56 protein-coding genes and 2 pseudogenes (2 of these 58 cut by a window edge) are annotated in these 57671 nt (G+C 44.7%); 51 read left to right on the forward strand and 7 right to left on the reverse strand.

Translation table 11 applies throughout. The features are described 5' to 3' along the window. Positions 1-246 carry the 5' portion of a YbaK/EbsC family protein gene (locus LPKJCM_RS04600; RefSeq protein WP_057962483.1) on the reverse strand. Its footprint begins 240 nt before the window's first position, so 246 of the gene's 486 nt are visible here — the first part of the coding sequence; its start codon is at positions 244-246; the stop codon falls past the left edge of the window. Positions 247-466: 220 nt separating this feature from the next. On the opposite strand from LPKJCM_RS04600, the gene LPKJCM_RS04605 reads away from it, so the two are divergent. The 5 genes from LPKJCM_RS04605 to LPKJCM_RS04625 all read left to right on the forward strand — a co-directional run bounded on the left by LPKJCM_RS04605 (position 467) and on the right by LPKJCM_RS04625 (position 3276). Further along, positions 467-1006, forward strand: a complete 540-nt coding sequence (locus LPKJCM_RS04605; protein ID WP_057962482.1) for an RNA polymerase sigma factor — start codon at positions 467-469, stop codon at positions 1004-1006. Positions 1007-1103: 97 nt separating this feature from the next. After that, positions 1104-1343: a DUF1659 domain-containing protein gene (locus LPKJCM_RS04610; protein WP_057962481.1), complete on the forward strand. Its 240-nt coding sequence runs from the start codon at positions 1104-1106 to the stop codon at positions 1341-1343. 26 nt (positions 1344-1369) lie between these two features. Continuing rightward, positions 1370-1597, forward strand: coding sequence for a DUF2922 domain-containing protein (locus tag LPKJCM_RS04615; protein WP_057962480.1), 228 nt, complete (start codon positions 1370-1372; stop codon positions 1595-1597). A gap of 382 nt (positions 1598-1979) precedes the next feature. Beyond that, on the forward strand, positions 1980-2195 hold the full coding sequence (locus tag LPKJCM_RS04620) for a hypothetical protein (RefSeq protein ID WP_057962479.1): 216 nt from the start codon (positions 1980-1982) through the stop codon (positions 2193-2195). Between the two features lie 4 nt (positions 2196-2199). Continuing rightward, positions 2200-3276 (forward strand): CAP domain-containing protein, encoded by a 1077-nt coding sequence (locus LPKJCM_RS04625; protein WP_057962478.1) that lies wholly within the window; start codon positions 2200-2202, stop codon positions 3274-3276. A gap of 97 nt (positions 3277-3373) precedes the next feature. Here LPKJCM_RS04625 and LPKJCM_RS04630 read toward each other — a convergent pair whose 3' ends face one another. After that, positions 3374-3673: a type II toxin-antitoxin system RelE/ParE family toxin gene (locus tag LPKJCM_RS04630; protein ID WP_087069555.1), complete on the reverse strand. Its 300-nt coding sequence runs from the start codon at positions 3671-3673 to the stop codon at positions 3374-3376. Further along, positions 3654-3941 carry a plasmid mobilization protein gene (locus LPKJCM_RS04635; RefSeq protein WP_057962477.1) on the reverse strand — a complete coding sequence of 96 codons (288 nt, stop codon included), beginning with the start codon at positions 3939-3941 and terminating at the stop codon, positions 3654-3656. The genes LPKJCM_RS04630 and LPKJCM_RS04635 overlap by 20 nt, the downstream gene beginning before the upstream one ends. A 306-nt stretch (positions 3942-4247) precedes the next feature. Between LPKJCM_RS04635 and LPKJCM_RS04640 the strand changes: the two genes are divergently transcribed. Beyond that, on the forward strand, positions 4248-4640 hold the full coding sequence (locus LPKJCM_RS04640; RefSeq protein WP_057962476.1) for a thioredoxin domain-containing protein: 393 nt from the start codon (positions 4248-4250) through the stop codon (positions 4638-4640). Between the two features lie 94 nt (positions 4641-4734). Here LPKJCM_RS04640 and LPKJCM_RS04645 read toward each other — a convergent pair whose 3' ends face one another. Then, positions 4735-5475, reverse strand: coding sequence for a competence protein ComK (locus LPKJCM_RS04645; RefSeq protein ID WP_057962475.1), 741 nt, complete (start codon positions 5473-5475; stop codon positions 4735-4737). A 700-nt stretch (positions 5476-6175) separates the two neighbouring features. On the opposite strand from LPKJCM_RS04645, the gene LPKJCM_RS04650 reads away from it, so the two are divergent. The 14 genes and pseudogenes from LPKJCM_RS04650 (at position 6176) to LPKJCM_RS04700 (ending at position 18794) form a co-directional block, all read left to right on the forward strand. After that, positions 6176-7771 carry a peptide ABC transporter substrate-binding protein gene (locus tag LPKJCM_RS04650; RefSeq protein WP_057962474.1) on the forward strand — a complete coding sequence of 532 codons (1596 nt, stop codon included), beginning with the start codon at positions 6176-6178 and terminating at the stop codon, positions 7769-7771. Between the two features lie 15 nt (positions 7772-7786). Further along, a pseudogene (locus LPKJCM_RS04655) lies at positions 7787-8810 on the forward strand (metal-dependent hydrolase family protein). Positions 8811-9409: 599 nt separating this feature from the next. Then, entirely contained in the window at positions 9410-11158 is a 1749-nt protein-coding gene (locus LPKJCM_RS13475; RefSeq protein WP_225364119.1) for an S-layer protein, read from the forward strand. A gap of 248 nt (positions 11159-11406) precedes the next feature. After that, positions 11407-11715 carry a hypothetical protein gene (locus LPKJCM_RS04665; RefSeq protein WP_057962473.1) on the forward strand — a complete coding sequence of 103 codons (309 nt, stop codon included), beginning with the start codon at positions 11407-11409 and terminating at the stop codon, positions 11713-11715. A 229-nt stretch (positions 11716-11944) separates the two neighbouring features. Next, positions 11945-12673, forward strand: coding sequence for a hypothetical protein (locus tag LPKJCM_RS04670; RefSeq protein WP_057962472.1), 729 nt, complete (start codon positions 11945-11947; stop codon positions 12671-12673). A 190-nt stretch (positions 12674-12863) separates the two neighbouring features. Then, complete coding sequence (locus tag LPKJCM_RS13480) at positions 12864-13091, forward strand: hypothetical protein (protein WP_225364120.1); 228 nt, start codon at positions 12864-12866, stop codon at positions 13089-13091. Then, positions 13078-14451 carry a surface layer protein SlpB gene (locus LPKJCM_RS04675; RefSeq protein ID WP_225364121.1) on the forward strand — a complete coding sequence of 458 codons (1374 nt, stop codon included), beginning with the start codon at positions 13078-13080 and terminating at the stop codon, positions 14449-14451. Before LPKJCM_RS13480 ends, LPKJCM_RS04675 begins: the two co-directional genes overlap by 14 nt. A 140-nt stretch (positions 14452-14591) precedes the next feature. Next, positions 14592-15224, forward strand: coding sequence for a carbonic anhydrase family protein (locus tag LPKJCM_RS04680; RefSeq protein WP_057962471.1), 633 nt, complete (start codon positions 14592-14594; stop codon positions 15222-15224). A 129-nt stretch (positions 15225-15353) separates the two neighbouring features. Beyond that, complete coding sequence (locus tag LPKJCM_RS04685; protein WP_057962470.1) at positions 15354-17183, forward strand: hypothetical protein; 1830 nt, start codon at positions 15354-15356, stop codon at positions 17181-17183. A 109-nt stretch (positions 17184-17292) separates the two neighbouring features. Beyond that, a complete protein-coding gene (locus tag LPKJCM_RS13735; protein WP_263851679.1) occupies positions 17293-17424 on the forward strand; it encodes a hypothetical protein in 132 nt (43 codons plus the stop codon). A 30-nt stretch (positions 17425-17454) separates the two neighbouring features. Continuing rightward, complete coding sequence (locus LPKJCM_RS13160) at positions 17455-17604, forward strand: hypothetical protein (RefSeq protein ID WP_165758567.1); 150 nt, start codon at positions 17455-17457, stop codon at positions 17602-17604. Positions 17605-17812: 208 nt separating this feature from the next. Further along, positions 17813-18397 (forward strand): hypothetical protein, encoded by a 585-nt coding sequence (locus tag LPKJCM_RS04690; protein ID WP_057962469.1) that lies wholly within the window; start codon positions 17813-17815, stop codon positions 18395-18397. Further along, the gene (locus LPKJCM_RS04695) at positions 18390-18572 is read left to right on the forward strand and encodes a hypothetical protein (RefSeq protein ID WP_057962468.1); all 183 of its coding nucleotides are present in this window, start codon (positions 18390-18392) and stop codon (positions 18570-18572) included. Before LPKJCM_RS04690 ends, LPKJCM_RS04695 begins: the two co-directional genes overlap by 8 nt. A 36-nt stretch (positions 18573-18608) precedes the next feature. Next, a complete protein-coding gene (locus LPKJCM_RS04700; protein WP_057962467.1) occupies positions 18609-18794 on the forward strand; it encodes a hypothetical protein in 186 nt (61 codons plus the stop codon). Between the two features lie 60 nt (positions 18795-18854). Here LPKJCM_RS04700 and LPKJCM_RS04705 read toward each other — a convergent pair whose 3' ends face one another. Beyond that, the gene (locus tag LPKJCM_RS04705) at positions 18855-19727 is read right to left on the reverse strand and encodes a DNA/RNA non-specific endonuclease (protein WP_057962466.1); all 873 of its coding nucleotides are present in this window, start codon (positions 19725-19727) and stop codon (positions 18855-18857) included. Positions 19728-19947: 220 nt separating this feature from the next. Here LPKJCM_RS04705 and LPKJCM_RS04710 point away from each other — a divergent pair, with 220 nt between their 5' ends. The 4 genes from LPKJCM_RS04710 (at position 19948) to LPKJCM_RS04725 (ending at position 27728) form a co-directional block, all read left to right on the forward strand. Then, positions 19948-21513, forward strand: a complete 1566-nt coding sequence (locus LPKJCM_RS04710) for a GW dipeptide domain-containing protein (protein WP_087069556.1) — start codon at positions 19948-19950, stop codon at positions 21511-21513. A gap of 375 nt (positions 21514-21888) precedes the next feature. Continuing rightward, on the forward strand, positions 21889-23469 hold the full coding sequence (locus tag LPKJCM_RS04715) for a hypothetical protein (RefSeq protein WP_057962465.1): 1581 nt from the start codon (positions 21889-21891) through the stop codon (positions 23467-23469). A gap of 517 nt (positions 23470-23986) precedes the next feature. Further along, positions 23987-25606, forward strand: coding sequence for a hypothetical protein (locus tag LPKJCM_RS04720; protein WP_057962464.1), 1620 nt, complete (start codon positions 23987-23989; stop codon positions 25604-25606). A 490-nt stretch (positions 25607-26096) separates the two neighbouring features. Then, positions 26097-27728, forward strand: coding sequence for a hypothetical protein (locus LPKJCM_RS04725; RefSeq protein WP_057962463.1), 1632 nt, complete (start codon positions 26097-26099; stop codon positions 27726-27728). A gap of 272 nt (positions 27729-28000) precedes the next feature. On the opposite strand, the gene LPKJCM_RS04730 is transcribed toward LPKJCM_RS04725, so the two are convergent. After that, complete coding sequence (locus LPKJCM_RS04730) at positions 28001-29188, reverse strand: SGNH/GDSL hydrolase family protein (protein ID WP_057962462.1); 1188 nt, start codon at positions 29186-29188, stop codon at positions 28001-28003. A 192-nt stretch (positions 29189-29380) separates the two neighbouring features. Here LPKJCM_RS04730 and LPKJCM_RS04735 point away from each other — a divergent pair, with 192 nt between their 5' ends. From LPKJCM_RS04735 to LPKJCM_RS04855, 27 genes and pseudogenes are all read left to right on the forward strand, one after another. After that, entirely contained in the window at positions 29381-30421 is a 1041-nt protein-coding gene (locus LPKJCM_RS04735) for a hypothetical protein (RefSeq protein WP_057962461.1), read from the forward strand. 1276 nt (positions 30422-31697) lie between these two features. Continuing rightward, positions 31698-32528: an alkaline phosphatase family protein gene (locus LPKJCM_RS04740; protein WP_057962460.1), complete on the forward strand. Its 831-nt coding sequence runs from the start codon at positions 31698-31700 to the stop codon at positions 32526-32528. A 125-nt stretch (positions 32529-32653) separates the two neighbouring features. After that, positions 32654-33931, forward strand: coding sequence for a NupC/NupG family nucleoside CNT transporter (locus LPKJCM_RS04745; protein ID WP_057962459.1), 1278 nt, complete (start codon positions 32654-32656; stop codon positions 33929-33931). Between the two features lie 38 nt (positions 33932-33969). Next, entirely contained in the window at positions 33970-35274 is a 1305-nt protein-coding gene (locus LPKJCM_RS04750; RefSeq protein ID WP_420844022.1) for an NCS2 family permease, read from the forward strand. A 94-nt stretch (positions 35275-35368) separates the two neighbouring features. Further along, a complete protein-coding gene (rihC, locus tag LPKJCM_RS04755; protein ID WP_057962457.1) occupies positions 35369-36283 on the forward strand; it encodes a ribonucleoside hydrolase RihC in 915 nt (304 codons plus the stop codon). A 244-nt stretch (positions 36284-36527) separates the two neighbouring features. Further along, a complete protein-coding gene (locus LPKJCM_RS04760) occupies positions 36528-37298 on the forward strand; it encodes a type II toxin-antitoxin system death-on-curing family toxin (protein ID WP_057962456.1) in 771 nt (256 codons plus the stop codon). 6 nt (positions 37299-37304) lie between these two features. Then, complete coding sequence (locus LPKJCM_RS13165) at positions 37305-37463, forward strand: hypothetical protein (protein ID WP_165758568.1); 159 nt, start codon at positions 37305-37307, stop codon at positions 37461-37463. An 837-nt stretch (positions 37464-38300) separates the two neighbouring features. Next, entirely contained in the window at positions 38301-39950 is a 1650-nt protein-coding gene (locus LPKJCM_RS04765; RefSeq protein ID WP_057962455.1) for a peptide ABC transporter substrate-binding protein, read from the forward strand. A gap of 14 nt (positions 39951-39964) precedes the next feature. Further along, entirely contained in the window at positions 39965-41251 is a 1287-nt protein-coding gene (gene pepT, locus LPKJCM_RS04770) for a peptidase T (protein WP_057962454.1), read from the forward strand. A 167-nt stretch (positions 41252-41418) separates the two neighbouring features. After that, positions 41419-41550 (forward strand): hypothetical protein, encoded by a 132-nt coding sequence (locus LPKJCM_RS13740; RefSeq protein ID WP_263851656.1) that lies wholly within the window; start codon positions 41419-41421, stop codon positions 41548-41550. Between the two features lie 308 nt (positions 41551-41858). After that, on the forward strand, positions 41859-42596 hold the full coding sequence (rsmG, locus tag LPKJCM_RS04775; protein ID WP_057962453.1) for a 16S rRNA (guanine(527)-N(7))-methyltransferase RsmG: 738 nt from the start codon (positions 41859-41861) through the stop codon (positions 42594-42596). Positions 42597-42609: 13 nt separating this feature from the next. Beyond that, positions 42610-43374, forward strand: a complete 765-nt coding sequence (locus LPKJCM_RS04780) for a ParA family protein (RefSeq protein WP_057962452.1) — start codon at positions 42610-42612, stop codon at positions 43372-43374. After that, positions 43367-44251, forward strand: coding sequence for a ParB/RepB/Spo0J family partition protein (locus LPKJCM_RS04785; RefSeq protein ID WP_057962451.1), 885 nt, complete (start codon positions 43367-43369; stop codon positions 44249-44251). Before LPKJCM_RS04780 ends, LPKJCM_RS04785 begins: the two co-directional genes overlap by 8 nt. Before the next feature lie 27 nt (positions 44252-44278). After that, positions 44279-44464 (forward strand): DUF951 domain-containing protein, encoded by a 186-nt coding sequence (locus LPKJCM_RS04790; RefSeq protein WP_013727415.1) that lies wholly within the window; start codon positions 44279-44281, stop codon positions 44462-44464. A 22-nt stretch (positions 44465-44486) separates the two neighbouring features. Further along, complete coding sequence (ychF, locus tag LPKJCM_RS04795; protein ID WP_057962450.1) at positions 44487-45587, forward strand: redox-regulated ATPase YchF; 1101 nt, start codon at positions 44487-44489, stop codon at positions 45585-45587. A gap of 33 nt (positions 45588-45620) precedes the next feature. Then, complete coding sequence (locus LPKJCM_RS04800; RefSeq protein WP_057962449.1) at positions 45621-46364, forward strand: DUF1129 family protein; 744 nt, start codon at positions 45621-45623, stop codon at positions 46362-46364. A gap of 319 nt (positions 46365-46683) precedes the next feature. Next, positions 46684-47835, forward strand: a complete 1152-nt coding sequence (gene guaB, locus LPKJCM_RS04805; RefSeq protein WP_057962448.1) for an IMP dehydrogenase — start codon at positions 46684-46686, stop codon at positions 47833-47835. A gap of 181 nt (positions 47836-48016) precedes the next feature. Continuing rightward, a complete protein-coding gene (locus LPKJCM_RS04810) occupies positions 48017-48757 on the forward strand; it encodes a matrixin family metalloprotease (RefSeq protein ID WP_057962447.1) in 741 nt (246 codons plus the stop codon). Between the two features lie 95 nt (positions 48758-48852). After that, the gene (locus LPKJCM_RS04815; RefSeq protein ID WP_087069559.1) at positions 48853-49626 is read left to right on the forward strand and encodes an NUDIX domain-containing protein; all 774 of its coding nucleotides are present in this window, start codon (positions 48853-48855) and stop codon (positions 49624-49626) included. Positions 49627-49735: 109 nt separating this feature from the next. Then, complete coding sequence (locus LPKJCM_RS04820; protein WP_174659007.1) at positions 49736-51178, forward strand: nicotinate phosphoribosyltransferase; 1443 nt, start codon at positions 49736-49738, stop codon at positions 51176-51178. Positions 51179-51421: 243 nt separating this feature from the next. Beyond that, positions 51422-52604, forward strand: a pseudogene (locus LPKJCM_RS04825) (oleate hydratase). 13 nt (positions 52605-52617) lie between these two features. Next, a complete protein-coding gene (locus tag LPKJCM_RS04830) occupies positions 52618-52842 on the forward strand; it encodes a hypothetical protein (protein ID WP_057962445.1) in 225 nt (74 codons plus the stop codon). A gap of 300 nt (positions 52843-53142) precedes the next feature. Then, positions 53143-53832, forward strand: coding sequence for a response regulator transcription factor CroR (croR, locus tag LPKJCM_RS04835; RefSeq protein ID WP_013727423.1), 690 nt, complete (start codon positions 53143-53145; stop codon positions 53830-53832). Positions 53833-53863: 31 nt separating this feature from the next. Then, on the forward strand, positions 53864-55030 hold the full coding sequence (locus LPKJCM_RS04840; RefSeq protein ID WP_057962444.1) for a sensor histidine kinase: 1167 nt from the start codon (positions 53864-53866) through the stop codon (positions 55028-55030). A gap of 12 nt (positions 55031-55042) precedes the next feature. Beyond that, a complete protein-coding gene (locus tag LPKJCM_RS04845) occupies positions 55043-56308 on the forward strand; it encodes a D-alanyl-D-alanine carboxypeptidase family protein (protein WP_057962443.1) in 1266 nt (421 codons plus the stop codon). 117 nt (positions 56309-56425) lie between these two features. Next, entirely contained in the window at positions 56426-57217 is a 792-nt protein-coding gene (locus LPKJCM_RS04850; protein WP_057962442.1) for an AzlC family ABC transporter permease, read from the forward strand. Between the two features lie 11 nt (positions 57218-57228). After that, positions 57229-57561: an AzlD domain-containing protein gene (locus tag LPKJCM_RS04855; protein WP_013727427.1), complete on the forward strand. Its 333-nt coding sequence runs from the start codon at positions 57229-57231 to the stop codon at positions 57559-57561. Positions 57562-57660: 99 nt separating this feature from the next. On the opposite strand, the gene LPKJCM_RS04860 is transcribed toward LPKJCM_RS04855, so the two are convergent. Then, positions 57661-57671, reverse strand: the 3' end of a protein-coding gene (locus LPKJCM_RS04860; RefSeq protein ID WP_057962441.1) for a YueI family protein. 370 nt of this gene lie beyond the right edge of the window; 11 of the gene's 381 nt are visible here — the last part of the coding sequence; its start codon lies off the right edge, out of view; the stop codon is at positions 57661-57663.

Raw genomic sequence — 57671 nt, forward strand, 5'->3', positions numbered from 1 at the left:
CAGTCGGCTGTGACCCAAGCCCAGCTGATCAGTTAATGATTTAAAGTCGACCCGGTGATCGCCGACCAAATACAAGTAGAACTGATCGGACTTCTTGTCTTTCAATAACAGGTTCTTCACCTCAGGCAGGCCCTTGGGTGTGTTGGGATCATTCATTGTCCAAATTGCCGGATGGTCAACCCGCCGATAATTCACACCCACTCGGGCCAGCAAGTCCAATGCTTCTTGTTCTGTCGCCATTTTCATCAAATCACCTCGTTGAATACATATTATACGCAAAGTTCGCCGAAAGTTTCCATTTTAGCGAAAAGTCGTCTGGGTTAAACTTACTCAAAATCGTCAATATCAGGCCTGACAAGCGATTAGCAGCCCAAATCTCCCGTGTTGTTTGGCCATTAACTTCTATATATACTCGTTTCTTGTGACATTGGCCAATGGATCAATTCAAATACAGGATGGATTCGGAATGAACGATCAACAACGAGAACAATATCAAGAAGCCTATAGATTTCTAATGGATGGTGACCATGAGCTAGTGGTCTTTGGGGTACTAAAGAAAATCCACGTCCGCCAAAATCACCAGTATTACGATGATTTGGTTCAAGAAGGCAAAATGTGCTTTGCTGAGAAGTATATTCAACTGATCAATCAGGACAAACAGCCAGAGTCAGGCCTGGTCTTTATTTACCAAGGCGTATACTGGCATCTGCTTGATTGGCTGCGGAAAGAAACCCGGCAAAGTACCGGAATTGAATATTCTACTGACGAGCAAAATGACCCACTGGAAGACCTAATGGACGATGGGCATGCCGTGGGATTCTGTGAGACCCATATCTTGTCACATGAATTGATGGCAATGCTTAACGAGAGGGAGGCCAATTATTTGCGGCTGGCGTATGAGCAAGGACTGAATATGACAGAGATTGCCAAGGCATGTGGGGTTTCCAGAAAGACCGTCCACGGCTGGCGGAATCGTGTGATTGAGAAGCTGAAAAACGAATTTTGATTTTGGGGTAACACTTTGCCACCCTCATTTCGTTACTAATAGATGTAAGGGTTGGCGCCACCGACTTACAAAATAAGCAGAATAGAGGAGAAGAACAATGCAAAAAGATTGGATGAAATCAAGTGTTGCCTATACGTTGGTTAATGAGGATCACAAGAAAGGTGTTAAGCATTCTTTTTCATACGTTGCGCAAAATGTAACCCCTGAAAAGGTGGCCGCTTTCGGTAAGATCCTGGAAAGCCTGGTTGACGGCAACATCACTGACGCAGCCGTCTCTTCAGTCGACCACGTTGAATTAAGCGACGCATCAAAAGTACCAGCCGCACCAAAAGCGTAATCACTAACTAATAGGAGGAATCATCAATGCGAAAATTAGAACTGGTATTCAAAACCTCAGACGAGAATTTAAAGACCTTGTCAATCAACTATGCCAATGGGGACTTGACCGCAGACACGGTTACCAAAGCAATGGCAGACATTGCCAAGTTGAAGATGTTTGATCGGGACGGGATTGACCCATACGCCACCCCAATTGCCGCTCAGTATCGTAAGACTGAGATCGACAAGTTGTTCGACACTCGAGGAGAATAAGCATAGTAGGTAATTAGCTACGGTTACCTGGCCGGCAGCGGGACAATTCCCGTTGCCGGCTTTTTTGGTTTTGTTATAGTGCAACGGCACACAAAGGTCAGATCTGGTATGTAATCTATTACCTTTAGAGACTAATAAGATGGCAATTCGGTAAATTTATTACAGGATTGTTGTAACTATTTCAATTAAAAGTTTTCAGCGCAATAATGTTGCGATATTAGTTATAAGAAGCTATCATTAGTGTTATTGAGAGTTTAGGTCAGCTCTGCTTGAAGAGGCCGAGCGGTAACGCGAAGAATTCCATTCCAAACCAACTTTTAGCAATCCCATCAGATTATTTATTGTATAATAAGCATACGATTAATTCTTTGGAGGGGTCTTCATGAAAGTTGGTAAGATCATTATTTTAGGTGCGCTGGGATTAGTTATTGGTATCGGGGGTAATCAGCCTGCTCGGATAGGTGCTGCTCGCAGACCGTCAATTTTACGGGTCGTGTCGGAACGAGCCACTGTGAGTCAATACAAGCTAACTGGCGGAACTATTTACAAGGATGACAGTTTAACGAAGGTTAAGGGGGAAAGCCAGTCAATATTCTGATAATGTGTTTTACTCGAACGAAACCATTACCGTAAAGCGGCCCAATGGTAAGCGGGCCATTTACCGGACCTTAGCCAACCGTTACGGCAAGGATTTTGGCTATATTTGGCATGGTTACGCCACTAAGATTAGGGACTTAAGCTGGAACTTTGGCGATTTTGATGCCCCGACTAAGGACTCCGACAATGAAAGTAAGTATTTCAATGCCAGCGAACTGGAGAAAATCAACCAGATTAGAACGGCTGCTGGCAACATCAACAATGACACCAAGAATATCTATGCGGTAAAGCCGGCTTTGTCTGGACAATTCAATCCTGGTAAGTTGAATGATACATATATCAATGGCACGGTTGACTGGATCAACCTGTATCGCAGTCTGTATGGTTTGAGCTCAGTGGTTGCCAATCCTGACTGGAATGTGGAAGCTCAGTATGGGGCGGCAACTTTAGCGGCTGCGGATGAAGGCTTGTCTCATGGACTCGTCGGCATTAGCAAACCCGGCAATATTTCTGAAGATGATTGGGATAGGGGTGCGACGGCAACCAACTCTAGTAATCTTGCGGTCGGATTGGTGTCGCCGGAAGGAAATGTGACCGAATACCTCAACGATGAGGATAATGATGTTCCGGGTCACCGGGACTGGCTGTTAGGTGGGATCACCCAAGTCGGGGTTGGCCAAGCTGCCAACTATAATGATCTGAAGGTATTTGATCGGGAGAACTACCAGGAGAATACACCGGCGGCTGCAATTGAATTTCCTAATAGTGGTGTCTTCCCATATGAAGCGGTCTCGGAGACTCGGTGGTCACTTTCAATTCCTCAAAAAATCGACGGTGATAGCGTGCCATCAATTACGGTATACGATAATACGGCTAACAAGGCGGTTTCTGTAAGTGATATCAGTGTTGATAACGAAAGTTACGGCTACTTTGGCACCACTGTCAGCTATGACCCTGATGAGAACCAGGTTAAATTAAATCATTCATACACGATTTCAATTAGTGGCCTACCTGGTCAGCCTGATACTTCCTATACGACCAAGTTGTTCAGTATTGATAGGGATTCGGCAGCTAATCATTAGTGATAGACAAAATGGCTTTATTCCAGTGTTTTGGAATAAAGCCACTTTTGTTATCTAATTTGTTTCTCTAATTGATAAAACGACAGAAATTTGCGAATTATCTTAAAATATCATGGGATCCAGTTGTAACCAACGTTAATACAATGTGGTCAGAGTCAATCAGGTAAACGACAATCCATTGGTCCAGAACAGAAGAATTGGTTGACAACCGTCCAGGGTGGAACTCACGATAACCTTGCCAGTTACCTGTCAGAGGGTGATCCTTAATCCTTCTTAGGGTTATTTCATCTTTTTCTTCAATTGCCGTAACATAATCAACGATTAAGTTAACCGGATAATGTTGCTTGCTTAATCTCTTAAGCTCACGTATAAATCGCCTACTTCTTAGTATTTCCATCGATTCGATTTACCCATGCTTTCAGAACATCAAGATCGCCGATTCTCTCAACTTGTCCGTTTTCAACTTCCTTTTTGGCAGCTAAGGCTTCTGGCGTATCTAGAAAGTTGACCAGCTCAACCTCATTATTAGCGGCCTTAATTAGAGCGAGGCGGACGTATTCTGATACAGTCAATCCTTCTTTTGCTAAGTTGGCTTTGGCGCGGTCACTGACTTCTTCTGTAACCCGTGTCGAAATTGTCTTGTTTCTTAAAACTGAGTTTGTCATATGATCCCCCCTGTTTACGGATGTACTACATTTGTATGATATCATGGATGCGAATCGCCGGTAACAAATAGGCTTGATCCCTACCTCAAGCGAAGTGATAAATGATGATGTACTTAATAAGGCAGATCCAATAAAACGGTATTCGTATTTTAATTAATGTATAATCATAGATACATACATGGAGGAACAAAAAATGACAGAATTTAATTTCAATTATGCAGACAATCTCACCTTGAACTTTGGGCAAACCAACGCGGCCAACACACTGACCATCGTGTTGAACCTCGGCTGCCCTGATAGCCGCAAGTGGGTATTGGCCAACCGCAACCAGCTGGACGAAGCAGTGACGTCTGGCAATTACAGGTTCACCTTAAGTTTTGGCAGAAGCCCAAAGATGATCTTAAAAACGGCAACGTTGCCCAAAGGTTTATCGATTATGCCAACCCAGAGGCAGCGTTGGCCTTCATTAATCAAATCTACGATCATCAAGATGAGTTAAACGAACAGCCAGTTGCCGATGTTGCGGACTATCTAACAACCAAGTATGGGGTTCATGAAAGTAAGACGGCTGAGGTTGCAGCTCAAGATACTGCTAAAGAAGCGCAGGACAATGGCTTGGTGAGCGTCCCTTCCGTTGTTTTGGGGGATACCGCTTATGCCGATGACACTTTAAAGAATGTTGATGAATTGATTTCTTAGTAATTAGACAGATCGTTGAAAAAATGGCTTTATTCCTGCATTTTGGAATGGCCATTTTTGTGGAGCAAATTATTCTGCTTCTGCTGATTCAGCACTATTCCATCTGTTTCTTCGCCATTTCAACCAGCATCTTATCCGTATATTCATATTCCAACATCTCTAATGTTCTACGGATCGTTTCTTTAAGCACGAAAAACTCAAAGTGCATTGGATCCTCTGGAAAGGTTCCATACTTGAATTGCGAATAAGTGTTTTGGAATTGGTCGGTGCTCGCAACTTCATATTGAGCGTGGAATGCATCATGGAATCGTTGGACTTGGGAAACTTCTCGCTTTCGTTCCTTTAAGAAGTAATCTGATACCTGAACTTGAATCGGGTGGCTGCACTGCTCAAATGTAATTTCCATGGTATTTGGCTGATTCATTTCAGCGACACTTTCAATATTGGTTGTACATATCCAAGATTTATTGCGCTTCTTGCTTGCTTTCAATGGCGCAAATCCCATTCCGCCGTAGACAAATGGCCGGTATTCGAAGATCTTCAGGTAACTATTGACGAGCTTGAGCTGCCTGTAAGATAGGACGGGGTAATTGCACAAACTCTTTTTCAATAGGTGAAGCGGTGTCTGTGGGACACCGATAATTCCCAACTTACAGTCCAGGACAGCAGTTTTTATCTTAGTTCCATTAATGGCAATTAAGCCATCGACATTTTTCCAGTGAATATCTAATGACTTAGACGTCTTTTGAATATGTGACTCGATCAGGTTATTTAATTGAAGGTATTCCCCGTGCACACGTTTACCTACCGGTGTTAAATAATCGACATAATTCATGTAATTCAATTCTCCTTAGATAGATTTTGTTTGCTATCGATGAACAACTGTTCGCACAAATAACAACAAGACCGCATTTTACAGGATCCTTGATACAACGGCAACCTTAAAAGCTGAAATTTCCATTACTTTTTCACGAGATAATTCATGCCATATTGTTTATCAAGACAGAACAGCTCACGGTTGGGGGGACAGGCTCGTTTGATGACCTTATCTATTAAGAGGACGTTTAACGGTGAGTGCATTAAAAAGTCTACGCCCAATGTACGCTTATCTTTTTCTAAAGGATTCATCACCCAGACGAAAAAGGACCCCAGCAAAATTTGCCGAGGTCCTTCATTAGGAAAGTTATCTGATTAGTCTAGTTATGCAGGAAAGCCTAGAAGTGTGATTAACGAATGATCTTAATAATACCAGGATTGGTGGTAATGTATCCGCCGGCAACCCGATACCGCAGTTAAAGATGCGGCAAATCGCAACATGACGCGTGTTATACTCAGATCCTAGCTGGGTGGTGGACCGCGTCTAGGACATGTTGCCGTTTGTGTGAGGCTTATTTAAGCAAACAAATGTGGTACCGCGCAAGAGCGCCCTTTCGGAGAATTATTCTCCGGAGGGGCGCTCTTTTTCGTCCATCAGCTCGGTTCCTAGTTAACTAAGCTTCTCATCGATTCCTAATTAAATCTAGGAGGCTTCTAATATGAAACATAAAACTTTAGCATTATCAATGACATTATTAATGGGTCTGACCCTTTCTGCCTGTGGGACAGCCGCTGCTCACCACAAATCCTTGAACGTGACGCTCCCCGATGAACCGGCCACCGTAGATCCCAACACGGCTTACGATACCAATAGTGCCAGTCTGATCAGTCAGACGATGGAAGGCCTCTATAAGTATAATGGCAAGAACCAATTAGTAGCGGGTGTCGCCACCAAGGTCGTCAAACCCACCAACGGCGGGAAAACTTACACCTTCACTTTAAGAAAAGACGCCGAGTGGAGCAACGGCAAACCCGTAACCGCCAATGATTTTGTGACTTCCTTCAGACGAACCGTTGACCCTAAGACCAAAGCCCAATTTGCCAGTGTCTATGACAGTTTTAAGAACTTTGCGGCGGTTCAAGCTGGCAAACTGTCTCCCAATAAGCTTGGAGTAAAGGCACTAAACACCCATAAGCTACAAATTCAGTTAAGCCGCCCAGTCCCGTATTTCAACGGTCTGGTTGCGACTAAATACTTACCGATCAATACGGCCGCTGTGAAGAAGTACGGCAAGAAGTTCGGCACCAACGCCGAGTCTTCGGTTTACAATGGCCCCTATAAATTGGTGGGCTGGACCGGCAGCAACTCCGCCTGGCACTACGTCAAGAATCCTTACTATTACAACGCCAAGAACGTGAAGATTGCCAAGGTCAACGTCAGCGTTGCCAAGGATCAAAACACGGCGGTTAACCTATTCAAAGGCGGTAAGGTTGATGTCACGACGGTTACCGGCCAATATGTCCGCCAGAACAAAAACGATGATGAAATGCACACCCATTTGACTGGGCGGGTGAACTACCTGTACTTCAATAACAAACGCAAAAAGACCAACTCAGAGAATTTGAGAAAAGCAATGTCGATGGTTATCAACCGGAAGACGTTGACCGACAGTGTGCTTCAAGACGGCTCCAAGCCAATGCTGAGCGCCGTGCGGCTGAATGATCAAAAAGATCCGGCAAATGGTAAAGATATGGCTCAACAGGTTGGCAACTTACTACCATATAATGTCGATCAGGCTAAAAAGTACTGGCAGGCTTATCTGAAAGAAACCGGGCAAAAGAACGTGACCCTGAATCTGTTGACCGATGATACCGATCAAGATAAGCACACTGGTGAATATTTGCAGTCAGCGGCTCAAAAGGCCTTTAAGGGCTTGGAGGTCACTGTGACGTCGATCCCGCACGCCCAACACGTTGCCCGAGACTTTGCCGGCACCTTTGACATGAACCTGACCGGCTGGAGCACTAACTGGCTGGACTCGTCGGACTTTCTCGGCCTGGCAGCCTCAAGTAACCAGGTTAACTTTACTCATTTGAAAGATGCCAAATTGGATAGTCTGTTGAATGAGTCGAACAGCTTGACGGGTCAAGCTCGCTACGACAAGTTGGTCGCTGCCGACAAACAATTGGTGAACAACATGGACTACGTGCCGCTGTATCAGCCGGCTACCGCAAATTTGATCAACAAGAAGCTTAGCGGCCTGAAGTTCTCACTGATCCAAGACGCGCAATATCAGTATGCATACTGGAAATAATTGGAGGAATTGACGATGACAAAAACACTTTTTCATAACTTTTCATTATTTGACGGCAAGAACACTGAAAACGAGGCGAATGCCTGGTTTGTGGTTGAGGATGGCAAATTAGTTGACCGGGGAACCGGCAACACACCTAATGCGGACGAGACTGTTAATTTGGATGGCCGCTTCGTGATGCCAGGGCTGTTCAACGTTCATTCCCATTTAACTTCGCACCCGGATAAGTTCGACGGCGGCTTTGATACTTCTGAAGCCGAGTCGGCATACTACGCGCTTCATCATCTAAGACAGTTATTGAAGTCGGGCGTGACCTACGTGCGTGAGTGCGGGGATGCTTACGATACGGACATCAAATTAAAACGGCTTCAGGCAGCCGGTGTTTTGAAGCACGTTCCTGAACTTCAGCCGTCTGGCAAAGCAATGTCGATGACTGGCGGCCACGGGGATGGGCCACACATGGCATATTTGACTGATTCGCCAGATGAGATGAGAAAGGCTGTCCGGACCGCGCTGAAGAATGGCGCCAGAGTGATCAAGATGATGGGGTTGATCCCCGGAACACGGATTCTACATCAATGAAGCCGAGTGTCGTCAGGCGTTGAAACAGGAGACGGTGATCACACCGACTCTGATTGCCGAAATGAATATTCCTAAGTATGGTAAGGGGGTGTTGCCGGAATGGGAAATTAAGAAAGCGGAGGATGCCTTGGACGATACATACGCTAACTTTAAGCGGGCTCATGAGATGGGGGTTCCGTTTACGTTGGGCACCGATGCCGGCACGCCGTTTAACGGGTTTGATCAAACGCCGGTTGAGTTTGAGTATCTCAAGAGGGTGGGGATGACGCCGGCCGAAGCCTTTCAGTGTTCAACGTTGAATTCACCTAAGCTTTGTGATGTTGCTGATGATAACGGGACTTTAGAGGTTGGAAAATACGCGGACTTCCTAGTTTTGGACAATGATCCGTTGCAAGACGTCCGAGCGGTTCAGCAGGTGGATAAGGAAGTGTACCTTCGCGGAAATCGTGAATTTTAGGCTTTCGGTGATAAAATTTGCCGTTGTCGTTATGAACTGTTAAAATGAATGATGATTAAATGTTGAACAAGTTATCAATCAGTTAGACCGATTGTTATTTATTATAGAAGCATTTAATCGAAAGTCGGACATCTAAATGGGTGGTAAATGGTGTCCGGCAAAGCTTCCGAGCTTTTTTTATCACCGCTGTTGTTGGAAATTCTGGATCCAAAGATGTTTCATCGCGTGGTTTTGTAATATATTCCGGAATCGGCATGTACGTGAGCACAAAATTATGTATAGTTTGACATTGAATCTTTGACGGTTTGATGATGAGAAATGGTCTTGCAGCAAACCATTTTGGCTTGCAACAGAGGGTATCTCAATAAGTTATGCTGGTTGAGTAATCATTGTTACAGCAGTGTTTCAGATATAACAAATCAACAAAATGAAGCTTTTGTCTTGCAAGGGAACACTTTCGGCGATAGAATGTAAATGTAGAGTTGATTGGGTAGAAAAATTCGCCGTTGTTATTTTGCCTCATTTGGGGTAAGATGATAACTGCAGTTTACATATACCTAGTGAACTACAAATCATATTATATTGGAGGAGACAAGATAATGAAATCAAGCTTGAAGAAATCATTATTTGTAGGCTTAGCTGCTTTAGGCTTCGTCGCAGTTGCTGGTTCTGCTAACGCAAACTCAGCTTCAGCAAAGAGCTATGCTAAGGTTACATCAAACAAGGCCTTAACTTCTGACGCTACTACTCGTAACGTTAACGTTAATGGTACTAATGCACTTTATACTAAGGCTGGTACCTTGAAGGGTGCCAAGACTGTTGCTACTAAGAGCACTTTAGCTAACTTAAAGGACTCAAAGCAAGGTCAAAAGAACTGGCGTGTATACCGTGTTGCTACTACTAACCGTGGATCAGTTTACTACAAGATCGTATCATTCGATAAGACCTACCGTGGCTGGATCTATGGTGGTAAGAGCACTGCTTCATTCGACGGCGGTGTTGCTCAATACAACACGACTACTGCACCTGCAGCAGCTGCAAACACCAGCTCATCAGCATCTTCAGCATCAATTAACACTCAACGCCAAACTACTGCTTTGACTGATGCTCAAAAGAATGCTACCTACAAGATCACCAAGGCCGGGACTGCAAATGATGGCACTGCCACCACTTACACTTACCCAGCTTGGACTGAGTATCGTAAGGGCCGTACCGTTACTGATGCTACCCCTTATGCTAACGACACTTTCAAAGTCGTTGACGCTACTACTCGTACTCGTGAAGGCGACCTTTGGGTTAAAATTCAAGACACGAATGCTACCAATGGTCAAAAGATCAATGGCTGGATCCTTTACAGTGCCTTAACTGCTCAACCTACTAAACCTACTACACCAACAGTAACTGATAATGTTCCGCAAAGTGATCAAGTTGGTATTAAGATTGTTGACTTAAACGGCAAACAGTTAGGCAAGACTTATCTTGTGACTAAGAATACCACTGAAACTACTGGTTATCAGACAATTGTGGCTAACTTCCCTAATTTAGATTTAACTGACCATCAGACTGCTAACGGCGGTGCAGACGTTGCATATGCTGCATTCTTAAGCGCTGCTGGTGTCACTGGTTATGGTTCTGCACCATTGACCAACTCTCAGTTAACTGCTAATTCATCGGCTATCAAGGCAGCTTCATATGGGAAAACTATTACCATCACTGTAGCACCTGTTAATGCCGTTGCATTTGCAAGTTCTATTAAGTTGAATGCTGATCGCCGTGGCGCCGGTGATGGTACTTTTGTCGGCGACTCGGAGCCTGACGCAACTGCAGCAGTTCAATTAAGTAATAAGACCTATACTTCATTGAGCACGCTGGAGAACTCAATCGTGAATGATGCTAAGCTACAAGGCGCAAATGGATCCACATTAAGCACCCAACAATTCCAGGATGCATTGACCGCTGAGCATGCTGATACTATTTACTTCACTTGGGACATTACTGCAGGTAGATGGTTGACTCAATCAGATTTGAAGACAGATGGTTCAATTAAGGATGACGTTATTAACCACAATCATCAATTCACTGTTATCAAGAGTTCAATGAGCAAAGATTTTCTTGATGGTGGTAAAACTAATGGTCGGGATGCAGGATTATTCCTCAACGGTACGACTGCCATTACTGGTGTCCCGGTATTCTTTGACAATAATTCGAACGTATTCACAGCTGCACCAAAATCATTGGTACTTGATTACAGTGTCGTAAAATCCGCACCAATTTCATTGACTCAAACCAACCCATCAGCATCTAAAGATTTCGCAGGATTAGCACATCTAAAGATTGCGCAGGATTAGCAAACGATAAAATTCACTAATTTAAAAGTCTATCAAAGATAACTTTTCCACTGAAAAGATCTTCTTTCTCACAAAGAAGGTCTTTTTTGGGGTCTATGATATTTAGTGTTGATGGATTTTATCTATCAACACTAAATATCATAGACCCGCAAAAATTTGAGTATTTGCATAGCGCACATTCATTGGCACCACAGACCAAGCATACTTAAGAATGATCAAATGCTAATGACCCAACATCAAATGGCCGTTTGGACATCAAGAACACTAACGGTGTTGGTAACACTGCTGGTGGTATCTTGAACGGCAGCATGCTCGGTCAAAAGGTTACTGTTTACAAGATGGACATCAAGGCTGATAACTTCAACCCAGATGCACAAAAGACTGCTGGTCTTGTTCCTATCTTCCCACTTGGAAAGACTCCAATTGTTCCACTTGCATGGGATGGATTTCTTGAAGGTTCTTCTGGTAGTGCCCACAAGACATTCACCATTACCCAAGGCTCAGCTGCATACGCTGCTAAGACTTTGAAGGCAATGTACAATGGTACTCAAGACTAATTTAATTATTTCTCTTTGAGTCATCGTTATACGAAAAAAGTCAGACATTATGTCTGGCTTTTTTTGCTATACATGAGAAATGTGTTGTTGGTACGCAACTTGCTTATACTTACTTAACCAAAGCATGTTACAAGATCTTAATATACACTTTCAGACTTATCCTCAAAGAACCGCCTGTTATGCGGTATAATATAACTGTACTAAATATGAATGTGGAGGGGTATTGTATATGAAATCGACTTTTAAGAAATCATTATTTGTTTCAATGGCAGCACTTGGTTTGTTTGCTGCAGCAGGGGCTACTACAGCTAATGCTAAGAAGAAATCATATCCGACAACTCGGGTTAACCGCGTGCTCAAGACTAACCCATATGATCGAAACGTTGTCTTCACCGGTTCTAATGCAATGTATAACAAGATGGGGACTTTGAAAGGTGCTCGGGTGGTTGCCACTAAGTCAACCATCAAAGACCTGATTAACGCTCGTCAATCTAAGAATAATCTTCGTGCTTATCGCTACGGGGTTACCAGCAAAGGGTCTGTTTATTACAAAGTTGTTTCCTTTGATGGCCAATACCGTGGCTGGGTTTATGGTGGTAAGAGTACCAGCAACTTTGCTGGCGGCATCAAGCCAACCACAACCTTTACTGAAGGCAGTTTGAGTCAAGATCAAAAGGACACTGTTTATCGTCTGACCACGCCGGGAATTGCCAACGACGGCAAGAGTGCAACTTACATGGATCCAATGTACACGCAATACAAATTAAACCATGACGATCGTCAAGTTGATAACACATCCAACTACGGCATGGCAAGATTCCGTCTTGATCGAATCGGTACCCGAACTCAAGAGGGTGACACCTGGGTATACATCGTTGCAACCGACCCTGCTTACACAGTTGTGAACGGCTGGATTAAGCTGGACGGTTTAACTGCAACTGGTACAATTGCCAATTAATCAAATCAAATAATCTCGCATCATTGATCCCCGTTCTGGCTTTGGCTGGGGCGGGGATTGGGTGTATACGGAATACCTTAAAATGTACCACTAAAAAACAGCTAATCTATGAGCTCAATTCTACGCGTTATCAATTTCCCAGCGTTAGAATATAGGTGTACGAAATATCGATTTAGGAGGGGATCACATCATGAACTTGAATTTAAAAAAATCATTATTTGTTTCCTTAGCAGCTTTAGGGCTGGTGTCTGCAGCTGGTGTCGCAACCGGCCAGACCGCCAGTGCCAAGACTTATGCCAAAGTGACCATGAATTCTGTATTGAACTCTGATCCAACTACTCGAAACGTCACCATGACCGGCACCAATGCTTTGTACAATAAAGGGTACTTTACGGGGTGCACGGGTGGTTGCTTCTAAGTCGACGGTTTCTAATTTGGCCAACGCCAACGTTTCAACCGCCAACTTCCGGGTTTATCGGGTTGCTACGACTAACCGGGGATCGGTCTATTATAAGGTCGTTTCATTTGACCAGAATTTCCGTGGCTGGATTTATGGCGGTAAGAGCACCGGCAGTTTTGCCGGTGGCATTGCCCCATACACCACGTTTACCTCAACACTTCTGGGCGTTAATCCACAAGTAACGACTTATAAGATTACCACGCCCGGGACCGGTGATGATTCGGTTACCTGGGATTCACCACAGTATACCCAGTACAAAGTCGGCAAGACGATTACCGATTCGACGCCTTACGCCAACGCAACCTTTAAAGTCGACCAAAGCGGTTATCGAACTCGTGAAGGCAGTAATGACGTTTGGGTTCACATCGTTTCCAACCAGCCGGCTAATACGGTTGCCAATGGTTGGATTAAGCTGAGCTCGCTGACGCCGGTTCAGACTCAACAGGCGGATAACGCCATTTGGATTAACTTGAATGACCCAAGCGGCAAGACCGTTAAGACTGTGGATTATCCTGTTCAAAATGCCACCAAGGGAACCAAACTTGGCAGCTATTCACAAACTTCTGGCCTTTGGACACTGTCCGACCAGACGGCTACTGACATTGTCAACCAAATCAATAGCAATCTGACCAACAGCGGTTACAAACTAGAATCAACGACTTTGACCACGGTTGAGCGGGCTGCTTTGGCGGCTGCCCAATTTGGCACCGGCTCGGTTAACATTCCAGTTGTCAGCACCACTACGAATAGTGCCTACAGCACCATTACGCCATACGCAACCAATTCCAATAATAACGGCGCTGGTGCCCACGCATTAGCTGCCGTTAATAATGGTGTGGTGAACGCCGGCAGTAACTTTGTCGACACCAATCCAAACGCCGACGGCAACCAGACGGGTTACCTGTCTGCCAGTGATTTCAATAACTTCAGTCAAGCTCAGCAGCAGACCATTTTGACTGCAATGACTAAGGCTTATACCGGCGATCCAGATCACTATGGTGCTTCTTACCTTAATGGTTTAAACGCTGCCTTTAAGACCGCCGCAGAAGGCCAATACGTTGCGCCATCCGGCCTTAACTTCAGCAATAGCGGCGCCGCCAATGGCTCGACCTTTACCAGTGATCAGTTGATGAGCTATGTTCGAAGCAACCCAAGCCTATTGACCTTGCAGTCGCCGAAATACCCTGAGTTCATATTGCCGGCATCGTCAGGAACCGGCGTCACGGTTGTCTGGAACACGATCAATTACACGGCTAGCTCAGGATCGAACGGCACGATTGGGCAACCAGTTAACGTGTTCTATAACTTTTACGACTAAAATAAGTGAGCTCCGAAGCCTGGTTTATCTTGGCAAGTAGCTTCACTTTGACTAAAAGTCATCTTCCCCGTAGAAGGTGGCTTTTTTTCTGCCCCATGTAGCGTAAAATGGGTAATGAACTTAAATGAGGGGGAATTTTGATGCTTAACTATGATAAACAAGCTGATTGGTCAAACGGCTTCGGGGAGCACCAGTCGCCAATCTCGATTAGGACAGATTCAGTGAAGTGTTTGAAGGCGCCACTGGACTACCATGTTCTCAACGACTATCGGCTTCACCAAGAAATTGATGATGGGACGACCGTCCGCTTGACCGGAGAGGGGACGGCCGATATTTTCGGCCGCCAATTTAACTTTGTCCAGGTTCATTTTCATGCGCCGTCAGAGCACGTGATTAACGGCAAGCATTCTCCGCTGGAAATTCATTTGGTGCACCAAAATGCGATTGGCCAGCTAGTGGTCGTTGCGCTGTTAGTTTCGCTGGGAGAAAAGCAAAACCCTCAGCTACAGCAGATAATCGATCATTTTAACCAAGCTAAGACAACCACGATTGATTTGAATATTCGCGACTGGGCGCCGTGGTATCCGGTGGGTGCCCACTATCTCGGATCGTTGACTACACCGCCATTAACCGAAGGTGTCGAGTGGCTGGTGATTAGCAATCCTGAATTTACCGTGACGAAAGCGCAAGTCGACTGGTTCCAAACCCACTTTGGTGAGGACAATCGGGCAACCCAACCGGTGAATGGTCGGACCGTCGAACTATACAAGTAGGGTTACTGGCGACTTAACGAAAACGTTATCAATCTTTAAAAACGTTTTCTTGAACCCCCTATATTACTCCTATATGATAGGGGTGTTGATGAAAAAAGATATTATTGGGTTTTCAAGGAGGGGTTCAACATGAGATTTGATCTTAAGAGGTCCTTATTCTTATCATTGGCTGCATTAGGCTTCATCGCAGCCGCAGGGACTGTTAATGCGCAAAATGCGAGTGCCAAGACGTATGCTCGGGTGACATCAAATCAGCGTTTGGCAATGGCACCAACAGCTCGAAACGTTAATTTTACAGGAACCAGCGCCTTGTATACCAAGGCTGGTACATTGAGGGGAGCCAGAGTGGTTGCTTCAAAGGCTAAGTTGATGAGCTTGGCAAATTCTGGTGTGTCGACAAATAATGTTCGTGCATACCAGGTTGCCACAACCAATCGTGGATCGGTTTACTACAAAGTTGTCACCTATGACGGCGCCTATCGTGGTTGGATATATGGTGGTAAGGTTCAGTCGTCATTTGCCGGTGGGGTAACTTCGTTTAATACCTTTAAGAACGAAAACTTATCGACTTTGACTGATGCTCAGCAAAAAGCCACTTACAAGATTGCTAATCCAGGAACTGCCAACGACGGCAAGACGGTGACTTACAAACAGCCGGCTTGGACGCAATACAAAGTGGGGCGGGCGATTACTGATTCCACTTCATACGCCAACAACACGTTCAAGGTTGACAAGGTCGGGACCAGAACCCGGGAAGGCGACCAGTGGGTTCACATTACTGATACCGCTAATGCCAATTCACCGGCAAACGGCTGGATTTTATACAGCGGCTTGAAGCAGACTGAAGCACCGGTTGCTGACAACGCCATCCAAATTAATTTGGTCGATCCTGCCGACAATTCCAAAGTGATTAAATCAATCACGGTGACGAGAGATGGCGGTAAGAAGGGCGCCAACTTCGGCTACAACGACAACGGTAACTGGACGATCAGCATGTCTGACCGTACCAGTATCACCAACCAGATTAAAGATGCCTTGAAGGGCACAAACTACACGCTGGACACTTTGACGACCGGCCAAATGTCACAGATTGCCCAGACTAAATTGGGCGATTCCGTTAACATTTCGGTGAATGCGGCCACTAACATTGCCGACAATGCGTTACGGATTAATTTCCGCAAACCTGACGGAACGTCACTGAAGACCATTGATTTTGTTAAAGGTGGCGCAAACAAAGGCAGTTACGTTGGTTCAGCAGTGAGTGGCAGTGCCAACTGGACGGTAAGCGATGCTGACAAGCAGACCATTCAGGGTCAAGTCAACACGGCGCTTGCCAACTCAGGCTACCAGCTGCCGGGTGGCAATACCTTGAGTGACAGTCAGATTGATGCGATTGCCCGCGGACAGTATGGTAGTCAAGTTTCGCTGAATGTTGTGCCGGTGTCGGCTAACTATAGTACGATTACGCCTTATGGTTACGCAGAAGGTGACACATCTACTAAGAAGGCTTTGACCGGGATTAGCGGGGATACTTTAACTGCGCCGGTGACGGTTAAGGATTCAACTGGCAAAGTACTGATTAATAATGTTAATGCAAATGACATTACCGCAGATGTGGTGAAGGCGGCTATTAAGGAGTCCACAGATGATGATGCAACAGTGACAAAAGCAGTTAATGAAGCAATAATTGAGGTTGCTGCAACTCAGTATCAGTTGGGTGATAAAGACTTTAACAGTTTCAAGGGAACTGCAGGAGCGTCATTTACTGAAAAGCAGGCATTTGATTATGTTGATGGAGACAAGGACCTGCAAACACTACTTTCACCGAAGTTTAGTATGTTCCAGGAAAATGGTGATCTTGTCCCGATGCCTGCCACAATTCAGTTTACCGTTAAATCTGCAGATTCAGGACATTTTGGAACGCCAGTGAACGTTTATTACAGTTACAACGTATCGTAATTTAATATGAGTAATGATAAGGCATCCTTTCTGAGGGTGTCTTATTTACTTGGAATTAGAAAAAATTGGTGGTTTATTCGGAGAATATTAAAACAAATCGGACACCCAATTGAAGGGATGCCCGATTGTTGAGGCGGTTAATCAAGTAATGTTTGACGCTGCTGCAACCCAGTATCAGCTGGCTGACAAAGACTTCAATAGTTTCAAGGGAACAGCTGGACTTTCGTTCTCTGATCAGTAGGCGTTTGACCATGTCAATGGAGATGCCCAGTTGAAAACCTTAACGTCACCGAAGTTCAAGACGTTTAATGATGATGGCAGCGAGAAGGTTGCAGGTAATACATTTAACTATACCGTGAAGTCAGCGGATTCTGGACATTTCGGCACACCAGTTAATGTTTACTATACGTACCCAACCTAAGCTCAGTTAAATATGAAAAATTTGTAAGATAACAGGAATGAGGTATCCGAATGGATATCTCATTTTTACTTTGTTCTTAGTTAAATATTTTTACTATAATCTAAATTGTATCTCAATTTTAATCTATTTTATTGATTTTTAAGTCGAAACATATGTTCCCTTCTGGTATGATTATTATCACTGATAGAATTGATTTGGGGGTGCCAACATGGCTAAGGCAACACTTTACCATGCGACATCGCATGCGAATGCGGGGAAGATTTTACGAGAGGGCTTCAGGATACCTCAGGTTTCCTGGGGTGAAATTGTTACACATCATACTACTAAAAGTCCAGGCAGCTTAGGATACGGGATTTATGGTTTTTTAAATGACTCACAACTTGCTGAGGAGTTTTGGTCCTCTGCTACCAGTTTTTCACAAAAACATGATACTATTGAGATACAAATTAAGTATGATGATGAGAACTGCTTAAACTTTGTTGACAATATTAAAGATATGATTTTCTTTCGAGAGTTTTTAAGAAATTCTCATACACAGGCCCAACTTCGAAATCTCCATCGCATGTTTTACAATAGCTTCAAGCAATACGCATTTGATGGGGCAATTTTAGAATATTATATTAGCTATTTACGGCATACAAAAGATTTTGAAACAGTTGATGTTGTTTGTTGTGCGACAGCTACTGATGTGTATCATAATTTTAAGATCTTTATTCCCAACGGAATTGAATACAATTTACGAAATCAATCAGTAATTGAAGCTTTCAACATTAAGGAGAATATAAATGGTTAAATATCTGAAAAGTGATGAAGAAGTATTGAAGGACATTGCTCAAGCAGCCAAGGATCTTAGAGTTGAAGATCTAATCCCATATTTAAAAGCTGCAGAGGATTGGGATAAAAATAACCGGGATGAATTCGATGACGTCCATCCTGCTGAGCAACGGCAAAAAACGAGCTTTAATTAACGACAGATTCACAGTGGCCCTTTTAGGAGTGATACAATGGCTGAGTATTTAAAGAGTCAGGAAGAAATTCGAAAAGTCATTCATCAAGCCACAGAAGACTTAAGACCCGAAGATTTAATCCCATACCTGGAAGCAGCAGAGGATTGGGAAAAGAACCACCGCGATGAATTTGATTTTGTTCAAAACATCGATAAACCAAAAGAAACCAAGTTGACAAAATAATTTGCTAAAGCAAATAGGGCACCCCACAATGGGATGCCCTATTTTGATACATAAGCTATGTTAGCCAACGCGACTCGTGCCTGTTTTGTAATTGATTTTGACGCCGGCTTGGATATTTTTGATATAAATATTGAAATGAACTTTGTTGCTGCCAACTGATTTGCCTTGCATTTGAACACCACGGGCTAACAGGTCATGACCTTTGAAGACCGGTCTGACCTGGTAACGAATATAGTGTTTGTAGCTGCCACGAAGATAGTAGGCAACTTGGTTCTCATACTTCAGCATGCCCGGTGTATTCAATGACCTGGTGCCAGTAATCAAATTCTTGAGATTGTTGTTTTGACCGGTCAGTTGATAGCCGATTAGGTGGCAGCGGTTATACAACCAGCCACCCTTAATTCGCTTATTGTGCCAGCCGGTAGGGTCAACGTACAGTGGCTCCCGCTTAGCAGTTGGCATTAAGCGCTTGTTCAGGAGTGCGTTAGCTGTGGTTGCCCGATTCAAGAAATCCAGGTTGCCGTAACGTTGCCAAGCACCATGGCTGCGAGATAACGTACTCTTGGAGAATTTCGGCCGATTGTGATTAATGATCACAATTTGTTTGCCACTGACTCGAATCGGCTTGTTACTGGTTCGGGCAGCCTTCTTTCTGGCTTTGTTGGCCTTCTTTCTAGTTGTCTTTCTCGTGTGGGGATTAAAGTCGGTCTTCGCCAAGGTTAAGCCCCGCTTTTTTGCAGTTGAGAGCTTAACCTTATAGACTTTCTTCGCCCGGTTTAATCCTCGGTTGTGGCGATGGTAAAAGTAATGTTTCCCAGTACGGGTGACGTAGACGTAGGTTGTTGCAGCCGTGGGGGTCGTTTCTGGCTGCGAATAGCTGACTCCGCCGACCATTATGACCGTCAGTAAGAAACAGTAGATGATTTTCTTCATAATTTCACTCCTCGGGATGGTTGCTGTGATTTAATGAACATAATTTATTCTAACATTAATTTTTTGAAGAAAATAATCTCAAGTTTCGTACGACCAATCATTGCCGATTGTCAAGCAAAATACTTTCCGGAATGATAATAAATGCCTAGAACCATCAATGGGGTGGTATTAAAATATAGATAAGATTAAATAACATATTAATATTATTGAGGTGGAATAGATGAACAAATTAAGAATCAAGCAAGCCCTATTGGGATCCGCAGCCCTTTTGGGAATGACTGTTGCATTTGGCGTGCTTAACGGCCAAAACGCTGCCGCCGCGAAGCTGACTGCCAACCGGCCATTAGCCACACCGGCCAACCAACGCAATGTCACATTTACCGGCACGCATGCACTTTATACCAAAGTGGGAACGCTCAAGGGGGCTAAAGTGGTGGCAACCCGCAGTGCGCTTGCCGCTTTGAGTCAGTCACCGGTTTCAAGCGATAATGTCCGTGCTTACCGATTGGCGACGACCAGCACCGGTGCGGTTTACTTTAAGGTAGTGACGTTTAATCACAAGTATCGCGGCTGGATATATGGCGGCCGGCAGTCCGGCTCCTTTAACGGCGGTCTGAAGCCATACAGCACCTTCACTTCGCAGGGACTATCCGCCTTAACCGCTGCTCAACAGTCCGCGACCTACAAGATTGCGGCGACTGGAACGGGGCAAGACGGCGTTACTTATAAACAGCCGGCCTGGACGGACTATGGGGTCGGCAAAGCAATCACCGACTCGACACCGTATGCCAACACAACCTTTAAGATTGACCAAGTCGGCAAACGGACCCGTGAGCAGGATCAGTGGGTGCACATTGTCGATTCCAGCAATGCCAATTCGCCGGCAAACGGCTGGATTTTACTTAGCAACCTGAAGCAGCGCGCTCAAACCAATCCAACTACCAGCGCTGATGCCACCGTCTTGAAGATTAACTTGGCAAAGCCGGATGGGACGTTTATCAAGACGATTAGCTGGACGAAGGCAACGGCAGTAACTGGAAAAACTGTTGGCCAGGCAGTTGCCCCACAAAGCAGCCAATGGCTCTTGAACCCAGCAGATCAAACAGCTCTTCAGGATCAGATCAATGCTCAGTTATCAGGAACTGGCTATCAGCTGAACGGCGGCCAACTATCCGCCACCCAAATAGATCAGCTCGCCAGGGGGACTTTTGGTAGTCAAATTAATCTCCAGGTAGCGGCAGTTCCAGCGAAGGTCGCCAGCACGATTGCACCGTCCACCTTTATTAACAATAATCTCACTGATGTCGGTGATTTGACGGGCACCACCAGCGAGTATGGGACGAATCCGGCATCCTTTAAGATTGGGGATGACGAGAAAAAAACTGATCTAACTGCTACTGAAATTTCCCAGCAGGATCCAACCAAACCAGAAAGTTTAGCTTACCGGATTAAGCACTTAACAGGAACTGCCCAGTCAGATGCCTTAGTTGCGGTCAACGGTGCCTTTTACAACGCGGCGACTCAACAGTTTGCGTCCAACGGCGTCAACTTAGATGGGTTTGCGGGCGTCAAGGGGGCCGATTTCAGTGGATCGGATCTCCAGCAGTATCTGAAGTCAAACTTAAACACTTTGACCTCACCGAAGTACCCCGTCTTTTCAGCCGATGGCAGCGTGACTTACAAGACAATTACTTTTAAGCTGGCGCTCGGTAACATTCTTGGCGGCACGTTCGGCAACCCCGTGATTGCTTTTTACACCTATGATGTTTACCATCCTCAGGCCTAGGTTGCCCCTATAAGCCGGTAAGCATGTTTAATAAGTAATCAAGTCGTTCTAAATGATTTACTAAAAAGGTATCTTCACAAAAAAGTCACACTTTATTCATTGGATATTCACAATTTGTCCGATGAACATCTACTAATAAATCCTTATAGCAATTGCTATACCAGCCACTATAAGGATTTATTTTATACTAAAAAGTATGACCTTTCTGTGAACATTTCCTAATTTTATACATTTTCCTTCACATTTGTGATAATCTTTTAGAAGTGAAATATTACTGCCAATAAAAAGTTTGGCTACTTTTAGTAATATGATTTTCACTTCTCGTTTAGCGCGCTTAACTAGATGACTATTGTTACACAATTGGAGGAATAGAATTTGAAGAACAATTTGAAAAAATCACTTTTTGTGGGGATTGCTGCTTTAGGCTTCGTTGCTGTTGCCGGTACCGCTAATGCTACCCAGGCAAGTGCAAAGACCTACGCCAAGGCAACCTCTAACAAGGCTTTATCAGGTGATGCAACCACTCGCAACGTCAACTTTACCGGTAACGCCGCTTTATACACTAAAGCCGGCACCCTCAAAGGCGCAAAAGTTGTTGCAGGTAAGACGACATTGGGAACTTTTGCTGACAGCCAGAGCTCAAAACATAACGTTCGTGCCTACCGGGTTGCAACCACTAACCGCGGTTCAGTTTACTACAAGGTCGTTTCATTTGACGGCCAATACCGTGGCTGGATTTACGGCGGCAAGTCAGCAACTGCCTTTGGCGGCGGTGTTGAATCATACAGCACCACGACTGCCCCTGCAGCAACCACTGACACAACGTCTTCAGCTTCATCCGCATCATCCGCAACTTCAACCAGCACAAATGGCCAAACAAGTGGCTTAACTGCTGATCAGAAGGCTGCGACTTACAAGATTGCCACCGTTGGGACTTCAAACGATGGCACTCAAGTCACTTACACATTCCCTGCATGGACTCAGTACAGAAAGGGCCGTGTCATCACCGACTCAACCCCATACAAGGACGCTACTTTCAAGGTAACTGATCAAACAACCCGTACTCGCGAAGGCGACTTATGGGTTAAGATCGAAGCTACCGACTCAAAGAACAGCAAAGCGAACGGTTGGATCAAATACAGTGGTTTGACTAAGACCACTGATACGCCTTCAACTGACTTTGATGCCAACAAGAGTGTTAAGATTAGCTTCCGTGATACCACAACTGGTAAAACCTTAGATAAATCTGCTACTTGGACCACTGCTTCAAGCAACACGAAGCAGGGTGATTCAGTTGCCAGCCTGGTTAACAATGGCGGCTATAATTTAGCTGATTACATCAAGACCCAAATATCAGCCCCAACAGGTTACACTTTAAACAGCCGTACCACCACTCCTGATGTTACTACTGCTAAGTTTGGCGATACTTTAACTATTGACGTTACCCCAGCTGCTAAAGCTGCTGCCAAAGTATCATTTTATTACCAAGAAGGCGACAAGGGCGCAATTCACCAAATGAGTGAAAGTGACTTTGCATTTGGTTACCCGGCATTAACTGCCGACAACCAAACTAAAGCGCTGCCTAAGACCACACCTGATGGGTCATTTAAGGTTTCTGATTACTTCGGTAGTGATAAAGACAAGAATGCTTTTGTTACTCAACTTGATGCATCAAAGACCGCAACCAAAGATGTTAAGAATTTGGTAGACCCATCAACCAAAGGGACTGCATTCTTTGCAAAAACTGGTTTTTATGGCCAGAACGTTGATGGCAGTAACGGTGCGCAACGCTACTTCTATGTTTACCAACCAGACTGGACTAAGGCCAACAATTCTGACAATCAATCAGATGGCTCAACAGTTAAGGTCGTTCTTCAACGCTTCACTACGACGAATCAACTGCCTGCTACACCAGATAAAGATTCAAACGCAAACACTGATTATATTGCAAAATAATCATTAACAGACAATACTTTCCAGAAACACATCCATTTCAATTTTCATCACACAGCACAACTCTACAAGTAAATAGGGGGGATTGGGCAAGGGATTGTCCAACCTCCTTTACTTTTCAAAGTTTCATCCAATATGATAAAAACATAATTTGTAGTCGCATATTCAATCAAGCGGTTTATGCGAGTGGCTGAAGGACTTCAAGCATCTTTCAGCTAAAAAAGAGACAATGAAGGGCCGAAGACAAACGGAAATTGTCTTCGGCCCTTTGTGTCCCCGGATACATCCGGCTTTTCTGCCCAATCTTTTCGACCCACGACCGACCGCGCCCTGATTACAATGACAAACTTAAATAAACCTTAAAAAATGAATAATTTAATAATATCTATGCACTTTTGTTGCATTGTTTTATTCACGTCACATTCATGAAACAACTTAAGAAATTTGTCCAAACACTGTAATATCACTGACCTCATAACAAGCTATACTAGATGTATTCTTTGTTAAGGAGGAATGGAAATTGAATAAAAATCTAAAAAGATCAATTTATGCAGGAATTGCGGCTTTAAGTTTTGTCGCAATTGCTGGGACCGCTAACGCAACTAACGCCAGCGCCAAGTCATATGCTAAGGTGACATCGAACAAAGCCTTAACGACTGACGCCACAAGTCGAAACGTTAATGTTAACGGCACGAATGCATTATATACCAAAGCTGGAACTTTGAAGGGTGCGAAGACAGTTGCCACCAAAGCAACCTTGAGCAACCTTTCTACTTCGAAGAGTAGTGAAAAGAACTGGCGCGCCTATCGAGTAGCCACTACTAATCGTGGATCAGTCTACTATAAGATTGTTTCGTACGATGGCAGTTATCGCGGCTGGATTTACGGTGGTAAGTCAACGACAGCATTTGCCGGTGGGGTAAAATCATACAACACAACGACTGACCCAACTGCTTCGACTGACTCAAGCTCATCAGCATCTTCATACTCAACAACCTCTTCGCAAGCTAGTCAGACAACTGCTTTGACCACTGCGCAAAAAGCTGCAACGTATAAGATTGCCACCCCAGGTACCGCGAATGATGGCACAGAAGTAACCTATACTTATCCCGCATGGACGCAATACAAGAAGGGCCGGGTAATCACCGACTCAACCCCATACAAGGATGCCACTTTCAAGGTTACTGACGAAACTACCCGTACCCGTGAAGGCGACTTGTGGGTTAAGATTGAAGCAACTGATTCCGCCAACAGCAAGGCTAACGGCTGGATTAAGTACAGCGGCTTAACCACTGCGTCAACGACACCTACTTCAACATTTGACGCTGACACGAGTGTTAAGATTGCTTACCGTGATACTTCAACTGGTAAGACGATCAGCAAGACCAACACTTGGACGACTGCATCAACTGGTACTAAGGAAGGCGACAGTGCCGTCAACTACACCGATTCAAATGGCCGAACCATTGGCAAGTTTATTTACGCTGAAGGCGCACCTTCTGGCTATAAGATCAACACTTCCGACAGCAAAGATCTTGCGACTGACGGTAGTAACGCAACCGTTGCCCCAGCGCTTTCAAGTGCCAAGTTCGGCTCAACTTTGACTGTTGATGTGACGCCAGTTGCCTCACAGACCAAAGTTAAGTTTGACGTTGCCGGCACCACAGGAACAGCCAACTCATCATTATCATCGAATGATTTTCTTTACGGTTTCCCAGCTTTAACGGCTTCAGCTCAGACTGACGCATTACCAGCTGGTGGTGCGACCGATGGCACCTTCACCGTATCTGACTACTTCGGTGCCAATGGTAAGTTCACCAAGGTATTGAACAGTGCAAGTTCATCAAACAGTGTTCAAACAATTTATCGAAACAGTGATATCTGGGATATTAATGGTAATGAAGTATCAACGACCGGCTTAACTGGTTTCTTTGGTCAAAAAGATGCAACCAAGTCAACCAGTTCAGCTCCAGCTTATTACTTCTACGTTTATAACCCAACTAAGACCCTTGCTGCCAACGCTTCAACACTGGCTAACGGCTCAAGTGTCAACCTGGTGTTCGATCGATACACGACCAACACAACACCTAATAAGGTTAACTCTGATTTGAATGCCAACACAGATTACATTTCAAAATAATCTGAAGGGATGTTCCAGGTTCCAATATGATCAGCAGCATACGCCAACATCGTATGTGCATTAAAATTGTATTCTTCAAACTAGGTCAAGAGGGGGGATTTAGGCGAAGCAATTCGTCTGCCCTCCTTTTGTGTTAACAATTTTCCCCAATATAATATGTTGAAATAGTTCACGCATATTCAATCAAGCGGTTTATGCGAATAGAAGGGATGCTTCAAGCTCATTTCTTCTTGATCAGCTGTTATTTCATCAATGAGACCGCGGTAAAAATAATTTATCGCGGTTTTGTTTTGTCTGCCTACCCCATTGAGTGGGCAAACAGCATTAATTTTCTCTGGGGTTACGGTTGCGTACCGTTGGGGTTGTTGCTGAAAAGATGATATACTTAAAGAGGTTGGTTTATCCCTGTAACTTTATTAAAGGCTTCAAACAACTTTTATACTGAGGGGTTATACTTATCCGAATTTTTAACATATTGGAGGAATGTCATTTGAAAAAAACTTTGAAAAAGTCTCTTTTCGTGGGGGTTGCTGCATTAGGACTTGTTGCAGCTGTTGGGACTGCTAACGCAACTTCAGCAAGCGCCAAATCATATGCAAAAGTAACTTCCAACAAAACACTTGGAGGGAATGCGACTGCTCGTAACGTCAACTTTACCGGCAAGAGTGCTTTATACACTAAAGCTGGTACGTTGCGTGGTGCTCGAGTAAAAGCCAGCAAAGCTGTTTTAGGCAGTTTTGCCAACTCAAAGAGCTCACAGCATAACGTTCGGGCTTACCGAGTTGCTACCACTAACCGAGGATCCGTTTACTATAAGGTTGTGTCATTTGATGGTGCATACCGTGGCTGGATTTACGGTGGTAAGACCTCTGGTGTCTTTGGCGGCGGTGTTGCTCAATACAACACAACCACTGATCCACAGGCATCAACTGATACCAGTTCATCCGTTAACTCAAGTGCCTCAATTAATACCCAAGGTCAAACAACCGGCTTAAGCGCAACTCAAAAGGCTGCTACTTACAAGATTGCCAACCCTGGTACTTCTAATGATGGCACCGAAGTTACCTATACCTACCCAGCATGGACTCAATATAAGCAGGGCCGAGTCATTACCGATTCAACCCCTTATAAAGACGCTACTTTCAAGGTAACCGATGAAACCACTCGGACCCGTGAAGGCGACCTTTGGGTTAAGATTGAAGCAACTGACGCTGCCAACAGCAAGGCTAATGGCTGGATTCTCTACAGTGGCTTGAAGCAAGCAACTGCACCTACTCCAGTTGAGAACTTTAATGCTGATACCAGTGTTAAGATTGCTTACCGTGACGTTTCAACTGGTAAGACACTTTCAAACACCAATACTTGGACCACCGCTTCAACTGGTACCAAGCAAGGTAATAGTGTTGGTGCTTTGGTAAACGCTAAGGCACAAAACCTTGGAACATTTATTGCTGCCACTGGTGCTCCTACTGGCTACAAACTCAACACAACTAGTGGTGATCTAAAGGGTGATGGTAGTAATGTTGTTGTGACTCCCGCACTTTCAAGTGCTACCTTTGGTGCTACTTTGACTGTCGATGTAACACCAGTTGCTGGACAATCTAAAGTTAGCTTCTCAATGAAAGGTCAAAGTGGGACTCAAAACTCCGCTTTATCATCAAGCGACTTCTTGTATGGCTTCCCACCTCTGACTCCATCAGCTCAATCAAGTGCTTTGCCTGCTAATGGATCTGTTAATGGAACATTCAACACCAAAGATTACTTTGGCCCAGATGGTTCATTCACTAAAGCTTTGAAAAACCCTAGTTCATCAAGTGCTGTTCAAACCATTTACAGTGATATCTGGGATGTTAATGGTAATGAAGTTAACAACATTAGTGCAACTCCTGGAATTGGTTCTGGCTTAACCGGGTTCTTTGGTCAAGTCAATAGCAGTAAATCAACGGCAAGTGCGGTTGCTCACTACTTCTATGTGTACGATCCGGCAGCAACTTTGAGTGCCAATGCTTCATCATTACCAAACGGATCTAAAGTAACGCTTGTTTTTGATCAATATACGACTAATACAACGCCCGCAAAGTTAAATTCTGATTTGAATGCTAACTCTGACTACGCTGGTTAATACGTTTTAAAACGATTCATATTTTCACCCATTCCAGCTCTACAAACTTAATATGTAATGTCGACCAAAGTGATTTGGCCGTCCGCTTTATGGAATCACCGTTCCGTCAATATGATTTGTAGTTGCACACAGGTAACGATTAAATTGCTGGGTGGGGAAGGTACTTCAAGCATGCCTTTTCCAGGCAATTTTAAAAAATAAACTAGCGATCCGATTAAATTCGGGTCGCTGGTTTTGTTTTACACAACTATTTTTATTGATCTGGTTTAATTTTAGTAATCAGTGGCGGGCTTTGTAGAAGTGGTTTTCTTAGTGGTCGTTGTCTTACTGGTAGTCTTCTTAGTAGAAGTGGTCTTCTTAATCTGATCCTTTGGGAAATTATCAATCATAAACTTGGCGATGTCCCGCGCCATCAGTTGATAAGTCTTGGCAGCCGGATGCAAGCGGCCGTCGTTAAATCGGTCAATGTGGTTGGCGTCAGTAATCAAATTAGGGTCAACGTCCTGCCAGTTGAGGTATGGGACGTCATTTTGCTGATAGACTTCAGCTTCAGCACTTCTCAACTCGTTCATGGTGTAACCACCTTGGCCGGTCACATCATCGGAATTTTGATTATTATCATAGCGGGTAATTGGCAGAATCCCGTAGATGATCAAGTTCTTATTTTCGGCTTTCATCTTTTTAATATTGGTATCCAAAGTGTTCTTAATTTGGTCAATCGTCGAATCCGTGTGACCATAATCATTCGTGCCATAGGCGATGGTGGCGACGTTATATTTGGCGAAGTTGGTATCATTAACCGTTGTGGTCAAATCGCCTGGTGTTGACATGTCGCCGGCATCACACAAGAAGGCACCGTTATAGGCGGCATTATCAACTTTGACATTCAGGTAACGGGCCAGCCAGGTTGGGTAGCCGGAATCCAAAGTCTCATAGCCATCGTAGCCAGCGGTGATGGAATCGCCCATGGTGATGAGCTTGTCTGATTTGAAGTAGTCACTATTTTTCATTGCGATGTCAAACGTTCCTTCCGAAATATCTTGTAAGTTGCCGCGCCAGACCCAGCCGTTTTGTTTGCCGGAACCACTTTTGATGTAGTACCAGACGGAGTTGCCTTTGCCCTGGGCCGAACGGTCAATCACAGCTCTTTTATAAGTGTACCAGGTTACCTTGGCGAAGTCTTTAGCAGACCCCAAAGTCTTGTTCAAGCCGGAAGTGGTGTAGACGTAGCCGCCCTTTAAATGATAGGGAAGGGGCTGATCATAATCCTCAGTAGAAACGATTGAGGCAGCTGGAATTGATTTTTTAGTGTTGTCACTAGTTGATTTGGATTGATTACTTGACGAGCTGGTCGAGGTCGGGGTTGTCGGGGTCGTCATCGCAGCACGAGTGGGTGCCACGATCACCGCGATCCCCAAGGCGGCTGTGATGGCAGTCGTTATGTAAAAACGTTTATTCATATCAATTATCTCCTCATAAATTTGAACTATGTATTACTTTAGCATGATATTGTTACGAAACCCTTACATGCCGCTTACACTCAAATGAAGAGTTGGTGCACAACTTGCTTATTTTTAGTAAATCAATTATGATTACTTTTACCAAGAAACTACGAGAACAATTGACTAGAATGCACTCGGGGGAGTCAACAAATGAATATCAAAGTAAAATACAGGTTAACACTGTTATTTTCATTGATGGTCTTCGGTGGTTTGGGGATGAATACTCAAGTCAATGCCGCCAGCGATGATTCAACTGTGGCAACGGTCCAGGTTCAGTCGGTAAGTAAAACCGATTCAGCTGCGTCCGTGAACCCGGCTGAGGGGACCTCATCCAACGTTTCAGCGGAGGAGTCAAGTAATCGCACAGCCGCTAATGTTGGCGACTCAAAGGCTAAAGAGAATTCCAGCAGCGTCACAACTACATATGGGGATGCCAAAGATAACCAGGTCAAACCTAACAGCGGCAATGATAAAGATGATTCAGAATCAACTACTGTTGATAGTTCAACTGATGCTTCACAGCAGTCGTCAGCTCAAAAAGAAAGTTCATCTGATAATAAAACAAACGACGAGTCAGCCAGCTCAGTCGTTGATCCTGCTGTGGATGCCGATGTTGACACACCGGACGTTACTGATGACAGCGATTCAAGTAAGGCCTCTAAGCCAGTCATTGATAAGGCAGCTGTTGATGCTGACAAATCAAGCACTGCGGATCAAGAAACCCCCGCTGCCAGTGATGGGGCGGCTGATAATTCAGCAGCGGTAGATGCTTCCAAGTCAGGACAGCCTCAGGAGACACTGGCGGGGATCAATCAGCCAATCATTGAAAGCACCCACATTCATAATGATATTGTGGGTGATACATTTGCGGATCACGTCACAAAAAGCGATCCGAAAGCGATCAAGGAAGTGACCGCGATTGCGAATAACAAGACAAAGCTGTTGACGTTTAACGCCTTTTCAGATAAGATTTATCGTCACGTACTAAAGACGGCCCAAAAGCCGGGGACAGTGACGACCACCACTGGACATAAGGTGACGTTGACGACGCCTGTCAAGCACGTTAAGTACACCGAACACGATTCGACCGGGATTTCTGAAACCCTTCCGGTCATGGCGACCCTGGTCATTATTGGCGTAGCTGGCATTACCTTTATTGCCTTTGACCCACTTAGATTTTTATTTAAATAGCACATTTGATGAAGCACGGCCGGGAAGACTTGCCGTGTTTTTTGCTGTTTAAAAGTACCCCAATCCAACGTTTAGAAATAAATTAAAAAAAGAGGATTTAATCCTTGCAAACGCTTCCAGATATGATATTATATAGTCAAGGAAGGGAAAAGAAGTTCGAAGCATAGGGGTTTCAGCCTACTTTGAATGTTCTTCGATCCAAGATTAATATGTTGTTATGTCACAAGATTATTTTCAAATGTTTCACATGTAGAGCGCATCGTTGTTTATTTTAAGTTTTAAGAGTTTGAGGTTCACGATTCATAGAAGCATGGTTCAATAGATGTTTTATTAGCCGCTTGTTTCAAAGATTCACAGAGTTTCAAATTGTTTCAGTTTAAAATAACAGAAGGTTAATTCAGGTGATTAAGTGTTTGAATATAATGTTATGAGTCACACATGTGCAAATATGAATCCCATGATTCACTATTGAAAACCTGGTGGAGTAATTGAAAAGAGTTATGTACAGAGGTCACTTGTAGTGGATCCGAGCAATTCATTCGAATATCAAATTGATGTGATATCAAGTTGATGAAAGTTTCAAGAGACAGGTTAAGGTTCACAGGTTTAAGTACCATGCACCTTAGGTTTATGTATCACGTATCAAGCAGTTGTTCCAAGTATGATAGTTTCACGTAGAACCAAAATGTTGACCGCACGGCAAATTTATCAATAAAGTAAAAACGTGAAAATGATTAAAGTTTGCGGCAGTTGGATCAACAAATAGTTAGATTGAGGCGATAAAACATTAAAGTTCTAATGAAGTGGGTATCAACCCCAAAGTTCCCTTCCGTATAGGATTTAAGCTTGCAGTACCTAAATGCGAGTTTGAATCCTATTTTTTTGTAGAGTGCGGACTGGGGCGGTTAGTGCCCGGAGCCTAAGTCAGCTTTGGGCGAAGTCGAGTTTGACTTTGCCCGAAGCTGACTTAGGTGCAGGTCACTGCCCCAGGCAGCACATTTCCACTAGAGAAAAAGCAACCACAAAATACCCAATACATAAAACAAGGACCACCAACTCGTGACCCAAACAAATTCCATAAATCCCATCAACCCCAAAATTGCCTATTTACGCCAACAAAACACTTTGATATAATGAAAGCGCAATCAAGAAAGTAAAAGGCATTACTTCACGTCATTTCTTGATTTTTATTTACAGGACTTTCCTTAATGAGGTATTCTATTCACATGAATACTTTTTTCTGAGCAAAAGTTTTGATCTGGAAAGGAAGTTTCTAATGAACTTTCGTCGTGTAATTGTACTTGATCTGGCTTCCTTGGGTGTTGGTGAAGCCAGCGATGCTAATCGATTTGAATCGGTTGGCGCTGATACATTAGGCCACATCGCAACCCTCGAGGAAACTGATTTTCAACTGCCGACCTTAAGTCGAATGGGACTTGGCAATATTCGGTACAGTGACCCGGTTGTCGGCCTATCGCCAGTTGAGGAGCCGATTGGCTTTTTTGGGATGATTCGCAGTCAGAGCCGGGAGAATTCCAAGTTGAGTGGTTTGCGGGAGATGTTTGACTTTCAGACGCCCACGCGAACGACCAGTGTCATTGATGGCATCGTTGGACTCTTAGGGGTGCACTCAATTTTGATCAGTAATTACCAGAGTTACCTTTCCAATCAGAACCAAGCGGAGATTATTCCTGTCAATACTGATGAAGCCGGCTTGGATCAACTTCATCAGCAGGTGATTGCCCCCAATAATGGGCTGCTTTATTTTCGGGCTCTGGGATTGTCGGAACATGCGGCATCGGGGAACCGCAAAGGCTGCATTGAGTCACTTAAGTTGGTGGATCAGCATTTGGCGCGGTTGATGCGGGAATTATATAGCACCGACCTTTTGATTATCACGTCTTCGTATGCCAATGATCCGGCCATGGACGTCACTCCGACACGTGAATACCTGCCACTCATTGCTTACACCTCTTCACTTCCTGAGGGAAAAGCTTTGGGAATTCGACGGACGCTTGCAGATATCGGGGCATCAATCGGTGAGATTTTCGGACTTGAAGTGTCCAATGAATCCATTGGCAAGTTTTTTCTCGGTGAGCTGAAATAAGCCGCCACCAATTATTTAGGGTTTAATTCTTAAAACCAATTCCATTACAGAGGGGGATAGCCAGTCATCTTCATCGTTGTTTAGCAATTATTGTCGTTAAAATTCAGAAAAGAGGATTTCAGAATATGCAATTATCATATTTACTGGTCAACATTCTGGGTGTCGCCGTATACCTTGGAATTGCTTTCTTATTTTCAAATAATAAAAAAGGTATCAACTGGCGTTCAGTTGGGGTTGTTTTAGTAATTAACCTTGTTCTTGCATGGATCTTGACCAGCTTCGCATGGGGCCGTGATGCGGTTAAAGCGGCTGCTGACGGATTCAACTGGTTGGTCCAAGTTGCTTACCAGGGAATTAATTTTGCCCTGCCTAACTGGGTGACCCCACAATTTGGTGGAACTGCCAAATCAATGAACTTTGTCACGAGTGCGTTACTGCCAATCCTGATGATTGTGCCATTGTTTGATACACTTACATACATTGGTGTATTGCCATGGATCATCAAGTGGGTTGGTCGTGGGCTTTCATTCATCACTGGTGCACCAAAGTTCGAATCATTCTTCGCTGTTGAAATGATGTTCTTAGGTAACACTGAAGCACTTGCAGTTTCATCACTCCAATTAAAACAAATGTCCGCCAAGCGTAACTTGACTCTGGCTTTGATGTCAATGTCATGTGTCACTGCTTCAATCATCGGGGCTTATACCCAAATGGTTCCTGGGCAATTTGTTTTGACTGCCGTTCCATTGAACGTGTTAAACGCGTTGATCATTACGAGCTTATTGAACCCTGTTAAGGTAACCCCTGAAGAAGATACGGTTGCTAAAATGGGTGGCTCAGGTACCAGCGAAGCCGCTGTTGAAGCTGGTGACGTTCAAGCCAATGGCAAACGTGAACCATACTTCTCATTCTTGGGCGACTCAATCTTGGGCGCCGGTCGTTTGATTTTGATCATCGCTGCCAACGTTATCGCCTTTGTTGCTTTGGCTGCCTTGATTGATAAGATTTTGGCCCTCTTCAACCCATGGTTATCTTTGGAACATATCTTAGGAATCATCATGTTCCCATTTGCATGGTTAATGGGTCTGGATGTCAGCCAGGCATTCCAGTTTGCCCAATTCATGGGGATGAAGTTGGTTACCAACGAATTCGTTGTTATGGGTAAGATTGCCGGTACCATTCACAACCTCAGCATCTTCCCAGCTCACTACCAAGCACAATTAACGGTCTTCATCACATCATTCGCCAACTTCTCAACCACTGGTATGATTATCGGTGCCTTCAAGGGCTTGGTTGATAAGGAAAAGAACGATCTGATCAGTAAAAACGTGGGAACCATGCTGCTTTCCGGTATTCTGGTATCCCTAATGTCTGCTGGAATTGTTGGTCTGTTTGTTTGGTAAAATCAGTTCTAGAAAGTTAGGTTTTATGTTTGGATAAGTTGCAAAGAGAAGAAGAGGCGGCTAATCGGCTGCCTCTTCGTGAGGCTATACGAGATAAAGCGACAGTCAAGCGGGAGATTATCGCCGGTATCACCGGCTTCTTCGCCATTTCCTACATCATTATTGTGAACCCAATGATCTTAAAAGATGCTGGGATTCCGACTGATTTAAGTGTCTTCGCAACGATTATTTCTTCGTTGATTGGCTGCTTGATTATGGGATTTTGGGCCAATGCACCGGTGATTTTAACGCCGGGAATGGGTGTCAATGCCTTCTTCACCTATACCGTGGTGGTCGCCATGGGCTTGTCCTGGCAGGAAGCGTTGGCAATCTCAATTGTGTCCAGTATCATTTATGTGATTATCGCGTTTACGAAATTGAGTGCCATTTTAGCCAAGGGGATCCCGGACACCCTGAAAGCGGGCATTACCGCCGGTATTGGGCTGTTTCTAGTGGAAATCGGACTGGAAAAGGCTCAGCTGATCCAGCAGGGGAAAAACTCGATTCTGGCTTTGGGTGATTTGACCAAACCGGCGACCTTGCTGGCACTCTTTGGTCTGTTGCTGACGCTATTCTTGTTCGTCCGGAACGTTACCGGCGGATTCTTTATCGGGATTTTAGTAACATCGGTAGTCGGGATTCTCTTTGGGATCAAAGACCAGGTCTCGCCGTCAGTTGGGATTGGCGATATTACCCGGTACTCGGCGATTGTTGCCAAAGGGAATTTTAACAACGCTTTGACAATTCCGTTTGTGCTGGCAGTCTTTTCGATGACCATGATTTTGGTGTTTGAATCGATGGGACTGCTGGAAGGGATTATGCCAAATCCCAGCAAGTTTAAGAAAGCCTTTCAGGCCAGTTCTGTGACCAGCTTTCTTTCCGGTATTCTTGGGACCAGTCCGACGGTTGCTGCGGCCGAAAGTGCTTCGGCAATTGAAAGTGGTGGCCGAACCGGCTTGACGTCGATTGTTGCCGGCCTGATGTTTGCCGTTTCGCTGTTCTTTATTCCACTGCTGGCCTTTGTGCCCCAAGCAGCGATCGCACCGGTCATCATTATTACCGGTGCCTTGATGATGAATCAGCTAAGCCGGATTAATATGTTTGACTTTTCCGATTGGTTCCCGGCATTTCTGATTGTCGTTCTAATCCCATTTACCAGTAGCATTTCGACTGGTTTGGCGTTCGGATTTGTCGCTTACCCAATTTTGAAGATTGCCGCCGGCAGGCAACACGAGTTGACTGTTGCGACTTATGTTTTAGGATTTTTATTCTTGTGTGATCTAGTGCTCAGTGCACTATTATAGAAGTAGCAGGGGGCGGGCTTTCGGGTTCGCTTCTTGTTAGGAACTAATTGTAAGCGTTTGACATTAACAACTCTTGTTTGGAAAGGAATTTATTATGACCATCAAAATAATTATGGATACGGATCCCGGAATTGACGATGCTGCAGCGTTGACCATGGCATTGAATGATCCCGAGATTGACCTTAAGTTGATTACCAGTGTTGCCGGCAACGTTACCGTGGATAAGACAACCAAGAATGCGCAAAAGATTGTCCGTTTCTTCAATAAACAGGTGCCGGTTGCAGCGGGTGCTAAACAACCGTTGATCAAAGAATTTGAGGATGCTGCCAGAATTCATGGCGAGTCGGGGATGCCGGGTTACGATTTTCCGGAGGACCTGCCAAAACCATTAGATGTCAGTGCAGTTGAGGCTTTGAGAGACACCATTATGAGCAGTGACGAAAAAATTACGTTGGTCCCAACCGGTTCATACACCAACGTTGCATTGCTGTTCAGTGAATATCCTGAAGTGAAGGATCACATCGAACGCATCGTTGCGATGGGCGGTTCACTCGGGAAAGGCAACATGACTTCCGCAGCTGAATTTAACGTCTTCACTGATCCAGATGCAGCTCGAATTATGTACAATTCCGGGATTCCAATTACGATGGTTGGCTTGGACATTACCATGAAGGCGTTGATTACGCCGGACTCCCTCAGCAAACTCGAGCATATGAACGAGACCGGTAAGATGCTTCACGATATTATCATTCATGATGGTGATAACAGTGCGGACGGGATTGCCATGCACGATGTCAACACCATCTTCTACCTGCTTCATCCAGAAGCCATCACCACCAAGAAAATGTGGATTGACATCGTTACTGACGGTCCCGCCATTGGTGAAACCGTTGGGGACATCCGTGGCGCTTACCACGATGGCAAGACCAACGCCAACGTTTGTGTGGACATTGATGCTGAAGCCTTTAATAAGTGGTTCTTGGATGAGGTTTCTAAGATTAATAAGTAATTTTTCTAGGCAGTCAGATGATTATATCTGGCTGTTTTTTGATTGTTCGAGCAGTTTAATCTTCAGGTAGTTCACCCCGACCATGTTATTCAATGCTATGCAGCTGACAAACGTTAACTGGGACTGAAAAGTGGCCATTTTGAGAATGTTTTAGACTAAGGAAACATCTTATTGATCAGCATCGTATATAATATAAACGCAGGATTATACGTTAGACGAGCATTGAATTCAAAGGGGCGGGGTCATGGTAAATGAGGGTTCTTTTAAGGAGAATTTAAAACCAATTGATTTTGGCAATCGGAAGATAAAAGGGTCGTATTTTCGAGGCGTTCAGTACTCTGGGCAATTAGTTACACCATTTGATACCGCCGAACAGCAGCAAGAAGTGAGTGAACTATTAGTCAAAACATACAAGGAACATTTTGGTGGCGATATTGATCAAGTGGTCCCCGTGGATCTTCAAGTTGATTTTGAAGTTTTTGGATTAAACATTTTATATCATAGACAAGTCCAAAACAGAATTTTTCTTTTTCCAATTCAAACTGTAGCGCCAGATATTGACAATTTGATTGAGTATAATTCGAAAGCACAACAAATCTACAGAGAAGATGGCGTATATGGGGAGTCTGGTGTTCGCGACCGTGGCCACTTGGAAAACGTTGCGTACACATTGAAGAATCCCTATGTGTATGATGTGAATCGACATCCCAGTATCTTGAATAAGGCAGCATTTCTTTGGTCGCAAATTGCGGGACTTCAAGCATTTTCTAATGGTAATAAGAGAACTGCCATGGTTGCCACCCTGGTGTTTCTCCATTCGAATGGATATGACTTTGTTTTTCGGAAGGGTCTCAGACAAGAACTGATTGACTTTTCAGTTCAAATTGCAGTTAAAGAAGTTGACATTGATGAGATTTCCGGCCATATTTTTGACAATGTCAGGTTGAATTTGTTCAATGAAGATTGGAACACGATTGAACAGTTAACAAACGATTATCCGGAAGGACAGGAGTGACAATCCATGCAAGAAAACAAAAAAGTAAAGACTACGTTTATCAAGAATGTCCATGGCAACCAATTATCCGAAGCGACCCAACAAAAGATTCTCAAAGAGTCCGCCGATGAAATATTTGCAAATAAGATTGTTCAAGAAATCATGGCAGAGCTTGCTAAAATATAGTCTTGACACACTTAGCACAGATTGGCATAATGAACTTAACATTAAAAACACATGAGAATAATGCGGTGACGAGAAGAGTAGTGATTGACGCGATCTAAAGAGAAAGGCCATTCGATGAGAGGCCTGATTGCCAAGATGATGAAGATGAGCTCCGAGCAGGTGACCGGTAGATGCCGGTGATCCGTCAGCAAACGTTATTTTGCCGGGTATCGATTTCAGATGGTACCGTCGAGGTGTATTTTGAATACACGAAGATAGGGTGGTAACGCGCATGAGCGTCCCTTAGTCCATAGGTGGGCTAAGGGGCGCTTTTTGTTTTCTCATATTGTAGGATAGTTCCTGACCGTGTGGCTCCGCTCACTGTTTGAGGACAGCTCCTCCAGGCAGGAATCTCCGCGTAAGCACCTCAGAGAAAAATTTCAAAACCAGGAATCTCTCTCTGAGGAGACTTACACTGCGATTCCTAACCGCCTGGCTCCGCTCACTATTTGAGGACAGCTGCGCAAAGCAGAAATCTCCGTGTAAGCACTTTTGAGAAAAATTCCAAAAGCGGGAATTTCTCTCTGAGGAGACTTACACTGCGATTCCTAACCGCCTGGCTCCGCTCACTGTTTGAGGACAGCTGCGCAAAGCAGAAATCTCCGTGTAAGCACCTTTGAGAAAAATTCCAAAAGCGGGAATTTCTCTCAAAGGAGACTTACACTCCGATTTCTAAGCGCTTTGCTCCGCTCACTATTTCTAAGGGAGATGATTTTATGCAATATCAGATGTTGATGCAACAGATTGTGACGATTGAAGACACACATAGACGCATGACTATTTGGAGGGATTAACTTGATGAATTTAAAGAAAATTTTTACTGCTTCAACTATACTGGCAGTTACTCTGGTTTTAGCTGGCTGCGGAAAATCTTCCCAATCCAATAACGCTGGCAATGGGAAATATGCCAAGACACAAACGCTGAATTGGACCGAAAACAGTGCCTTGGCAACCGCCGATATTTCAAAAGCCACTGACACCCTGAGCTTTGATGTCTTGATGAATACACAAGAAGGACTGTATCGCCTGGACAAAAATGGGACTCCTAAAGGTGCTTTGGCAACCAAGACAACAATCACTGATAATGGTAAGCATTACACCTTTAACCTGCGTAAAGGAGCTAAGTGGACCAATGGTAATCCGGTTGTTGCCAAAGACTTTGTTTACTCGTGGCAGCGAACGGTTACCCCGAAGACGGCTTCTCAAGATGCATTCTACTTTTTCCAAGTGAAAAATGCCGAAGCAATCAACTCTGGCAAAAAGCCGGTTAGCTCCCTTGGAATCAAGGCCGATGGAAAATATAAACTCGAGGTATTCTTAACCAAGCCGGTTACATATTTCAAAAAGCTGTTGGCTTGGCCATTGTTCTTCCCAATTAATCAAAACGCCGTTCAAAAATTTGGGGATAAATATGGAACTGCTTCGCAATATACAGTTTCTGACGGACCATTTAAACTGACCAAGTGGAGTGGTACCAGCAAGTCCTGGACACTGGCGAAGAGTTCATCATATTGGGATAAGAAAGCTGTTCATTTGAACAAAATTAATGAATTGGTTTCAGAGGACACTACGACCAGCTACAATTTATTTAACGCCAAGAAGACTGATGCAACGCTGCTGAGCGGCCAACAAGTCAAAAACAACCTGCATAATCCTAATTTTGTTAAGCGTCTACCAACCGCTACTACCCGATTGGACTTGAATCAAAACAAAGTTAAGGCCTTTAAGAATCTCAATATTCGCCGCGCTTTCTCATTGGCTATCAACCGTCAGCAGTTAACCAAAAACGTTCTCCAAGATGGCTCCGTGCCATTAAAAGGGTTCGTACCTTCAAAGATGGGCAAGAATCCCAAGACTGGTGAAGCCTTTGACCAAGAGGCTTATGTGAAGGATGCCGTGAGTTATAACCTCAAGCAAGCCAAACAACTCCTGCAAAAAGGCTACAAGCAAACGGGGGCCAAACAACTCCACGTGACACTGTTAACATCGGATACTGACAGCAGCAAGGATGCCGCCGAATTTATTCAAGCCGATCTGCAAAAGCTGCCCGGAGTGAAAATTCAAGTCCAGTCAATTCCGTTTGTTCAGTTGATTTCCAAGCAGGCGGATAAAAATTATCAAACAACTGTCCAGACTTGGCAGTCGGTTTTTGCCGATCCGATTAATTTCCTAGATGTTTTCGAGAAGGGATCCAGTTACAATACCAGCGGTTATCGAAGTTCTAAATATGATTCATTGTTGGATCAATCTGAGAACACATTTGGTAATCAACCTGAAAAGCGTTGGCACAATTTGGTTGAAGCTGAAAAGACGTTGATGAATGATCAGGGAACCATTCCACTGTACCAAGTTGCAAAGTCACAGTTACTACGGAAAAATGTTAAAAACGTTGTCTACAACCCAGCCGGCGTCCCTTACGACTGGAAGACAACCTATATTGCAAAGTAAGGTAGGTGAAATCAATGAGTAAACTAACTGATTTTGATTCCGGATTAATTGAGTCACTGTTTATCAAATACGCCAAAGTGAACACTCGCTCCGATGCCAACAGCCATACCGTGCCCACAACCGTTGGCCAGGTTAAACTTGCCAAGATAGTTGAAAAGGATCTCCATGATTTAGGGATTAAGAATGCCAAGTACGAGCCTGACAATTCCTACGTCATTGGCAGCTTGCCGAGTAACTCGGAAAAGGATTTGAGTGCGATTGGATTCATTGCCCATTTGGATACCGCCGATTACAATGCAGAAAACATTCAACCCCAGATTCATCCCAACTATGATGGTGGCGAGATCGTCTTGAATGCTGAAAAGCAAATCGTTTTGAGTCCCAAAGAATTTCCACTGCTCAAAAATTATATCGGCCAACGGGTCATCACGACCGACGGAACCACTTTACTTGGCGCCGATGACAAGGCTGGTGTTGCGGCAATCTTTGGCGCCCTGAAGTATTTTCTGAGGCATCCTGAAGTTGAGCACGGCGAGGTCAAAGTTGCTTTTGGTCCTGATGAAGATATTGGCCGTGGCGCCAAGCGGTTTCCTGCCAAAGAATTTGGGACCGAATTTGCCTATACTTTGGATAACGGCCAGCCCGGGCAAATCGCAGCTGAGACGTTTAATGCCTCCGAGGCAAAGATTGATATTCGCGGCACGGCGGTTCATCCAGGGGATGCCTATGGCTTGATGGTAAATGCCGTCACGTTGGCTAATGAAATCGTGAGTGCCTTACCAAAAGATGAGGTCCCGGAGAAGAGTCGTGGTCACCAGGGGTTTATTTTGGTGACCGACATGAACGCAACGGTCGGGGAGGCCCATCTCAATTTAATTGTCCGTGAGTTTGATACCCAGAAGTATCGTCGTCATTTGGCTCTCTTACATCAGATTGTTGACCGAATAAATGAGCGATATGATTCCCCACGGGTCAGCCTCAAGATCAATGAACAATATCAAAACATTGGCGATACAGTCAAGAAGCATCCATACATCGTCAATCTGGCCTTAAACGTCTATCATCGTTTGGAAATCAAACCCAACATGACACCGTTTAGAGGCGGCACCGACGGCAATGCGATTACTGCCAAGGGCATTCCCACCCCCAACCTGTTTAATGGTGGCGACAATTTTCACGGCCCATACGAATACGTCAGCACCGAAGCCATGACCAAGACGGCCCAGGTTGTCAGTGAGATTGTTCAAGAACACGTTCGCGAATATGGGCAGCGCGATGAGTTGCCCGTCAAATTAAGTTAACAAGTCAACCGCTTGGGGAGATCCTCGTGGTACCTGCAAGTCATTTAACAATGAAATTACAGCCTTCAAATTTTGGAGTGCTGTGATTTTTTATTTGGAACACAAAAAATTAAAGTAATTGCCAACAAAATTTGGGTGTATGATAAATGTGAAGGGAGGTCGCTGAGATGCAGAACACTTCGAATGAGAATCAAGCCCTTTACCAGGAATTAGTGAGTGAGAAGCAGGCTGAGGAAAAGAAAGAAACGGTCAGGACTTACGGACTAATTTCGATGCTGTACATGTATTTGGGAGAGTAGCTTGTTCATTATATTGTGGTCGAATCACGTTTACACTTTTGCTAGAATATAATGAACAATCTTTGATTAAAGCAATCAGTTCGCTGGTTGCTTTTTATGGTTGTGGACAATCTGGGTTGATTAACCAATTTCTTCCCGCCATTTGTCATTGAATTAGCTAAACCCATAAATTTAATGACAAAACATGTTAAAATCTTATATGTATGCTCCAGACAAATGTCTTCGGACACCTTGTCAGTCAAGTGATTTTAAGGTAAAGTATAGTAAGACGTGAAACAGATTGTTTCACATATCAGGAGAAATTAAGTATGAACAATGATCAATTCAAACAGGCGCTTTTGGATAAAGGTATCGAAGTCACTGATTCGCAGATGGATCAGTTCGATGCCTATTTTAAGCTGTTAGTGGCCGTTAACGAACACGTTAATCTGACCACAATTACAGAAAAGCCTGAAGTGTATCTCAAACATTTCTATGATTCGATTACACCAGCCTTTTTTGTTTCACAGATTAAAACGGCGCCGTTGTCAATTTGTGATGTGGGAGCAGGAGCCGGATTTCCGTCATTACCGTTAAAAATTCTCTTTCCACAACTCAAGGTGACGATTGTTGATTCATTGAATAAGCGGATCAACTTTTTGACAAGTTTGGTCAAAGAATTGAATCTGGACGGCGTTGAGCTCTTTCATGCCCGCGCTGAGGAGTTTGGCGGTAAGAAATCTGAGCACCGTGAGCAGTACGATCTAGTGACCGCGCGTGCAGTGGCCAGATTGACGGTGTTGAGTGAACTTTGCCTGCCGCTTGCCAAAATCGGCGGTAAGATGGTCGCTTTAAAGGCCGCCAAGGCGGAAGGTGAACTCTCAGATGCCAAACCGGCCATTCAGTTGCTGGGTGGTAAGGTTTCCGGAGACAACGAATTCTCACTGCCGATTTCTGATGAGGAACGACACATTATTGTGATTGATAAAGTAACTAAAACACCTAAGAAATATCCACGCAAGCCAGGGACACCCAACCGCGAACCCCTGGATCAAAGCAAACGATGAGGAGGGATGAAAGATGACATACGTAATCGCGCTTGCAAATCAAAAGGGCGGTGTTGGCAAGACAACGACGGCCGTTAATTTGGGCGCCGGGATGGCTTCGATGGGGAAGAAAATCCTCTTGGTAGATGCCGATGCTCAGGGAAATGCCACTAGTGGTGTCGGGGTTTCCAAGGCGGACATCACCAAAGATATTTACGACGTCTTGGTCAACGAAGAACCGATGGCTGAAACAATTGTTCATACCTCACATGAGGGCCTGGACATTGTGCCGGCGACCATTCAGCTATCTGGCGCTGAGATTGAATTGACACCCCAGATGGCTCGAGAAACTCGTTTGAAGGCCGCCCTGGATGCCGTCAAGGACCAATATGATTTCGTATTGATTGATTGTCCGCCATCGCTTGGTTTGATTACCATCAATGCCTTCACAGCCAGCAACTCGATTCTGATTCCAGTGCAGAGTGAGTACTATGCCCTGGAAGGTTTGAGTCAACTTTTGAACACCATTCAATTGGTTAAGAAGCATTTCAATCCAAATTTGAAGATTGAAGGGGTATTATTAACCATGTTCGATGCCCGGACCAATCTGGGCGAACAAGTGAATACCGAAGTCCGCAAATTCTTCAAGGATGAGGTGTACGACACCATTATTCCAAGAAACGTCCGCTTATCGGAAGCACCAAGCTATGGTCTGCCAATTATGGATTACGACCCAAAGTCAAAGGGTGCTGAGAAATATATGAATCTGGCAAAAGAGGTGCTGGCAAACCATGGCTAATAAGAAAAAACTAACCGGTCTTGGTAAGGGAATTGAGGCCTTATTCCAAGATAATAACGTAGATACCAGTAAAGAAGACGTCATTGACCTTAAAGTCAGCACCATCAAGCCCAACCCCTATCAGCCCAGACACCGGTTCGACCAAAAAGCCTTAGAAGACCTGGCGCTTTCAATCAAAAATTCCGGTGTTTTTCAGCCGATCATTGTCAGACAGCCCGATCCAGAAGTTGCCTCATTTGAATTGTTAACTGGGGAACGCCGGCTGCGGGCATCAAAGATTGCCAAACAGGAAACCATTCCTGCCATCATCAGGAGTGTCAATGAAGAACAGATGATGGAAATCGCTGTGATGGAAAACTTGCAGCGAGAAGATTTGACGACCCTTGAAGAAGCTGAAGCCTACAATATGTTAATGAGCAGGCTGGATCTGACTCAGGCACAGGTTGCCGCGCGATTGGGCAAGAGTCGCCCATACATTGCCAACTACCTGCGAATTCTAGGCCTACCAACTGAAGTTAAGAAAATGCTTGAAGACAAGAAATTGTCAATGGGCCAGGCGAGAACCTTACTTTCCGTTAACAACAAGCAGGAACTGATTAAATTAGCCCGCAAGTCAGTCAACGAATCACTAACTGTCCGTCAACTGGAGCAGGCCGCTGCCAAGATTAACGGCAACAAGTCCGCCGAAAAGAAAAAGACGCCCAGAAAATCGCCATTTGTCAGAGCGTCGGAAGGTCAACTCCAAGAAAAATTTGGGACGCCGGTGTCGATTGTAAATTCGTCGCGTAAGAAGGGCAAGGGCAAAATTGAGATTGCCTACACCTCAACGGATGATTTGAACCGGATCCTGGAGATGTTTGGCGTTGATTTGGACTAGTCGCTTTCCCGAAAGGAGCCGTCATTGATGTATGATTTAAACGATTTAGTTGAAATGAAAAAGCCTCACCCATGCGGTACCAACCGCTGGCAGATTATTCGAATGGGCGCAGACATCAAGATCCAGTGTACTGGCTGCGGTCACATTGTGATGATGCCCCGAAGAGAATTTGATCACAAATTAAAAAAGATCCTTGAAAAAGCTGAAAAATAAACTAGAAAGAAGCGTTTAAGTTATGTCTTTAACAGCAGGAATCGTCGGCCTACCAAACGTCGGCAAGTCTACTTTGTTCAATGCCATTACCAAGGCCGGAGCCGAAATGGCCAATTATCCATTTGCGACCATCGACCCTAACGTCGGGATGGTAGAAGTGCCCGACAAGCGTCTTGACCGAATTCAAGAATTAATTCCAGCCAAGAAAGTGGTACCGACGACCTTCGAATTCACCGATATTGCCGGCATCGTTAAGGGTGCCAGCAAAGGTGAAGGGCTTGGCAACAAGTTCTTGGAAAACATCCGTCAAGTTGATGCGATTGTCCACGTGGTGCGTGCTTTTGATGACGACAACATCACGACGGTTTCCGGCAAAGTGGATCCCCTCGACGACATCGATACGATTAACTTGGAACTCGGCATCGCGGACCTGGACTCCGTCAACAAGCGATTAGGCAAAGTACAGCGGGCCGCAAAAGGTAACGACAAAGAAGCCAAAGCAGAATTGGCAGTTCTTGAAAAAATTAAGCCAGTTCTGGAAGATGGCGGTTCGGTTCGTTCAATCGACTTTGACGATGACGAGCAAAAGATTGTTAAGGGCTTATTCCTGCTGACCAGCAAACCGGTTCTGTACGTTGCCAACATCGCTGAAGACGATATGGCGGACCCGGAGAACTCCAAGTATTTCCCAGAAATTAAAGATTTTGCTGCCAAAGAGGGGGCAGAAGCGATTGCGGTCGCTGCCGGTCCTGAAGAAGAAATTGCTCAGTTGGATGATGACGAAAAAGCGGAATTTTTGGAGGCTGAGGGCGTTAAGGAGCCTGGCTTAAACCGGCTTATCAGAGCCTCATACAAGCTGTTAGGTCTGCAAACCTTCTTCACTGCAGGTGGCAAGGAAACTCGTGCCTGGACCTTTAAGAAGGGAACTAAGGCGCCTCAAGCTGCAGGGATCATCCACTCGGACTTCGAGCGGGGCTTTATCCGTGCCGAAGTCATGGCCTTTGATGATTTGGACAAATTGGAGACACCCGCTGCAGTCAAGGAAGCAGGTAAACTGCGCCTTGAAGGGAAAGATTACGTCATGCAGGATGGCGACATTGTTGAGTTTAGGTTTAACGTTTAGACGTTTAGACGTTTATTTTAAGGAGTGAAGCTAGTGAGTAGCAACGATGACACACAGCGCAATGCCAACAGCAAAGCGCGGGAAAAGAATGCTCAAGTGCATCAAGACCGGGATCGGGCGGCCAAAATTGTCCATTCCCAGTTTGACAACATTGGGCTGACGAAGCGAAATGCCGAGTACATGTTTAAGTTCAATCAGGCACTTTCCACCACCAAACTGTCTGCTGATAAGAAGAATGAAGCCGTCCAGACAATGGTTCAAGAGTTGCTTGAGGGTCAAAAGTCGGGTAAAACGGCCAGAAACATGTGGGGAACGGTTGAACAAAAAGTTGAGACGACCGTTCATCCGCCTGCAAGGCCAGCCGATCCACGACGAGATTATTGGAAAAATGCAGGGTACAATGCTGTCCTATTTTTGACGATCTTCTTCTTGATGTACGGCGTTCTTTGGTTCCTGCCGACAAAGGGTGGCCAGCATTCACCAATGATGGGGATTACAGGGATTTTGATCAGTGCCGCAGTTGCTGGCCTGGGGATTCCGATTGTTACCTCAATGTTTATGCCTGGGGTTAAGCACAAATTTTCAATTTGGATTCGGATTGTTTTAGTCATTCTGTTCTTAATTGTGTGGATGGGTATCTTTACGCTCTCATCAATTCTACCGCCAGTCTTAAATCCGGTTTTGAACCCGATCGTCTACATCGTATTGGGTGTCTTATCCGGAGTGACCTCATTCTACATCAAACGTCGATTTAATATTACCGGTGGTGTCTTCTAAAACTACCAGTTACAAGCCAATATAGGGCTCTTCAGATGAACGTTGGTCTGGAGAACCCATTTTTTTGTGATGATTCGTCAAAACACGAACATTAAGGCAAAAATTTTAAAAATAAATATCAGGCAGAGCAAAAAGCATGAACAATAGCCTTTATTTATTCGGAAGAGTCGTGTATAATCAATACAATTTCAGAAAACGAATTGCTTGACGGCCTAGTTGTTTTTATGAGAGACGAATGAGAATTCTTTCTGATCCGTTGATTAACTAAAATGAAAATGATAAGTTATTAAGCAATCAACATTTAAAAGGAGCGAGATAGATGGTTAGTTGGGATGAAAAATTCGGTAAAAAAGGTTTGACGTTTGATGATGTGCTGTTGATTCCTGCAGCGAGCGATGTTTTACCAAATGATGTGGATTTATCAGTACAATTGGCAGACAACTTAAAGTTAAATGTTCCTTTTCTAAGTGCCGGAATGGACACGGTTACCGAATCGAAGATGGCGATTGCATTAGCCAAGCTTGGTGGCATGGGTGTCGTTCATAAGAACTTGAGTATTGAAGATCAAGCCGCTGAGATTGCGAAGGTTAAAGCAGTTAAAAAGACTGCTGATACACCTAAAGCAGCTGTCGATGACAACGATGCATTGTTAGTTGCCGCCGCCGTTGGGGTTTCATCCGATACCTTTGATCGGGCATCAGCTTTACTAAAGGCCGGTGCCGATGCGATTGTGATCGATACTGCCCATGGCCATTCAGCGGGTGTTCTTCGAAAGATTGCCGAAATCCGCGACCACTATCCTCATACGACTTTGATTGCCGGTAACGTTGCCACTGCTGCCGGAACCGAAGCCCTTTTCCAAGCCGGCGTTGACGTTGTCAAAGTTGGAATTGGCCCTGGCTCTATCTGTACCACCCGGGTTGTAGCTGGCGTTGGCGTTCCTCAGATTACGGCTGTCTATGATGCGGCTAGCGTTGCCCGCAAATGGGGCAAGGCAATTATCGCTGACGGCGGCATTCAGTACTCCGGCGATATTGTTAAAGCCTTGGCAGCCGGTGGCAACGCCGTGATGCTCGGCAGTGTCTTCTCTGGAACCGACGAAGCGCCTGGCGAAGTCTTTGAAGATCATGGTAAGAAGTACAAGTCATACCGTGGGATGGGCAGTGTTGCCGCCATGGAACAACAACATGGATCTGCTGACCGTTACTTCCAAGGTGGTGTCAGTGAAGCCAACAAGCTGGTTCCTGAAGGCATTGAAGGTGAAACTGAATACAAGGGCAGCATCAACGACATCGCCTTCCAGATGGTGGGTGGTCTCCGCTCGGGAATGGGTTACACTGGTTCCGCAACCATTAAAGATCTCAATGACAGTGCTCAATTTGTTCAAATCACCAATGCCGGTTTGAGAGAATCTCATCCGCATGATGTTAACATTACTAAAGAAGCACCGAACTACAAACCAGAAGAATAATCACTTATCTCAAAGGCTGATTGCTTAATTGCAGTCAGCCTTTTTGATGTCAATAGCAGATGATTAGGTTGTTGATAATCGTTGCACAAATCAAGAGGTCGAACATATAATATAAATGTTATATAATTAAGGCATGAGTCACTATCTGATTTGTCAATATGTATGGGAAGCGATTGAAACGTTGAAAACACTGAAGGTACTAGTTGTATGGACTTGGGCGGCGATCATTGATCTCATCATCTTTGAGCTGCCGATTTTGGCCGCTACGCCAATTACACCCCACGGAACGGCCCGGTTTCAGTCAAATACCGCCACAATTGATACGGCTCAATCACCGGCTAGGTATCGATCAATTTGGCTGAATGCCATTCAAACTTGGAATCGAACTGGGGCATTCACATTTCAACCTGATAATGCCAACGATGCTCAAGTGACTGTCAAGGTATCTCCTTCGCTTGGCAATGCTTATACCGGGATGACGTATCTTACAATCGATAACCAAGGATATATTGACAAAGTTGAATGTGATATTAATAATGTGACCTTGAGGAATTTTCATTATACTAGGTCGGAATGGGTGAACGTTGCCGAACATGAATTGGGGCATGCAATTGGCTTGAACCATAACCCGGCTAAGGCAAGCGTGATGTATGCGGCAAATCGGGTTTACAGTATTCAAAACGTTGATGTTCAATCCGTTAAAGCACTTTATTCTGAGCAACCAGACCGAGTTTCTGCCGGCGGCCATACTGTTCAATTCTATGATCCGACGCTCAATGTTCAAACTCAGCAGACAGTCAGGCACTTCCCAGCGATTGGTCAAGTGACAAACTATCATGTAGTAATTCCTAATCACTGTCCATCACTCGTTGCTCATGTATGTGACGTTAATCAGGTCTTACTGAAACTCATCGGTTCATAAGGGGGCCCTTTTAAGATAATTTGGGTTTTCCTTTATTTTCTGTCATAATTAGGCGTAATATTATTCCGTAAGTATTGAATTGGGAGGCAATCACCTTGGAGAATACTAATATTCTCGAACGGCCGTTCATCACGATCACAAATTTAATCTGGAGCTTTGACCACACCACCAACCAGGTCAACCTGCTATTGGTGAAGCGGGACAATCCGCCTTATAGCGGCTATTGGGCACTTCCCGAAACCTTTATGCGCGAAAACGAGAGTGCTGAAGAAGCGGCATTGCGCTTGGTTCGTGAAAAAATCGGCATGGATTTAACGGGTAGTCACACCGAACAGTTGGCAACCTTTACTAATCCGCGGCGAACACCTGGTGATCGGGCAATTTCTCTGGCCTACATGACTTTTCTGCCGGATAAGCCGTTGCTCAAGGCCGGCTACGGGGCTTCAGATGCTCGTTGGTATACCATGGGTTATACTCAGCGGGCGTATTCCTTTGGGGACGGGGAGCGCTTGTTTCACACCACGCAGATGCCCGTTCAGCGTGCCTATTATGACAGTTTTGACCGTGACCAGGTCAAGGCAGGCCAACACTTGGCGTTTGACCATGAGTGGATTTTAAAGGTTGCTTGTGATCGAATTCGCAATAAGCTGGATTATCAACCGAACGTTTTGTTAATTTTAGGCTCGAGTTTTACCCTCAAGAATGCACGGCGGGTCTATTCACCGTTTCTCAAAACGCCGGTCAGCGACATTGATAATTCAAACTTTAAGAAGAGTCACCAGGAACTGTTCACGGATCTCGGGACTTCTGAAGTGAAGGGACCCGGTCGGCCGGCCCGCTTATACAAACTGGCCCATTTAATTACGTAAATTCTTGAAATGAGCGTCGTTTGGTTGTAGGGTAGAATAAAAGTTGGGAATACTTTTATTTTATGAATATAAAAGTTAAAGATACTTTAAATCTAAAAGAAAGAGTCGGATTAACATGAATAATTTATCAATGCTAACTGATCTATATGAATTTTCAATGGCCAATGGTTACCGTCAGACCATTACTGATGAGCAGGGCGTTTTTGACGTCTTCTTCCGCAAAGTCCCCGATAACGGCAGCTTTGTCATTGCCGCAGGACTGGAGCAGGCGGTTAAGTCACTGCAGAACTTTCAATTTGACGAAAGTGACATTCAATACTTACGCTCACTGAACTTGTTTCAGGAGAATTTTTTGACTTATTTAAAAGATTTCAAATTTGATTGTCGAGTGGCTGCTATCCCTGAGGGGACGCCTGTCTTTTCACGTGAGCCATTGTTGACCATTCAAGGGCCACTGTTGCAGACTCAACTGTTTGAAACGATGCTTTTAAATATTTTGAACCACCAGTCGCTCATTGCGACTAAGGCGCGTCGAATTACTTACTCCGCCGGCGATCGGCCAGTCATGGAGTTTGGGGCAAGGCGGGCTCAGGGACCTGACAGTGCAACCTATGGTGCCCGGGCTGCGGTAATTGGTGGCTGTACCAGCACTTCCAACGTTTTGGCTGCCAAGAAGTTTGGCATTCCGGCAGCCGGAACCATGGCCCACGCCTGGATTGAATCATTTCCAGATGAATTGACTTCCTTTGAAAAGTGGGCTGCTGTCTATCCTGATAATGCGGCCTTATTGGTCGATACCTACGATGTTTTGAAGTCGGGGGTTCCAAACGCCATTAAGGTCTTCAAAGAGTTGAAAGCAAACGGCCACAAACCGGTGGGTATTCGAATTGATTCTGGTGATATTACCCAGCTTTCCAAGGCAGCCCGGAAGATGCTCGATGAAGCTGGTCTTCCAGAGGTTAAGATTACCGCATCAAATGCGTTGGATGAAAACGTTGTGGCCTCACTGCTTCATGAAGGCGCACCACTGGATAACTTTGGGATTGGTGAAAAATTGATTACCAGCGCTTCCTCACCGGTTTTGAGTGGCGTGTATAAACTGGCCGCGGTCATTGAAAAAGGCAAGCTGATTCCCAAAATGAAGGTTAGTGCCAGTCGTGAAAAGGTTACCTTACCAGGCCTCAAGCAAGTTTATCGACTATATGAACCGGGAACTGACAAGGCTTTCGCTGACGTGATTGCCTTGAGTGATGAATCACTGGATCAGCCAATCACGGTCGTGAAGGCTAATCCGCTGGCGACAAAGCGTGAACAACGAATCGAAAAGTTTGATGCCAAACCACTCCAGAGTGAAGTCTTGGATGGCGCAACCTTGAAGATGGCATTTCCGGGTGTTTTTGACATTCAAGCCTACTCCAAACAAAAACTGACTGAGATTCCGGCTGCCACTCAACGGTTGATCAACCCAGATGAATTTCCAGTGTATGTCACCACCAAATTGGCTGGGTTGCAGGAGCAGCTGTTGGAAGCCGATGCCCCACAGTTGGGTTAGGTTAACATAACAAAAGCGGCGATAAAGCGGCTAGTTTCCAATATTTTCTGCAAGGTATTATTTGAAATACTGAAGTGAGGGTGAGACAGTTAATACGCTGTTTCACCCTTTTTTTGTGCATTCAGTGATCCAATCCTTGAACGAATAATTGATAAGTACATATGTCACCCCGAGATATGAGATGGCGTTATAATACCACTGTAAACAGTTACATGTGGATATGCTTTTAGGAGGGCATATGGTATGTATTATTCTAATGGTAATTATGAAGCATTTGCCAAGCCTAAGAAGCCGGCGGGGGTTGACCAAAAATCGGCTTATTTGATTGGCTCGGGTTTGGCGTCACTTGCCGCAGCCGTTTTTCTACTACGCGATGCGCAAATGCCTGGCGAAAATATCCATATTTTAGAGGAACTGAATCTTCCAGGCGGCAGTATGGATGGCATTTATAATCCTGACAAAGGCTATATTGTCCGTGGCGATCGGGAGATGGAACAGCATTTTGAAACTTTGTGGGACTTGTTTCGATCAATCCCCAGTCTGGAGAACCCTGACATTTCAGTATTGGATGAATTTTATTGGTTGAACAAGGATGATCCGAGCTTCTCACATGCCCGCGCAATCGAGAAGCGTGGCCATCGGATTCCGACCGATGGTAAGTTTACGCTATATTCCCGCTGCTAATTGGGTGATTTCAGCAACCACCACGTTCACAGATGACCGGGTTGTGCCTTACATTGAAAGGATTACCAAAAAGGATCCGCATAGTGGTCAGTTGGTTACCAGCGGACCAGTGTCGATTCGTGATTCCAATTGGCTGATGGGGTTGACGGTCAGTCGTCAGCCGCACTTTGCCCAGCAGAAGCCAAATGAACTGGTTGTCTGGACTTATGGCCTATTCTCAGATTTGCCAGGTAACTATGTTCAAAAGAAAATTGCTGACTGCTCAGGAATTGAAATCTGCGAGGAATTCCTCTATCACGTCGGCGTGCCTGAGGATCAAATTGAAGACATCGCTCGTTCTGCCAATACGATCCCGGCACATATGCCATATATCACCTCGTACTTCATGCCACGGCAGGCGGGGGATCGGCCGCTGGTTGTTCCAGCGGGCTCAACGAACCTGGCATTTATTGGGAATTTTGCCGAGACTAAACGCGATACCGTCTTTACTACCGAATTTTCAGTTCGGACGGCGATGGAAGCTGTTTACCAGCTGTTGGATGTCGATCGGGGCGTGCCTGAGGTCTTTGATTCATCGTTTGACATTCGCCCAATTCTCAGTTCCGTCTATTATTTGAATGACGAAAAATCACTGTTGGAATTACCGTTGACGCCACCTGAAAAAATCGTCGTTCAGCGGTTGTTAAAGCATGTTAAAGGAACCTATTTGGAAGAAATTCTTAAGGATCAAAAACTCATCTAAGGAGATGGCAGGGATGAAAGCACAATCAATCATTTGTGGCGGCTTACTATTTGTAGTCGGTGTCGCAGTGGGGATGCATGCGGATCATTTTGCTCATGAAATGCACCATATGCATCATCATGGACCACATACAGGATCAGGACATTTCCACCATGATCAGCCATTTGAAGATATTGGTGATCTGCCCTATGTGCGGGAAACCCGTTCCAATGGGGAAGGACTCCGTAATGAAATCTAGGCGGTGAAGTACCGTTGCTTTTAGTTGAAACCCGTCAATGGGGAACTAGGTTGTGTTCCTCATTGACGGGTTTTGTTCTGGGCCCTAACTGGGCTGATTTGCACTCTACTTTAAGGCTTTTTTAAGTTTCCCCTGCTAGCATTGTAAACGTTGGTCAATTGCCTTACAGTAGCATTTCAGGTATGGTTGTTGAATTGATTAAAAAGTGTAGAATCAACACTGGATGCTAATTGATAAAGCCAGACGCATAATAATGATAGAATAATAGTAAATACAGACGATAATGGGGTTAATTACACTATGAAAATTTTAGTTGTCGATGATGATAAAGAAATTGCTCAACTTTTGGAAATTTATATTCGAAACGAAGGCTATGAGCCAGTTTCCGCCTACAGCGGTCAAGAAGCCTTGACTCGTCTGCGGACTGAATCCGACATTGGCTTGATGATTTTAGACATCATGATGCCCGGGATGAATGGCATTGAAGTGGTCAAGGAAGTACGCAAGGATTCTCAGATTCCGATCATCATCTTGTCTGCGAAGACTGAAGATATGGACAAAATTCAAGGGCTAATCAGTGGTGCCGACGATTACGTCACCAAACCGTTTAATCCCCTAGAAGTCATGGCGCGGGTTAAGTCCCTGCTGCGACGCACAGAAGAACACGTCACCAATGACACACCGGATGTCTTGGACATTGGTCCTTTGACCATTAATAAGGATTCTCATGAAGTCAAGACCATCACCGGCACACCGATCCAGTTGACTGCTTTGGAGTTTGGCATTTTATACCTGCTTGCCAGCCACCCCAACCGGGTCTTTTCAGCTGACGAAATTTTCGAGCGGGTTTGGCGCCAAGAAAGTATTGTTTCTGCCAAAACGGTTATGGTTCATGTGAGCCACCTGCGTGACAAAATTGAAGAAGCCACTAACGGCGAGAAGGTTATCCAGACCGTCTGGGGCGTCGGCTACAAGATCGAGTCCCATTAAGCCAAATCAATTTTGAAATGGGGGATGTTCCATGAAGCTGACAGGTCGCGAGAAAACCGAACTGTTTCTGGAAGGAATTGTCACGGTGATTTTACTATTACTGCTCAACCTTTCAGTGATTATTTTAATTAATCAATCAATCTCCACCAATCCAGGGTTGCGGGATGGAATCTTCATCATCAAGCGGTCAATTCTAATTGGCCCGGACCACATGCACCTTTGGAGCTGGGAAAACATCTTCATTGTGTTAATGCTGCTGTTTGACGGCGCCGTGGTCTATTGGCGGCTCATTAGACGTTATCACCAAATGCAGTTGCGCCACATTATCAGTGAATTGCACTATATTGCCAACGGTCATTTGAATCACCGAATTCCCTTTAAACTCAGTGGTAACACACAATCCGTAGTTGAAAGTATTAACGCCTTGGTTGATAGTGTCATCAAGTCAATGGACGAGGAACGAGCAATTGAAAGTTCCAAGGATGAGCTGATTACCAACGTCAGTCATGATCTGCGGACGCCGTTAACCTCTATTTTGGGGTATTTGGGCTTGATTCGTGATAAGCAGTATCACAGTCAGGAAGATCTGTTAAAATACACGGAGATCGCTTACCTGAAGGCCAAGCAGATGAAGTCTCTGGTTGATAATTTGTTTGAATACACTAAAGTCAAACAGACTGGAACGCCACTTTCCATCAGTAAGATTGACTTGAACCAAATGATGGAACAATTAGTTGCCAGTTTTGAACTGGAAGCTGATAAAAGTGGCCTGGCAATCTCTGTTCAAGAAACTGGCAAGCCGTTATACATTGAGGCGGACGCCGAAAAGTTGGGGCGGGTTTTCAATAACTTGATTTCCAACGCCATTAAGTATGGGAAGGGTGGCCACCACATTTATTTGAGTGCCGCGGTCGGCCAACCTGGTGAAGTTGTCATTCATGTTGCTAATGATGGGCCTGAGATCCCCCCAAAATCGCTTGACCAAATTTTTGAGCGGTTCTATCGGGTTGAAAGCTCTCGTAACAAGGACACTGGGGGCTCAGGCCTGGGTCTGGCAATTGCTCAAAGTATCATTGATCTGCATGGCGGCTACATTAGTGTCAGCTCGGATGAAGGGTTGACGACCTTTGCGATCCATCTGCCAGTTCAGCATGGTGATAAGCTAAGCAAAGTTCCCCAAAGAAAAATTGCTGAATAGAAGGAGAATTTTATGAAGCATCGAGTCAGATTTTTAATAGCCTTGGTGGGCTTTTTTTGCGTTCTAGCACTCTCTGTGAACGCTGATGCTAAAACAAAAGTGATCCCAGAGCCAACAATTGCCGCCAAATCGGCAATTGCCGTCGACGCTGATAGTGGCCAGATTCTATACCAGAAAAACGCTAACCAGCCCCGAGCGATTGCCTCAATTTCTAAGTTAATGACCGTTTATATCGTTCATCAACAAATCAAGGCCAATAAACTGGCTTGGAACGACAAAGTCAAAATTTCCGCTGAGCTTGCCAAATTAAGCACTGCATCCGGGCTGACCAACGTTCCTTTAACGGCTGGCAAAGCCTATTCGGTTCGTCAATTAGTGAATGCGACTTTGGTTGAGTCGGCAAACGCGGCTGCTTTGGCGTTGGGGCAGAAAGTGGCTGGCACTGCAACCAGGTTTGCTGCTTTAATGAACAAGACCGCCCACCAAATTGGCATCCATGATGGTCATTTCTATAATGCGTCTGGACTGACCAATAAGTTGACTGGCAAGCTGGCTTTAAAACACGTCAATGCCAGCGCCGAAAACTTACTGTCGGCAAGCGACATCGCCCTATTAGCCCAAAAACTGTTGCAGACATTTCCTCGAGTGATCGATATCACCAAGAAAACCAGTTCAACGTTTTATGGCACCACTATGACTGGACACAATCAATTGCTTGGCAACCATAACCTGGGTCAAGGCGTTCGCGTTGATGGGCTGAAGACTGGAACCTCTGACAAGGCAGGGGCCAGTTTTGTCGGTTCCGCAACCGCAAATGGTCATCATCGGATTATCACAGTGGTCTTAGGCGCCAGAAATAAGAGTGCCTCTGACCCGGCCCGATTTATTCAGACAGCCAAGCTGATGAAGTGGGTCTACGCCGCTCACCAACCCATTAAACTATCTGCTAAAACGGGAATTACTGGAATTGGTAAGGCACAAATTCCAGACGGTAAACAGACGACGGTTCTACCGGTCGTCAAGACCACTCACTGGGTTTGGGCCAACAACGGCACCTCTGCCAAGCAGATTCGCGGCCAATATGTTAAAAAGCCTGCCAAATTAACGTCGCCGACTAAGAAGGGAACCTATGTTGGCTATGCTCAGCTGAGTATTAACGGCAAACGATTGCAATACATTGGGCACTCGGCGGGTAAGCTGATGATGGTGACCAATCAGTCTGTGAAAAAAGCCAATTTCTTTGTTCGCCTGTGGCGCGCGATATTGAGGCTGTTTTAGAATTCAATTACACAAAAGGTGTTTATTAATTGAGTCATATCCCATATAATTGTACTTGGATTGTGTTTACATTATTTTTACACACATTTCAAGAATGTGTGAGATGGAGGAATCCTTTTGGAAAAAGCTATCGCAAAATCTAGGGAGAAGCTGCCATATTGGCGGAAAATTCTTGACGCTTCTTTACCAGTAGATTTGAGTTATATTCCAATTGGGCTGGCATGCGGTATTTTACTGAACGCATCCGGCTTTAATGTTTGGACCACCTTGATGGTTTCAATCATGGTCTTTTCTGGTGGTGCTCAATTCTTGATTGCGTCTCTTCTGGCCACCAACGCGCCGATGCTTTCGGTGATTTTAATGATGTTCTTCCTTGAACTGCGGTATGCCTTGCTGGGGTCCAGTCTTTCAAAGTATCTTCATGGCGAGTCATTAGGGTTTACCGCGTTATTTGCGGCATCAATGAATGATGAAAACTACGCGTTGAACTATTTAAAATTTTCGACAGATAAGAAGTTCACCCCGCGTGAGGCACTGCATGTTGAACACATGACGCTGGTCTTTTGGACGATTAGTAACATTATCGGCAGCCTGATTGGTTCTGCCATTAACATCGATTTAACAATTGTTCATTTTGCCTTAACCGCGCTGTTCCTGTACATGATCGTCGTGCAGTTGAAGAACGGTTTGATTATTGTAATTTGTATTTTGTCCGGATTTTTGGCAGCATTTTTCATGGTGTTGACCAAGTCCACGCTGGGGTTGGTCCTGTCCACTTTGGCAGCCTCCTTTATTGGCTTTCTGGTGGAAGCGACGATCAGAAAGTATAAGCCTAAGAGTGGTTGGCTGCGGCCAATGAAGAATCCGGCTGGATCACCTGAAGACGCCGAAGAAGACGCTGATGACTAGGAGCTATCTTTATGGAATGGAACACAACACAGCATGTATGGTTAATCTTGGGGTGTTTTTGCGTGGCTTTTGCACCGCGGCTGATCCCCCTCATGTTTTTCCGTACCCGAAAAATTCCAGATTGGTTTAACGAATGGATGAGATACGTGCCAATTTCGCTTTTCACAGCTTTGGTTGTGAAGGACATTTTTATTTCGCCTGAATATACAGTCACCATCGTCAACCGCGCACCTGAAATGATCGCAGCTGTGATCGTGATTGGGATTGCCTATTGGACGCGTTCGATGGCGATTTCGGTGGTTTTGGGGCTGGTTGCCGTATTCTTGCTAGCAATGGTGGTTTGACTACCTACATACAAAGAAGGTCGAGGGATAGCAGTTAGTTATCTCTCGGCCTTCTTTTAGTTGTGATTATGCATTGTGGGAATCTACTTGCCTGCATTTTTACAATAGAA

Source organism: Lentilactobacillus parakefiri (genome assembly GCF_002157585.1).
Taxonomy (GTDB): domain Bacteria; phylum Bacillota; class Bacilli; order Lactobacillales; family Lactobacillaceae; genus Lentilactobacillus; species Lentilactobacillus parakefiri.

Bases quoted from the DNA above. Each gene is read 5' to 3' on its own strand.
- pepT (WP_057962454.1), top strand. From the start codon at position 39,965: ATGAGTAAACTAACTGATTTTGATTCCGGATTAATTGAGTCACTGTTT.
- LPKJCM_RS04700 (WP_057962467.1), top strand. From the start codon at position 18,609: ATGGCTGAGTATTTAAAGAGTCAGGAAGAAATTCGAAAAGTCATTCAT.
- LPKJCM_RS04695 (WP_057962468.1), top strand. From the start codon at position 18,390: ATGGTTAAATATCTGAAAAGTGATGAAGAAGTATTGAAGGACATTGCT.
- LPKJCM_RS04730 (WP_057962462.1), bottom strand. From the start codon at position 29,188: ATGAATAAACGTTTTTACATAACGACTGCCATCACAGCCGCCTTGGGG.
- LPKJCM_RS04620 (WP_057962479.1), top strand. From the start codon at position 1,980: ATGAAAGTTGGTAAGATCATTATTTTAGGTGCGCTGGGATTAGTTATT.
- LPKJCM_RS04745 (WP_057962459.1), top strand. From the start codon at position 32,654: ATGCAATTATCATATTTACTGGTCAACATTCTGGGTGTCGCCGTATAC.
- guaB (WP_057962448.1), top strand. From the start codon at position 46,684: ATGGTTAGTTGGGATGAAAAATTCGGTAAAAAAGGTTTGACGTTTGAT.
- LPKJCM_RS04790 (WP_013727415.1), top strand. From the start codon at position 44,279: ATGTATGATTTAAACGATTTAGTTGAAATGAAAAAGCCTCACCCATGC.
- LPKJCM_RS04780 (WP_057962452.1), top strand. From the start codon at position 42,610: ATGACATACGTAATCGCGCTTGCAAATCAAAAGGGCGGTGTTGGCAAG.
- rihC (WP_057962457.1), top strand. From the start codon at position 35,369: ATGACCATCAAAATAATTATGGATACGGATCCCGGAATTGACGATGCT.
- LPKJCM_RS04610 (WP_057962481.1), top strand. From the start codon at position 1,104: ATGCAAAAAGATTGGATGAAATCAAGTGTTGCCTATACGTTGGTTAAT.
- croR (WP_013727423.1), top strand. From the start codon at position 53,143: ATGAAAATTTTAGTTGTCGATGATGATAAAGAAATTGCTCAACTTTTG.
- LPKJCM_RS04845 (WP_057962443.1), top strand. From the start codon at position 55,043: ATGAAGCATCGAGTCAGATTTTTAATAGCCTTGGTGGGCTTTTTTTGC.
- LPKJCM_RS04830 (WP_057962445.1), top strand. From the start codon at position 52,618: ATGAAAGCACAATCAATCATTTGTGGCGGCTTACTATTTGTAGTCGGT.
- rsmG (WP_057962453.1), top strand. From the start codon at position 41,859: ATGAACAATGATCAATTCAAACAGGCGCTTTTGGATAAAGGTATCGAA.
- LPKJCM_RS13475 (WP_225364119.1), top strand. From the start codon at position 9,410: ATGAAATCAAGCTTGAAGAAATCATTATTTGTAGGCTTAGCTGCTTTA.
- LPKJCM_RS13165 (WP_165758568.1), top strand. From the start codon at position 37,305: ATGCAAGAAAACAAAAAAGTAAAGACTACGTTTATCAAGAATGTCCAT.
- LPKJCM_RS04740 (WP_057962460.1), top strand. From the start codon at position 31,698: ATGAACTTTCGTCGTGTAATTGTACTTGATCTGGCTTCCTTGGGTGTT.
- LPKJCM_RS13740 (WP_263851656.1), top strand. From the start codon at position 41,419: ATGCAGAACACTTCGAATGAGAATCAAGCCCTTTACCAGGAATTAGTG.
- LPKJCM_RS04765 (WP_057962455.1), top strand. From the start codon at position 38,301: ATGAATTTAAAGAAAATTTTTACTGCTTCAACTATACTGGCAGTTACT.
- LPKJCM_RS04685 (WP_057962470.1), top strand. From the start codon at position 15,354: ATGAGATTTGATCTTAAGAGGTCCTTATTCTTATCATTGGCTGCATTA.
- LPKJCM_RS04760 (WP_057962456.1), top strand. From the start codon at position 36,528: ATGGTAAATGAGGGTTCTTTTAAGGAGAATTTAAAACCAATTGATTTT.
- ychF (WP_057962450.1), top strand. From the start codon at position 44,487: ATGTCTTTAACAGCAGGAATCGTCGGCCTACCAAACGTCGGCAAGTCT.
- LPKJCM_RS04690 (WP_057962469.1), top strand. From the start codon at position 17,813: ATGGCTAAGGCAACACTTTACCATGCGACATCGCATGCGAATGCGGGG.
- LPKJCM_RS04605 (WP_057962482.1), top strand. From the start codon at position 467: ATGAACGATCAACAACGAGAACAATATCAAGAAGCCTATAGATTTCTA.
- LPKJCM_RS04705 (WP_057962466.1), bottom strand. From the start codon at position 19,727: ATGAAGAAAATCATCTACTGTTTCTTACTGACGGTCATAATGGTCGGC.
- LPKJCM_RS04855 (WP_013727427.1), top strand. From the start codon at position 57,229: ATGGAATGGAACACAACACAGCATGTATGGTTAATCTTGGGGTGTTTT.
- LPKJCM_RS04840 (WP_057962444.1), top strand. From the start codon at position 53,864: ATGAAGCTGACAGGTCGCGAGAAAACCGAACTGTTTCTGGAAGGAATT.
- LPKJCM_RS04710 (WP_087069556.1), top strand. From the start codon at position 19,948: ATGAACAAATTAAGAATCAAGCAAGCCCTATTGGGATCCGCAGCCCTT.
- LPKJCM_RS04635 (WP_057962477.1), bottom strand. From the start codon at position 3,941: ATGACAAACTCAGTTTTAAGAAACAAGACAATTTCGACACGGGTTACA.
- LPKJCM_RS04670 (WP_057962472.1), top strand. From the start codon at position 11,945: ATGAAATCGACTTTTAAGAAATCATTATTTGTTTCAATGGCAGCACTT.
- LPKJCM_RS04785 (WP_057962451.1), top strand. From the start codon at position 43,367: ATGGCTAATAAGAAAAAACTAACCGGTCTTGGTAAGGGAATTGAGGCC.
- LPKJCM_RS04680 (WP_057962471.1), top strand. From the start codon at position 14,592: ATGCTTAACTATGATAAACAAGCTGATTGGTCAAACGGCTTCGGGGAG.
- LPKJCM_RS04630 (WP_087069555.1), bottom strand. From the start codon at position 3,673: ATGGAAATACTAAGAAGTAGGCGATTTATACGTGAGCTTAAGAGATTA.
- LPKJCM_RS04615 (WP_057962480.1), top strand. From the start codon at position 1,370: ATGCGAAAATTAGAACTGGTATTCAAAACCTCAGACGAGAATTTAAAG.
- LPKJCM_RS04735 (WP_057962461.1), top strand. From the start codon at position 29,381: ATGAATATCAAAGTAAAATACAGGTTAACACTGTTATTTTCATTGATG.
- LPKJCM_RS04650 (WP_057962474.1), top strand. From the start codon at position 6,176: ATGAAACATAAAACTTTAGCATTATCAATGACATTATTAATGGGTCTG.
- LPKJCM_RS04645 (WP_057962475.1), bottom strand. From the start codon at position 5,475: ATGAATTATGTCGATTATTTAACACCGGTAGGTAAACGTGTGCACGGG.
- LPKJCM_RS13480 (WP_225364120.1), top strand. From the start codon at position 12,864: ATGAACTTGAATTTAAAAAAATCATTATTTGTTTCCTTAGCAGCTTTA.